The sequence below is a fragment of the Fulvivirga ligni genome (assembly GCF_021389935.1).
Lineage (GTDB): Bacteria > Bacteroidota > Bacteroidia > Cytophagales > Cyclobacteriaceae > Fulvivirga > Fulvivirga ligni.
Map to the genome: position 1 here is coordinate 2,431,979 of NZ_CP089979.1, position 57,671 is coordinate 2,489,649.

A 57,671-nucleotide genomic window follows, 5' to 3' on the forward strand; every position below is an offset into this window, starting at 1 on the left:
CGTCTGGGGTAGCCTTTCCGGTACTTTCAGAAGTGATGTCAGATAACTGCTTTGGAGGTACAGGAAACAATGACGGTCTTGGGTATCAGGTGATTGATCAGTTTGATCTTTCAGTATCTTCAGGTGAAGTTAATCAGCTGAATGACAACTGGGTAGCCTACTACCGAGCCATTTACAGAATGAATGTATTGCTTCAAAAAATGGAGCAGATAGACTGGGAGGGGGATGATGCTTATAGAAATAATATAGAGGCACAAGCCAGGTTCTTAAGAGCATATTGCTATTTCGATATGGTCAGAATTTGGGAGAGTGTTCCCTTAGTTACTGAGCCCGTAAGTGGTAATATCCCACAATCCACTCCTGATGAAATCTACAAAGTGATTGCTGAAGATCTAAAATTCGCAGCTGAAAATGGTAGCACCGCTGTGCAGCCAGGGCGAATCAATCAGTATGCAGCTAAAGCTTATTTGGCCAGAGTGTTCTTATTTTATACAGGTTACTATGGACAGGATAATCTGGCTGGGATCTCTAAAAGTGAGGTGATGCAAGGTGTTGAAGACATCATTAACGCAGGATCTTACTCCTTGCTTGATGAATTTAAAAACCTATGGCCTGCGGCATCCTCTGAGCCTAATGAGGCTGGTGATGCACTAACTACTACCTATGCAGGAAAAGACAATGCTGAAACTATCTTCTCCATTAAATATAACATCACTTCGGATTATGATGGTAATACAGATGGTAATCACTGGCTGGTGATGCTGGGCTTAAGATCGCAATCATTCAGTCCTTACGGAAAAGGATGGGGTGGTGCCACGGTAAACCCGCAATTATATACCGCCTACCAGGGTGAGGATGAAAGAAGAGATGCTTCAATCATAGCCATTGAAGAGGAAGAATTAGATTTTGATAATTCTGATCAAAGAGAATTTACTGGCTATTCTATCAAAAAATATACACCGCTATCTAACCCTGATGGTACCGATGTGGCCGAAGCCAATGGAGGTACTAACTTCCAGATAGGCCAGTTTCAGGATTATGTTGTAATGAGATATGCTGATGTGCTACTTATGGCAGCAGAACTGGGATCGGCCAATGCCCAAACTTATTACGATGAAGTGAGAACCAGAGCCGGACTGGAAACCAGGCCAGCGAGCTTCAATAATATCATGCAAGAGAGAAGGTTTGAGTTTGCTTTTGAAGGCCTTCGTTATTGGGATCTGCTCCGTCAGGGGGTTGAAGTAGCTGCTAATGCCATTGCAGAGGAAACCACCGTGATGAATGGTGGCGTGCCTACCGATAAAACTATCGTAGCGCAGGATATTATTGAAACAAGAGGATTCTCCATGATTCCCCAAAACCAGATTACCCGTTCTGGTGGACTGCTGGAACAGAATCAAGGTTGGTAATCATCACATTTAAAGACAATCACAATGAAAAATCAATTATATAAATATCCTCTCTTTATTCTTCTGCTAAGCACCCTTTTTATGGCCTGTCAGCCAGAGGAGTTTGAGCTGGGAGAAAAGGTAGATAAATCTGAATTACAGTTCGAAATATACCAGGATACTGAAGATCCTAATATGGTGATTTTGAATAGTTTAACACCCAATGTTACACCACTCTGGACTACACCAATGGGACGATCTACACGTGTAAATGATACCGTAAGGCTGGCCTTTTCAGGTAACTATAAGTTCGTTTACGGTGTGCAAAGCGCAGGTGCTTACATTACCAGTGATACTGTAGAGGTAAATATTACCACTATGAACCTAAGCTATGTAAATGATCCTCTTTGGGAGAAGCTTACTGGCGGCGTAGGAGAGTCTAAAACATGGGTGCTGGATCTGGATGAAGAGGGCGTATCCAAATATTTCAATGGTCCGATGTATTTCTACGGCAGTGATAATGGCTGGCTGTTGGGTGGCGGTCCATTTGATAGTAATGCTACAGGTTGCTATGGTGAAGATTGCTGGACCTGGCCGGCTGATTGGGCTGGAAACCAGTGGATAGCAGATCTTGGAGACTATGATGAAATGACATTCAGCCTTATAGATGGTGCTAAACTTACGGCTAACCACAATATGATTCCCGCCAGAGGACTTGAATCAGGTACTTTCTTCTTAGATGCAGATGCCAAAACTCTGTCTACCAGTGATGTCACTGCTCTTCACACGCCTAATAATGATGCCTGTGTGGATGACTGGTATCATGCAAAAGTACTATCACTTACTGATGATTATATGCAGCTGGGCTTTGTCAGAAAAGAATCTTGCGATGGTGTGGCCCTTTTGGTATTCAACTATATTTCTAAAGAATATTCAGAAAACTGGGTTCCGGAAGATCAACCCGAACCAGAGCCTACCTTGCCTGATGGCTGGCTGGATGATGTATCACGCATCACAAATAGCGAACTCACCTGGAAACTTTCTCCGGAAACACCATTTAACTGGACCAGTCTGGACGGTACTTTCCTTAACAATTGGAGTAGTCCGGCAGACTATCCTGCCTGGTCAGGGTTCGATGCAAACGTACCAGCCACCTATGAAGACTTTGAGCTGACCTTTAATTCAGATGACTACACCGTGGAGTATGTTGATCCTAGCGGCAATGTTACAAATGGCACTTACACGCTAGATGAAAACGGTGTCTACACCTTTGATGGAGTACAGCCTAGCTTTGATATTGGTTCGGCTATAGACCTAAACACTACTGCTGAAAATCAGTGGAGAATTTTAAAGATTGAAAGAGATGGTAGTAATGTTTCAGGAATGTGGGTAGGTGCTCGAGATCCTGAGAAACCAGAATACCTTGCCTACCATTTAATTCTGGATGGCAGCGGTGGCTCCGGAGAGCCTGAAGGCACAGCAGTAACATTCGATAATGCCAAGCTCGCTTTTGGTGATCTTGAAGGTAATGGCAACTTAAGACTTGAGCTATTCAATGAATTCGGTAGCACCTTCACAGACCCACCTTTAAATCCTGCTGATATTGTTTTCAGTAACAAAATTGAAATCACGTTCACTTTATCCGGTATTTCGCTCACTAGTGGAGCCGCAGGCAGCTATAATACATCTATGTATATGGCTGATGCTGATTGGTCTCCGCAGTACACCGGTGACGGAGCCGGTGAGGTTACAGTAAACGGAGATGGTACCTACACGGTATTCGTAGAGCCTGGTGCTACCTTCGATACTGCCAAAGTATTCGTGATAGATATTCTGAATATGGCTACTGATATTGAAGATTTAGGTACAGTTACAGCTACTGTAGATAATATCACCATTTACTAAACTCATCATGGCAGGAACACATTTTCAAGGTTCCTGCCTCTTTTTTAATATACATCGAATGAAAAATCTAGTTAAGTATTGTTTGGTTCTCAGTTATCTTTTGTGTCCATTTTTAGTAAGCTGCGGAGAAGATGATGGTGGGGAAACGCCACCGCCGGATGAAGTTACCCTTTCCATTGCGGCCAATTCCTTTGCGTTTGGTGCTGAAGGAGGCACTCATGATACTGATATCTCCAGTAACGCTATTTGGAAAATAGAATATGACAATGCCTTATGGGCGAGACCATCCATCCAAACTGCTAAAGGAAATGCCACCATCACTATCACTGCAGATGCTAATGAATCTACTGATGAAAGAAGCATGACCTTCACCCTAACCAGCACTGGTGCAGATGATATCTCCATCACTTTAACCCAAGAGGCAGCGGAAGAGGAGGAAACAGAGCCCGAAAAAGCTGATTTTATAGAGCCTGATAATACTGACATGAGAGCGCTTACTTCGCTTGAGATGTCGGCAGAAATGGGCATCGGTTGGAATCTGGGCAACTCTTTAGAAGCGATTTCTGCTAATGGCGGTGTGTTCTCTGGCAATGAAACCAGCTGGGGTAATCCTTTGGTTACTAAGCAATTAATAGATTCTGTAAAAGCAGCCGGTTTTAACACCGTAAGAATCCCTGTATCATGGTCTCATATGTTTGATAACGAAGGCACCTATAAAATTAGCTACGCCTGGAAACAACGCGTGGAGGAAGTGGTGAATTATGTGCTGGCTAATGATATGTATGCCATTATCAATATCCACTGGGACGGTGGCTGGATGGATCATCCATTCTATGATAATCAGGAAGGCATCAATACCAGACTGGATGCTATGTGGAAACAAATAGCAGTTTACTTCAGAGATTATGATGATCATCTACTCTTTGCAGGTACTAATGAGGTTCATGAAGAAGGTAATTATAATGCGCCATCTGAGGAGAACGTGGAGGTGCAAAACTCTTTTAATCAGACCTTTGTGAATACGGTTCGGGCTACAGGAGGTAGAAATACCTACAGACACCTGATAGTGCAGGGCTTTAACACCAATATTGATCACACCGTGAGTGGTTTCGTGGTACCTGAGGACGATACCGATGACCGAATGATGGTGGAAGTACATTTCTATGATCCTTATCAATTTGCTCTGGAAGAAAACGGCTCTACTTCACTTTGGGGTGATGATAATTCCGGAAGCGCTGGTCATGCTGGCTGGGGAGATGAGGCCTGGGTAGATGCGCAGTTTGCGAAGATGAAAACCAACTTTGTAGATCAGGGCTATGGTGTTATTCTGGGTGAGTTTGGAGCTATCTACAGAGCCAATCCTGCGAATGCCACTTTAGCCGAACACGTGGATTCCAGAAACTATTATTTGAATTACGTTACCGCCGCGGCACTTGAAAATGACTTAGTCCCTGTTTATTGGGATAATGGAAATACTGGAGATAACGGCTTTGGATTATTCAATCGGTCAACGGGTGATAAAGCCCATGCTGATGCCATTGAAGCTATTGTTTCTGCCGAAGATTAAGTTTTAGTTTTAATCATGTAAGGTTGCAATGCTCGTCCTTCGGGGCGGGCATTCATCATTATTTTAGATACTGTCTCACTTTTAAATCAATACCATTGCAAACCCTTTTTAATCGCTTAGGTTTCATTCTCATTTTTATTATAGCAATCAGTTGCGGTCAGGAAAAAGCATCTCAAAGAACTGTTTCAGACTTCAATCAGGGCTGGCTTTTTTCTTTGACAGATAGCACCGTGGAGGCCAGTGATCCCAGTTTTAATGATTCCAGCTGGAGAGCGCTGGATTTACCTCATGATTGGAGTATAGAAGGAGCTTTCAACAAAGACAATCCTGCCGGAGTGGGTGGCGGAGCGCTTCCGGGAGGCATAGGCTGGTATAGAAAAGCTTTTAAACTGCAAAAAGCAGATTCCAGCCAGCTGGTGTTCATTGATTTTGATGGAATATACTGCAATAGTGAAGTATGGATAAATGGCAGCTATCTGGGGAAACGTCCCAATGGCTATATCTCGTTTAGATATGAACTTACTCCTTATCTCAATTATGGAGATATTGAAAATGTAATTTCTGTTAAAGTGAATAATGATCAACAGCCAAATTCCAGATGGTACTCAGGCTCTGGTATTTACAGAAATGTATGGCTGGTGAAAACCAATAAAATTTATGTAGATCAATGGGGTAGCCAGGTCACTACACCTACGGTTACGGAAGACTCAGCGCTTGTTCACTTGAAGATCAACTTACAAAACCGACTGGATGCTAGCGAGGTAAGTGTAAGTCATAAAATAGTAGGGCAGGATGGTTCAGAAGTAGCGATTATTCAAAATGAAAAGGTACAATTAAAGGAGGGAAAGAACGAATTAGAAGCCCAAATAAATGTTGATAAGCCTCGACTATGGTCAGTGGAAGATCCATTCATGTATAAAGTAATCACTTCTATTGAGCAAAACGACAAAATTATTGATACCTACAGCACTTCATTAGGTATTAGATATTATGAGTTCAATGCTGAAACAGGTTTTTCACTTAATGGGAAGCATTTGAAAATCAGAGGAGTATGTAATCATCATGACTTGGGAGCTTTGGGAGCTGCCATTAACACCAGAGCCTTGGAACGGCAATTAGAAATTATGAAAGGAATGGGTGTAAATGGTATTAGAACCGCCCATAATCCGCCCGCTCCCGAACTGTTGCAACTTTGCGATAGCATGGGTTTTATAGTAATGGATGAAGCCTTTGATATGTGGGCAAAGAAGAAAGTAGAGTTTGATTACAGTCAGGAATGGGATCTCTGGCACAAACGAGACCTAGAAGACCTGATCAAACGAGATAGAAATCACCCCAGTATTTTTATTTGGAGCATTGGAAATGAAATTTTAGAACAATGGGACAGCACTGGTACCACCATTGCCGGAGAGCTGGCTTCCATTGTTAAGTCGTTAGACGACAGACCTATCACGTCAGCCTTGAACGATCCGCAGCCCAGTAATAAAATATATCAGTCTAAAGCCTTGGACCTGGTAGGTTTCAACTACCATCACCAGGATTATGAGGCTTTCCCTTCTAATTTTCCAGGCGAGAAGTTTATAGCCACGGAAACTACTTCTGCATTGGCCACCCGAGGACATTATGATATGCCCTCAGATAGTATCAGAAGGTGGCCCATTCGCTGGGATTTAGAGTTTACTGAAGGGAACGCTGATAATACAGTATCAGCCTACGATAACGTAAGTGCACCGTGGGGATCTACCCATGAGGAAACGCTCAAGATCATAGAAAAGCATGATTACCTCTCGGGGATGTACATCTGGACTGGTTTCGACTATATTGGAGAACCTACACCTTATACCTGGCCATCACGAAGCTCGTATTTTGGGGTGGTAGACCTGGCTGGATTCCCAAAGGATACCTATTATCTTTACAAAAGCGTTTGGACTCAAGATACTGTATTGCACGTGTTTCCTCACTGGAACTGGACAGAAGGTAAAACGGTAGACGTGTGGGCCTATTATAACCAGGCTGATGAAGCTGAGCTATTCCTGAATGGCGAGAGCAAAGGAATCATGCGTAAGCAGGGCGATGATATGCATGTGATGTGGAGGCTAAATTATGAGCCTGGAACTGTGAAAATGATCACACGTAAAAACGGGCAGCAAATAAGTGCCAAAGAAATAAAAACTGCAGGCCAAGCAGCAATCATTAAATTGCAGGCCGACAGATCAGAAATAATGGCAGATAACAAAGACCTTTCGTTTGTGACTGTTTCCATTCACGATGCTGATGGCAACTTGGTGCCTAATGCCTCGGATCTTATTCAGTTTAAGCTGGAAGGTGAAGGGCAAATTGTTGGAGTTGATAATGGCGATCCTACCAGTATGGAATCATTTAAGGCAGAAGAAAGAAAAGCATTCAATGGATTGGCTTTGGTTATCATTAAATCGACATCAAAGACAGGAGAATTGAAACTCACAGCCACTGCAAAGGGGCTGGAAAGCACCACTATTAATTTGCAGTCAAAATAAAGCGTTTGATGGTTATGAAAAAGGATAAGGTTTTGGTGGATAGGAGATTAAGTTGCTGGTTAGGACTGATTTTATGGCTGTTCGTCAATGCAAACCTCTATGCCCAGTCAGATTTATTTACTGCGCCTGAACGCGGCTTCACCAGCTGGCTTCCCGCGCCAAACTGGGAACATGGCTTGCTCAGTGGCAATGGCACCATGGGCGCTGTGGTATTTGGTCACCCACATGAAGAAACGATCATTGTAAGCCACGGTCAGCTTTTTTTGCCTCAAGATCGCTCTGATTCAATCATTAATCAGGCGGCAAGGTTAGATGAAATCCGTCAGCTTATAAAGGAAGGTAAATATGAGGCTGCTGCCAAAATTCCTGTAGAGTTGAGAGAAAAAGAAGGCTACAGTGATCAACGCGATCCTTTTATTCCGGCTTTCGATATAAAAATAGAACAGGAGGCCGCTAATATTAAGCGCTATCAAAGGTCTACTAATTTTGAGACTGGCGAGGCAAAAGTGACCTGGGAAGATGATCTGGGCACTTTCCAGCGTAAGCTGTTCGTATCTCGGACTGACAGCGTCATGGTGTTATCTATCAAATCAGAGGCACCTATTAACTGCACTATAAATTTTGAGCAGAGACCTGTAGAATGGAATCAATGGTCTTTTGTTGGTGAGCATGTGGATGAAATGAAATCATCAGCTAGCGAAAACTGGCTTTCTTACCATAGCACTTTCAAGAAAAAATACCCGGGAAGCATAACCGGTTATGAAGGACTAGGCAAACTGATTCTGAAAGATGGAAACAGTAGAGTCGAGGGCAATAAATTGAAAATAGAGGCGGCCCATGAACTGTTACTTCTGGTTAAGGTCGGTCTGAATTATGATGGAAACTCATCCGCTTCACGAATTAAGAGTGAACTCAATAAAGTCTCAGGTAACTATGAGAACCTATTAAAGTCTCATCAGGATATGCAAGGTGAAATGTTCAGCAGAGTGATGTTAAACCTGCATAGCAATTCGAAATATAAGGAACTGAATACTGAAGAACTCATTTTGAAAGCCAAACAAGAAGGTGTTTCAAAGGCTTTAATTGAAAAAGTATTTGATGCTGGCCGCTATAATATCTTGAGCAGTACTGGCGCCAACCCTCCTAATCTTCAAGGTCTTTGGTCGGGCACCTGGACAGCACCGTGGGCTGCGGATTATACCCATGATGGCAATTTGCCATCAGCCATGGCCTCCGTTATGTCTGGTAACATGCCTGAGCTTATGGGCACCTATGTCAAATATATGGAGCGGTATCTTTCTGATTTTGAGGTAAATGCAGATAGATTATATGGAGCAAGGGGCATCCATTTGCCCGTACACACCACCACCTCAGGTTTCCCCACAGACTTTAATGAAACTTGGTGCCTTACTTTATGGACAGGTGGTGCAGGTTGGGTTGCAGATATCATGTATAACTATTATCTGTATACCGGAGATAAGCAATACTTAAAGGATCATGCTTATCCTTGGTTGAAGAAAACGGCCTGGTTCTATGAAGATTTCCTGCAGGAGGATAATAATGGCCAATTGATATTTAATCCATCATATTCCCCTGAAAACAACCCTGCCAACAGCAAGTCGCAAGCCGTTCTAAATGCTACCATGGATGTGATGATCGCCAAGCAAGTACTTAAGCGGGCTATAGAGGCTGGTAAGCTCCTCGGCGAGACTAAAAGTCAACTGAAAATATGGGAGGACATGCTTACCAAATTACCTGATTATAAGGTGAATAACGATGGCGTGCTTAGTGAATGGCTATGGCCAGGCATGGAAGATAACTACCGACACAGGCATGTGTCACAGCTCTATTCGCTCTATAATTACATGGACCCTGATATTTTAGAGAATGAAAAACTAAAGCAAGGAGCAAAGAAGCTCATTGATAAAAAGTTAGATTTCAGAAATGATGAAGGTGGCGGTGAAATGGCTTTTGGGCTGGTGCAGCTAGGGCTCAGCGCCGCTCACATGAGAGATTCCAAAAGAGCATATGAAGCAGTGAAATGGCTTTCAACTAAATACTGGTCTACGGGAATGGGCTCATTCCATAACGTAGGCGCACTGCTAAATACAGACATCAGCGGTGGCCTGCCGGCCGTGATTATTGAAATGCTAGTCTATTCAGAAAAAGGTAAAATTATTTTATTACCTGCATTACCAAAAGAATGGAATGAGGGCGAGTTAGAAGGAGCCTTACTCAGAGGACAGATCAAGCTGGAACAATTAAAGTGGAGTGGCAAAAATGTCTCCATCACACTGTTTTCTCATATAAAACAAAAAATTACCATTGAACTTCCCCAAAACGTTAAGAAAATCAGCTCTGGAGAAATAAAAACTAAGCAACTAACTAGTAATCAGCTAGAAGTTACACTGCCAGAAGCAAAGTCCGTGGCCTTAACCTTCGAAATAGAATAGAATGGCTATACCAACTCGCCAAGTCTGTGTCCCCACAGCCCCTCCGCGCCAAGGTCTGTGTCCCCACAGACCTCCTTCAATTAAAAAAAACACATATCACCACCTCCAATGTGCAATTAACCACCGCCTGAAAGGCACAACAAACCATAATTTGGTCACCAGATTTAAACCTTATTGAAAATGAAAAAACACTTACTCATCATATTTTCTCTCACTATCAGTATGTTCACTGCCAGCGCTCAAAAATTCGAAAACTGGGCTCAGACACCTCCCATGGGCTGGAACAGCTGGAATAAGTTTGCCTGTAATGTAAATGAAGACCTGATCAAGCAGACTGCTGATGCCATGGTGGCCAGCGGAATGAAAGATGCTGGTTATGAATACATTGTAATTGACGACTGCTGGCATGGAGAAAGAGATAGCCTCGGGTTTATTCATGCTAACCCTGAACATTTTCCTTCAGGCATGAAAGCTTTGATAGATTATGTTCACTCCAAGGGATTGAAGTTCGGTATTTATTCCGATGCTGGCTGGCAAACCTGTGGTGGTAAGCCGGGTAGCCGTGGCAGAGAATATCAGGATGCTCAAACCTATGCCAGCTGGGGTGTGGACTATCTGAAATATGACTGGTGCAATACCGAAGGCCTGGCCGCCAAGGGTGCTTACCTTACCATGAGAGATGCCCTTCATGAGGCAGGCAGACCTATAGTTTTCAGCATGTGCGAATGGGGTACCGCCAAGCCATGGGAGTGGGGCCAGGACATCGCTCATTTGTGGAGAACCACCGGTGACATTTATAACTGTTTCGATTGTGAGTATGATCATGGTGACTGGTCATCATTTGGAGTGCTGCAAATATTAGACATGCAGGATGGTTTAAGGCAGTATGCCGGTCCGGGCCACTGGAATGACCCTGATATGATGGAGGTGGGCAACGGCATGTCAGTGAATGAAGACCGGGCTCACTTCTCTATGTGGGCCATGTTGGCAGCGCCTTTGATTGCTGGGAATGACCTCATCAGCATGAGCGAGGAAACCCAAGCTATTCTCACCAATAAACAGGTCATTGCTGTAAATCAGGATCCTCTGGGTATTCAAGGGTTTAAATATCAAACTAAAGACAGTGTAGAGACATGGTTTAAGCCGCTTGAAAATGGAGAATGGGCCATATGCTTTTTGAACAGAAGTAAAACAGACCAGAACATCGAATTTGATTGGAGCAAGGAGAATGTACAAGATGAGTTAAATAAGCTCTCACCGGACTTCACCCAAAAAGTATATCAATGGTCTGATCTATGGAACACTAAATCTAAAGGAACTACTAAAAAGAAACTTAAAGCGGTTTTACCGGCTCATGATGTGCTGATGTTAAGGCTCAAGATGAATTGATTTTAATGCTTTTCTGGGCTATCATTGTGCTTCTCTTAAAGTGAAATTGATGGCCCAGATGCTGCCCTATAAAACGCTAATTATTATCGACAGAGCCTCGACAGTTCCTGTCTATATTCAAATTACCAATCAGTTTATTAGCCTTATAACCAGGGGGTTGCTCAAGTCAAATGCAGCTCTGCCAAGTTCCAGGAAGCTGTCAGAATTGCTGGACATCAACAGAAATACTGTGAAAACAGCCTATGATGAGCTCATTCTTCAGGGCTGGGTGGAATCGGTGAGCAGAAAAGGCCTTTTTGTATTGTCTAATCTTCCGGAAATTGATGCGTTGTCAATCGATAAAAAGACCAATCCTGATGAAGAGGTAGCTTTATCATTTACCTGGAATAAGCCAGGGATTACTGACTGGTATGACACCAATTTTCAGGAACGAAAGCTGACTATTGATGACGGTTTCCCGGATGTCAGGCTTACACCCATAGATTCGCTCATGCGCGAATATCGTAGTCTGGCTAATACCCATTATGGTAGGCCATTTTTGCATTATGGCAGTGCCAGAGGCTCCTTAAATCTTCGAATCGCTATCAGTGAGTATTTGTCCAGAACCAGAGGGTTGGTGGTGGACACCCAGGATTTATTGATCACCAAGGGTAGTCAGATGGCCATTTACCTTTGTGCTCAGCTATTGCTCAGCGAAGGGGATAAGATTGCGGTGGGAGAATCTAATTATATAGCTGCCAATGAAACTTTCCGCAGGCAGAAAGCAGAGCTGGTAAAAATACCTGTAGATGATCAGGGCATGGACATAGATCATCTTGAGCAAACTTTGCGGTCAGTATCAATAAAAGCGGTTTATGTAATCCCACATCATCATTGGCCCACCACCGTTACGTTGTCTATGGAAAGGCGCCTTAAACTGCTACAGCTGGCTCGGCAGCATCATTTTGCCATTATTGAAGATGATTATGACTATGATTTTCATTACCGGAATAAGCCCTACATACCCATGGCTAGCATAGATCATCATCAGAATGTATTGTATTTGGGCTCTATCTGTAAAACTTTTGCGCCAGGCATCAGGGTTGGTTATCTGGCTGGCCCATCTCACTTTATCCAGGATGCCGCTAACATCCGCAGGTTCATTGATTATCATGGTGATACGCTGCTGGAAGAAGCATTGGCGGCCATGTACAACAATGGTGAAATGGAGCGGCATTTCCGAAAATCGATAAAGAAGTACAGGAAAAGAAGAGATCATTTATGTCAGATTCTAGCCGAGAGGTTTAAAGAGTACCTAACCTTTAAAAAGCCCGATGGAGGTATGGCCATTTGGGTTGAATTCCATAAAAATGTCAATTTAAATCAGTTGATAGAGCGGTTAAGAATCCAGGGAGTGAAAATGATTACTCCTGAACTTTATAATAATGATGGGTTTGATAAGAATGGTTTGCGCTTAGGGTTTGCTTCTTTAGATATTGATGAAATGGATCGGGTGATGGCCCAAATGGAGGAGGCGGTAAAAGGTAGTTTGCTGGGCTAGCTCTGATTTAAAATCTGGGGCAGCAGCGTTACTGGCAGGGCTCTTAGCTTTGAGTATTATCATAAATATTGAAAGCATAATGAGCAAATTATTAATAATTAATGCTAGTGCCAGAGAGAGCACATCTTATAGTAGAAAGTTGGCCGAGGCCTTGGAGGTAGAATGGAAATTGATTGATAATCAGGTAGATGTGACTCACCGGGATCTCACCAAAAATCCTGTGCCACACATAGATGAATCATGGATTGTAGGTGCTTTTAAACCTGCAGAGGCCAGAACAGAAATTGATTTTAAAGCTTTAGCTGTAAGTGATGAATTAGTTTCTGAACTGAAAGCTAATGATGCTATTGTTATTGCTACTCCTATGTATAACTGGTCTGTTCCAAGTGTGCTAAAGGCCTATATTGACCAGACTATCCGTGTAAATGAAACCGTAAAAATTGATCCCACTACACCAGAGAATCCTTACAAAGGTTTATTGACCAATAAAAAGGCCTTTTTATTATTAGTAAGAGGTGTTTCCGGCTATGAAAAAGGGCAGCTTCACGAACACTGGAATTTCCAGACTGATTACCTTAGAACAGTCCTTAATATTATGGGCATTACTGACATTGAAGTAGTGATCATGAATAATGCAGCGGCCGGAGAGCAACTGGCTACCGAAGAATTTAACAGGTGTCTGGTGGAGATGAAAAAGATGATTGCTGCCCCAGTGAACTAAGCTTTTACAGCTGATTATAGGATGCTCGTTTTATAAGTGTTATGGCGAGTGTTTGGTGGTGAGTCAATTAATAAATGCAGTAAAGCGCTTGCTGTGAGATAACTTATAAAATATCTCAATTTTTTTCGCTTACTAATTGGCTCTAAACTCTATTCATAAGTAAGATCTCCTTCTTATAGCAGTTAATGAATTCTTTATCCCTACATCATGCCGCTATATTGGGAGATCTTATTTCTTATAATGGTATTTCACCAATAATTCCTTCTATACTTTTCAGTCTTATATCGTAAATTACAATTTTATTCTATAAGTAGAAGAGAATTTCTGTAACTAATCAAAATTTAACATTAGAATGCATTTAAGAAGGTCATTATTCATGCTGGTATTGCTAGTGGGTTGTAAATCAGTGTCTACTACATCCTCAACAGCGGTAAAAGAGAACAAGGAGGGAAAGGAGAAGTCAGAGGTAAGTGAAACCGAAAGAATACTGACAGACCTGGCTTCTGATAATTTTGGAGGTAGAAAGCCTGGAACCGCAGGCTACGAAGCTACCATGACATATGTAGAAAGCTTTTTTAAGAAGAACAAAATAAAGCCATTCTTTGAAACTTACAGGGACACACTTATGGTAAAAGACGTACCTTCTGCAAATATTGTGGGGCTTATTGGTGATCATGATCTATCTAAAAAACATGTGGTGATAGGAGCTCATTTAGATCATTTAGGACCATCAAAAAATGCAGCAGATTCAATTTTTAATGGTGCTAATGATAACGCAGCTGGCTCTACAGCAGTGTTGAAAGTGGCTAAAGCATTAAATAAAATGAAGTTTGATTATAATCTGATTTTAGTGCTGTTCACAGGTGAGGAATCCGGGCTGGTAGGATCGCGACATTTGGCTAAAAAGTTAAAAGGCATGGATTTGAACCTGGCCTACATGCTCAATTTCGAGATGATTGGAAAAATGCTCACTACCGGAGCCGATCAGGTGTACATCACAGGATACGACAAATCTGATTTGGCAGCGAAAATGAATGACATTGCTGGTCGTGATTTCGTGGTGTTTTTACCCGAAGAAGTAAGCTATGGACTATTCAGAAGGTCAGATAACTATGCTTTTTATCAGGAGTTTGGGGTGCCGAGCCACACGCTGTCCACCTTTGATTTTAAGAACTACGATCATTATCATAAAGAATCAGACGAAGTGCAGCTCATGGATATTGATAATATGAATGATGTTATCAATACCTCCATTGAGGTGATATCTCAAATGCTGATCAAGCATGTTGAGCCAGTAGAGGTGGAAAGCAAAAATTAACGAAATACAGTTTTCAATAACGGCTCCAGATCATCCAGCTGGGTGATCACCTTACCTCCATGTGACTCTATGAAATATTGCACCTGGAGGTTTACTGTGGAGCCTTCATTATCTGCTGATAATCTAAAATCTCCCCGGTAGCCTATAATCGGTTTTTCAAGTGCAGTGGCAAAACCAATCTCCGATGCCGTGCCGCTATCCACATCCACACCATCCAGAATGGCCACTATGCCATCACATTCGCGTATGGCCTGAGCATTATTGCCACCAATAATCTTATTCAGCGCTCTCCACTTATCTCGTTTCTCCGGCCCATAAGGCATCTGCGCCACCGGCTGTATCAGATCTTGAGATGTCAATTTCCATGGATCAAGCACCTCATAGCCAGCGTTTTCTATGATAGGAATAATATTTCCGTACATAAATACTCTACCAGCTTCAGAAAATCCAAACGGTGAGGCAAGATAAATTTTTGTTGGCATAGCATAAGGAGATTTTGCGAGGGCAAATTAGAAAAGGAGGGGATGAAAATGAAAGGGTTTGGGAGATTATTTGTGGGATGAGAGAGGTTTTGAGTTTTTGTAAACTTTCAGTGCAAGACATGGATTATGTGTTGAATATGCATGATTGTTTATATTCGTTTATCAGTATCAGTTCTTTCATATCAAAGAATGGAGATAATTTGCAGAATCAGTGAGCCCCCTTTTCCTAAAAACTTCTAGAACTTGATACTCATCCAAATCAGGATTTCTTCTATTTAAAACTAATCTTCTGAAGGCTACTACTGCTTGATCTGGATTTAAATCAATTGTATCTGTGATGAAGTCGTCGGCATCTTTAGCTGCTAATCCAAACTTAGACAAATAATCATTGGGAAAGTCCTTCAAATTATTCGTAACAATTATGTTAGCATTCGTTTTTATCGCTGCTGCTAAAACATGATTATCTTTCTCATCGGGTAGTTCCAGCCCACTAATAAGCGGTTCATAATTTTCAACAAGTGCGTCAGGAAATGCTAAATTTGCTCTATTTGTCCGTTTTGATATTTCTCCCTCTGGCAACCCTTTTCTTCTCATTACATCGGCCCATTCATCAAAAATGTGTTTACTCCATTTTGGTGTATACAAGTCAAATCGTGCAAACCAGAACAATAAATCACGAACATCTATTGGGTAAATGACATTTGTATCCAGCACGCAAGTAAACCGAACACTATGAATCATAAAGCCCTAATTCTTCATCTGATCGCATTATTTCCTCAATCAATTGCTCCTGATTAGCTTTCATTTTCTTTTTGTATTCGATAACATCTTCATACATCACTCTTCTATGCTTACCAACTTTGGTGAAGTTAATTTCACCACTCTCTAGCAATTTCACCAAATGAGGACGTGAGCAACCTATTAACTCTGCTGCTGCTTGTGTAGTCATTTCTGTAGCTATGGGAACAATGGAAATGGGCTTCCCTTGACTCGTAACTTTAAGAATTTGGGCAAGCAACTTTAGTGCATTAAGTGGAATCTTGATACGGTTATTTGTTTCCTCAATCTCAATCTCTGGATTCAAAGTACTTAGCTCGCTTAGTGTAGCTGCTAAAGCATTATAAGATTTCATAGCAGCTTCTTGCTCTTCTTTGCTGGGTTTCCTAATATCTTCAAATGCTTCCATAACGAGTTGTTTAAATGAATAAACGAAATAAACGAAACATAGTTCAAATTCCAATAACTTATTAAAAAGATGCTGACAAAATGCATAATCCTTATGCTAACTGAACTACTTGCAAAGGCCATTGCTATATAATGCTTTTATATATTTTTGAAAAATTAAGTTTACTAGTTGATGGTTGTTTGACACGGTGACTCGAGGACATACGTATAAACAAACCCTCAACTCCATCACAATTCAACCATCCTTTACGATGGTCCAGCATACACCGCTTTCTAAACTGACCGTTTGAATTGATCTTGCCAGCATATCAATTAAACAAAAACAGATGAAAGCTCTTAAAAAACTAACCTTTGTATTAGCATTACTAATATTACTTATATTCTCGAATGGTCAATATGCAATCTTCTTTGCCATTTGGCTGGCCGTACCTATGCTTCTTTTTGCCACCAGAAGATTAAAGAGATGGCAAGGATTTTTGTTTGCATTCTTGGCGTTAGGTGTTAGCTACTTTATAGGTTTTGATGTTGTACCATTTTTACCTTTGGTGGTATCAATCATCATCGCGGCTATTTTTAGTCTTTTTGCCTCCCTGCCTTACCTTATTGATTCTTTTTTCTCAAAAAATAGAGGTTCATTTATCAATACATTGATATTTCCTTGTGCTGCTGTTCTAATGGAATATGCTTATCACCTGATCAATCAATACGGTACCTGGGGGCATTTCGCATACACGCAACAGTTCCAGCAGCTTTTGTTGCAATCTATTTCCGTTTTTGGCATGGGTTATATCACATTTTTGATCTTTTGGTTTGCTGCAGTTGTCAACTGGGTTTATGAGCAGCATCATCATAAAAGGAACATCAAAAAAGGGGTGCTTGCCTATAGTCTTGTGCTGGGTTTAACACTAATTTTTGGTGGCTATAAAATGACATTTCAGAACACTAGCGCTCAAACTGTCCGTGTTGCATCTCTTTCTGCATCAGATGATTATGCTCTTAATTTTTATCTTGAAGGTTTGAATGACGAAGAAAAAGGACATGAGAATAAAATTGAAGCCCAAAGACAGATTACAAGAGTTAATCAGCACTTATTGGATAGAAGTGTTGCTCAGGCTAAAGCGGGTGCCAAAATAGTTTTTTGGGCAGAGGGAAACAGTGCTATCTTAAAGGAAGACGAAGAAGAGCTGTATAGAAGGGCCAGTAAAATTGCTGGTGATCAGCACATTTATTTAGGGATGGGTGTGGCAGTACTAGATCATACCAAGGCCAAATATCTTGAAAACAAATTCATTTTATTTGATACGGCCGGAAACAAGGTGATTGATTACTGGAAAGGAATATCTGTTCCTGGTGGTGAAGCTGAAGTCAGTAATAACAAGGCTACAGGAATACAAAAGATAGTAACACCTTACGGTACCATTGCAGGAGCCATCTGTTTCGACCTTGATTTTCCTGAATATCTAAGACAAGCAGGAGGAGCTGATATTCTTCTGGCTCCAAGTAATGACTGGAAAGAAATAGACCCACTTCACACAGACATGGCCAGGTTCAGAGCCATCGAGCAGGGGTTCAATTTGGTCCGTCAAACCAGTCATGGCTTGTCAGTAGGAACCGACCACACAGGTAGAGTAATTGAGGAAATGGATCATTTTGAAGATAATGATAAAACGCTTATAACTCATCTTCCAACAAAAGGAGTTTCTACTATTTATGCTGCCATCGGTGATAGTTTCATTGCTTTTTGTTTATTGATGTTTGCTGTTACGAGCATAGTACTTAAGAAGAGAAGTACGTTCAGTGGTCCAGCCTCTGCCGTGTAATTCTTAATGTTTTGATATCTAGCAGTCGCTCGGCTCCGGCCGAGCGGCTGTTATAGCAACCAAGTAATTTAAAAGTCATCACATAAAATCAGTAGACACTTTTACTTTAAACTTAAAAGTGCCTAATTGCCAGCATAATGAGTGCGGCATTATATAAGAGATATTTCGACCATCTAAGGCAAAAAGTAGAGCTCAGTCAAGAGGATGAGGAGCTGATTAAAAAGCATCTTTACCATCAACACCTCAATAAAAAGGAATTCTTACTGCATGAGGGCCAACCTTGTATAGAGGTAGCTTTTGTGGCTAAAGGATTTCTCCGTGTTTACTCTGTAGATACCGATCAGGTGGATCATATCGTGCAATTTGCCCCTGAAAACTGGCTGGCATCTGATCTATTTAGCTTTATAACGGGAGAAAACGCCATCTATAACATTGATGCTATTGAAAAGTCAGAACTCATTCTCATGTCTAAGGCCTCTCATGAAGAGCTTCTAAATACCTCAGTAGCCTATGAAAAGTTCATTAGAATACAGATTACCAATGCCTATGTAGCGCTTCAGAGGCGAGTGAATTCCAACCTGAGCCTCTCCATTCAGGAGCGCTATGAAAGCTTCTTAAAATTGCATGGAGACATTGCTCTGCGCGTACCTCAGCATATGATTGCTTCGTATTTAGGCCTGGCACCAGAAACGCTCAGTCGGGTGAGGAAGAAAATGTCTGAAAATGAGTAATAGGCAGTTTTCTTGATTTTAGTCAACGGTTTTTCCTGACGCGTTTTCGTAATTTTACTCTTTGACATGAATAGAAAGCGATTTTTAGTTAATTCATTGAAGGGAGGTATAGCAGTGACTACTTTATCAGCATTTAATAATTTCACATCTTCGTTGTCTCAGCAGGATTATGTGATGCCGGTTCTTTTTATTGGCCATGGGTCACCCATGAACGGTATCGAGGATAATGAATTTTCTCAGCGATGGAGCAGTATGGCGAAAGAAATACCTGAACCTAAGGCGGTTTTGGTGGTTTCGGCCCATTGGTTTACCAAAGGAACACGTATTACAGCTATGGATTTTCCAAAAACCATTCATGATTTTGGAGGCTTCCCACAAGAGCTTTTTGATGTTCAATATCCCGCTCCGGGAAATCCGGCTTTAGCCCAGGAGACCGTGCAGATGGTGAAGTCTACACACATAGAACTTGATCATGAGTGGGGCCTGGATCATGGCACCTGGACGGTCATCAGACATATGTATCCAAAGGCGAATATCCCAGTCTTGCAGCTCAGCATTGACTATACTAAAAATCCTGAATACCATTATTCATTGGCCCATGAATTATATGAGTTAAGAAAGAAAGGGGTGCTTATTATTGGAAGTGGTAATATGGTGCATAATCTTAGAATGGTAGCCTGGGACAAAATCAATGAGCCAGGTTATGGCTATGATTGGGCGCTAACTCTTAATGATAAGTTCAAGAGTTTGATTACCTCAGGCGGACATAAGCAACTGATCAATTACCAATCTCTGGGAGCTGATGCCAGGCTAGCTATACCTACGCCTGATCACTACATACCCTTGCTCTATTCCATAGGCCTGCAGACCGCTAAGGATGATATATCTTTCTTTAATGACAAGGCGGTGGCAGGTTCACTAACCATGACCTCCGTGAAAATAGGGTAGAAAAATAATAACACAAAGTTACTACAAAGGCCATTTTGTAACATATTACTACCTGTTTCGCATCATTTGAACCCTTCTGATTTTTGTTTTTTGTGCATTTTTGAGCACTTTAATATAAAACCTTAAAATTTTCTCATGATTATTTACAAACGATTTTTAAAGGCCTTCCTTTTTCTTTTACTTGGGGCTTGTACCACCATCGACTCTCAGGAAGTGACGGATCAGGAGCCTGCTAAAATAGATCCACTTACATCGCATGATGATCAGATCAATGAGCTGATAAGCAAGATGACCCTTGAAGAGAAGGTCTCCATGATACATGCTAATTCATCTTTTACATCAGCCGGCGTAGAAAGGCTTGGCATACCCGAACTCACCATGTCAGACGGTCCTCATGGTGTTCGTCCTGAGCATGGTCGCGGCTGGGACCTTCTTAATGACGGTACCGATTCATCTACCTACTTACCAACTGGTGTTACGCTAGCTGCCACCTGGAATCCTGAATTAGGCTATGCTTTCGGTGGAGTTTTAGGTAGTGAGGCCAATAAAAGAGGCAAAGATGTGATCCTTGGCCCGGGCATTAACATCATGCGTACGCCATTAAACGGACGTAATTTCGAGTATCAAAGTGAGGATCCGTACTTGATATCTAAAATGGCTGTAGGATACATCAAAGGAGTTCAGGATCAGGGTGTAGCTGCTTGTGTGAAGCACTTCATCGCAAATAATCAGGAAATAAGACGTAGCTCTATCAACGTAGATATGGGTGAGCGTGCTTTTAGAGAGATCTACCTGCCAGGTTTCAAGGCAGCTGTAGAAGAAGCTCAGGTAATGACTCTAATGGGAGCTTATAATCAATTTAGAGGAGAGTTTGCTACCCATAATACTTTACTAATCAATGACATCCTCAAAGGTGAGTGGGGTTTTGAAGGAATGGTAATTAGTGACTGGGGAGCAGTACATGATACCAAGCAGGCCCTGCAAAATGGAACAGATTTAGAGATGGGCACTGATCTTTCTCAAATGCCAAATATCGATTATAGCAAGTTTTTCTTAGGAGATACCGTTGTGCAAATGGTGAAATCGGGTGACATTGCCGAGGCTTTGATTGATGATAAAGTAAAAAGAATACTGAGAGTAATGTATGCTACCCATATGTTTGACAAAAGACAGGAGGGAAGCATAAATACAGATGCCCATCATAAAACAGCTCAGAAAGTGGCAGAAGAGGGTATCGTACTTTTAAAGAATTATGATCAATTGTTACCACTGTCTAAGGAGGTAAAGAAAGTAGCTGTTATAGGAGGGAATGCCGATGCCAAGCAATCATTAGGTGGCGGTAGCTCACAGGTAAGACCTCCATATGAAATAACGCCTCTTGCAGGTATAAAATCATTGTTAGGGGCTGATGTTGAAATCAGTTATGTTCCAGGGTTTGAGGTTATAAAACCAGAATCAGCTAATTCAGAAATGATCGCAGAAGCTGTAGCTGCGGCTAAAGCGGCCGATTATGTGGTTTATGTTGGCGGTTGGAACCATGGTTATAACTACAACGAATGGGGGCAGGGCTTTTATGACATGGAAAGTGTAGATAAACCGAGCATGAAGCTACCATTCTTTCAGGATGAGTTGATCAGCGCAGTAATAGAAGCTAACCCGAAGACGGTTGTGGTATTAATGGGTGGTGGACCTGTAGACATGTCTCAATGGATCGATAACGCTCCTGCTATTGTTCAGGCCTGGTATCCTGGAATGGAAGGTGGTAAGGCTTTGGCCAACATACTTTATGGAGAGGTAAACCCTTCTGGAAAGCTGCCAGTTACCTTCCCTAAGCAACTTGAAGATTCTCCTGCACATGCTTTAGGTGAGTACCCTGGTGACACTGCTAATGTATTTTATAACGAAGGCATTTTTGTAGGTTACAGGTATAATGATACCTATAAAGTAGAACCGCAATTCGCTTTTGGTCATGGACTTTCATACACAACATTCACATTCTCTGATTTGAAACTCACTAAAGAAGGAGAAAAGGTAACAGGCACATTTACGCTTCAGAACACTGGGGGTATGGATGGTGCAGAAGTAGCACAGATTTATGTTCATGATACAGAGTCATCACTAAAAAGGCCAGTGAAAGAACTGAAGGCTTTTGAGAAGGTGTTCTTAAAAAAGGGAGAAAGCAAAGAAATATCTTTTACTCTGGAAGCAGATGCGTTCAAATACTACGACGATACTAAAAACGGTTGGATTCTAGAGCCAGGCGATTTTGAAATTATGATAGGTAATGCATCAGATAATATTACATTATCTGGTACCATTACCTTTGAATAAAAATTAAGAGGCTGTCTCTAAAGCTTTAATCAATCAGGATTTTGCTTTAGAGACAGCCTCTCTATTTAGTTAGATTTTATCTCTTAAAGATCAAGGATGGTATACTCATCACCTTCTTTAATAATCTTCAAATATGTTAACGTAGTTCCCTCATCACTAGCCAAGAAATAGCTTGTGAATAGAATGTTTTCATTAGAATCGAACCCATTAACAAACAAGGAGTAATCTGCTCTTTTAGTACCATCATAAAACTTCACCTTTACTTCGTACTCGCCATCTGCGTAGTGATCTAAGATGGATACTTGTTCAAACTGAATATATGTTGACTCGTCAATAACCTTCCCATCTTTCTCAAGATAAAGATCAAGATCTACATCCTCCATTGACTGAGACGAAGATCCACCAGTGGACCATTCCAAGTCTATATTTAGGCCCTCGGAGTTCTTTACTACATTACTTGGTAGGGGATCTTCTGTAGTGCCACAAGCAGCAACAATGACCGAAACTAATAAAATGAATATATATTTTTTCATAATGGTTATTGTAAATGGTTAGTATTATTAGATAGATACTGGAATGTTTCCTTCGTTAGCAGCAAATCTTTGCTTTCTTCCGTTTAACCAGTTTTCATAGGTGTTATCAATCGCTTTCTTACCGATTCTACCTTCCGCAATTCCTTTGATTTCTTCAGCTTTTTCGAAATCAGACATCATAGAATAAGCTAAGAAAATATTGTTATACAAAGCTTCCGTCACTTTTTTGTTGATTCGAGCTTTCTTGTCATCAACATCACTTTCGTCAAGCACTTTTTGCCACATAGTAATGGCTTCCATCATAGTGTTATTGAAATCATCATTGAACACAATGTCTCCTTCGTTGATATAGTCAATAGCTGATTTTGCTTTTTCCCAAGCTGCATCAATATCGGTGTATTCGAATTTCTTGTATTTTTTAACTGTAAAGAATCTAGAGTAAAGAACTGTTTTTCTATAAGAGAATAACTTCATTACGTTGCTCTTCATATCACTTACATTAGAATTAAGTAAGTCTGTTCTTAGTTTAGATTGCACTGATTTGTAGTTATCACCCCACCATTTGCCTCTATCTGAAGAAGATCTAAACTCTTGACTCTTATATGTTTTCATATCTTGAGAGCCATTTGCAAACTGAGTGTAATAAGGATCTACTTCTCCAGGAAGTTTTACTTCATAGTAAAGTGGGTACTTATAGCTGAAAGTAAGATAATAATAGGTTACAGAAACTTCTTTGTCATCTCTCTTTTCTGTTTTAGTAACTGTTTCATACTTTACTTCACTTTTATAATATGACTCCAGTCTTACTAGAATTTCAGCTCCTTCACTCTCGGTTTTTTCTAAATGAGGTATTTGAGCAGCTCCTTTTATTTTGCTTAAAGTTTCAGTTTTACTGTCGCCACTATAGATATACCCTAAATCAGTCTTAATATGATATTGGGTAATTTCCTGTGGGAGAGGTTTTACAGGTAATTGTGTGTACTTAATGCTGTTTTTTTGTTTGTCAAGATTTTGAGCATTAACTCCAAAAAATGAAATACCAATAGCTAGAACGCAAAAAATAAATGATTTCATGTCAAATAAATTAAAATTGGTTTTTGAAAAAAAATGATAATAAGACAATAAATACTATGATTTATAGACCTAAATGGGGAGAAAGGATAGAATGTAACCCTCAGATTAATAATAAATTAAGAGGGAAGGTGATTTAAGAAGGAAAAATGAAAGTTTTTAGAAAGGAATTTGAGAATTATTAAATCTCAAATCTCTCTTCATCAAAAGTAAGATTTAAGGCCACCTTTTAAGCTACATACATTCGAGAAGCCTTGTTGCTTGAGGTATTTGGCTGCTTGTTGACTTCTTCTGCCTGATTCACAGTGAACTATGATTTCGTAAGTCTTATCTGAGGGAAGCTGATCTAAAAACTGAGGTAGCTCTCCAAGAGGATAGTTAATAGCACCAATATTTCTTTCTTCGTACTCCCAGCATTCTCTAACGTCAATAATTAGTACATCAGTGTTATTTTCAAGCTTTTGCTTGAATTCTTCAACCTCAATCAACTTCATTAATCCTCTTTGAAAATTTTTGTAGAATAGACCTGCTCTTTGTTTTGAACCTGCAAGATATACATTCCTCGTGGTAAATGCTTGATATTGATACTTTGCAGGTTGTTGCTAATGTTTTCTGGAGAGAAGGTATAAGTAATACCTCTTAGATCAGTGACCCAGACTTTATCATATTGTCCTTCTATATAAACCAGGCCAGATGAAGGGTTAGGGTAAATGGCGGTGGATTTTAATGGCTTGCGATCAATGCCTGTAATTGTTTTAGGAGATGAGCCAAATACAGGTCTCATTAATAGACTGCCTCCAATGATGGTGTTCACTTGCCATTCTCCATCTAAATTATAGAATATATCCTCTTGAGTATTGTTATTTCTATCAATTCCAATTCCTAATTTACCATTTACATTTTGGAGATATCCCACATAAAAAGTATCAGGAACTACAATGGCCTGTTCAAATTCATACCTTACAAATTCGTTTACGCCTGACTCTAATAATGACTGAGCTTTTCTGATCAATAAGTTATTCGGCTTATCCTTATCGTTATCCCATATGCAGATATAAATGCTTTTGTTGGCCGGTGAGGTCCCTAAATATGGAAAGAACATATCTAAAGCTTTAACACTATCTTTCCCAACTTCAACCGCTGGCCTTATGAATCTGTAAGCTATATAGTCTCCTGAATAATTGAGTCCCACGGCAGCTTCGGCTGTACCATCATCATAAGCATAGTAATCTTTAAGCTCTAACTTAACGGTAGTGGTATCATTATTTCTAAAGCCAATGGGAGCATATTTCTCTGGTAAGTAATCACCCACGTCGGCGTCTCCTGTAGTTACATTATCAGATGCATTAAGCACTAATTTTATATCAACAAAAACCGAATCATCAGTTCTGGCTATGGCGTCTTCAGGGATGTTCAGGACACTGACCGGAGCGGTGATATTGGAAATTCTTTGTGGAAATAAAATACTATTTGTGATGTCTGAGCTATTATCAAAGCTTGCTGCGGTGCTGGCAGAATCTTTCCAACTAGTGATGGTTACATCAAGTGAATAATTGAAAGGCTGTCTTCTAGGTTGGCCATCAATATCAATATCTTCAATGTTGTCAAGATTAAACAATTGAAACTTGAGGTCGGTCAGATAGTCATACTCAAAATGTGAAATAGGTACAGCATTGTATTTTCCAAATATTGAACTTGGACCAGAGCTAATAGATCTATCAGGATAGCTCGTGTCTTCGGCTAATGTACTTCTGTTTTTATTTAGATATACATAGTCAATATTCCATACATCAAAAGCCCCTGATTGTCTTCCAAAACATGAAAATTGAAATTGAAAGTTTTCATGAAAATACTCAGGGTTGCTGATTTTAATTAAAACCTGAGTGAATTCTGAACTGTCTCTGTTCAATGAAGCTGAAGCCGGCCATACGGTGTTCCAGGTGCCATCAGTTTCTTTAAAAGCCAAGCTTAAGGTGTCACTTTCTTCCGGGGTTTCTCCATAACCAGCGTACTGATAATAGAAGCTAATGTAAACATCGTCAGCAGCGGATAACCCACTCAGATCGATAGGTTTGGAGCTTAGAGTATCAGTGGTGCCAAAGCTGGTAGAGCTAGCCACATAGGGCGCTCCAAAGCTGTCTAGCCCATCAAATGAGGCCACGCCAATAGTAGGAGGGGCAATAGCCAGACCATTATTAACATATACTCCATTAGTAATCCAAAGACTATCCGAAGGCATGCCATTGGAAAACGAAAAATCATCCCAGAAAGGTAATGATAAAGGTTCATCGGCTTGTTGTCTGCCGGAAGGTCTGGGTTTAGAAACTGCATTTTTCTGTAGCGGATAATAGCTTATTTGAGCCTCAGCTGTTTGATAAGCCACTAATAAAATGAATAAAAAAGTTACGCTACGAAGAAATTTGCACATAAAATTATGGTGTTTCAGTTTCCTCTTCTTCAGAGATTTGTTTAGGTGCTATCCAAACATCAATTTCATCGCCAACATTTATTTGAGTTCCTTCTGCTGGTTCTTGTTTGGTAACGACTACTGTAGTGCCGGTAGTATCACCTTCTACCACTATAAGTCCTAACTGTAGGCTAGAGCCCAAAATAATAAACTTAGCGTCTTCAAACTCATTTCCTACTAGCTTAGGAGCTGGGAAAAGGGTTGGGCCTGAACCATTACCTACAATAAGATCAATAACAGAACCTTTAGGAATACGAGCGTCTTTCTCTATTTTTTTACCTTTCATCTGCATCCCTAAGACCAGATTATGAAACTGACTAGGTTGATAAATGATCTCACCACGCTTAAGCTCATTGCTTTTTAATGCAGTTTCTGCGTTAAGAAGGGATCTGTCTACCAAATCCGGAACGGGTACGGTAGGAGGATTCACTCGGTTAACTGAGATGTATATTTTCCTATTCTCTTTTACCTTGCTGCCTGCACTAGGATATTGCTTTACGATGGTAAGCGGCGGATAATCTTCTGAAAATGTACTGTCGTTTACTTCGTATCTTAAATTTCGGTCTGTGAGAAAGTCATCAATCTCATTCATACTTATTCCTTCAATGTCAGGCACTGTGATAGTTTCGCCAAGATTAGTGTATGAAGGAAGATAAACGTTGAAAAAAAGTAGAACCGCTCCAATAAGCAGAACTATAACTATAACAAGATGAAGTAAAAAATCTTTAAATGACTTTGGCTGTATTTTCATGCGTTGATGATGAGTATACTAAACGATCAAACTTAAACAATTCTTATAAAGACAGGAAATTAAATTTAGATTCCGGCGGTTTATCCATTGAAATTATTAGATAATCGCTGTTTAGATTCATGCTTTTCAAAAGCCAGCTCTATAAGTTTTGTAAGCAGAGGTGTGAATTCTAATCCTTTTTCTTTCCACATCATTGGGAACATGCTGGAGTTGGTAAATCCAGGAATAGTGTTGATTTCATTGATAAGAATATCTCCATTTGGTTTAAGGAAGAGATCTACTCTGGCAAAATCTTCACAAGCCAATGTTACATAGCTTTGAATAGACAATTCTTGAATTCTCTCACTGATAGCATCATCTACCACTGCCGGAATTTGAAGTTTAGCAGCTTCCGGATCCAGGTATTTAGCTTCGTAAGTATAGAATTCATGATTGCTTGATACTATAATTTCGCCTGGTAAGGTCGCTTCAGGAGAACTATTACCTATTACAGCACATTCAAGCTCTCTACCCTCCACGAACTCTTCAAAAATCACTGTTTTGTCAAAGTTGAAAATGTCTTCTAAGGCAGAATCGAATTTCTCTTCGCTGCTTATTTTGTGTACACCCACTGATGAGCCAAGGTTTGCAGCCTTTGCCATGAAGGGAAGGTTGAGTTTTTCTTTCACCTCTTGAAATGAGATACTTTTTCTATCATGATAATGAAAGAAAATATACTTGCTCACCGGAATGCCGGCGGCATCCATAAGCTTTTTTGAATAAAGCTTGTTCATTGAAATGGATGAACCTAAAACCCCGGTTCCTATGAATGGCATTTCTATGGCCTCTAACATGCCCTGAACGCTGCCATCTTCTCCATCTGTACCATGAAGCACAGGGAAAACTATGTCAGGATTCAGTTTTTTGCCAGAAGATACATGGAAGAATCCCTTCTGCTGAGGATTAAGAATTAAGAATAGTTCATTTTCCTCTTTAAAATCGGCATCGACAGTTTCTTTTAAATACCATTTTCCTTCGGTAGATATATAGATAAGAATGGTGTCGAAACTATTTTTATCTAAAAACTCATAGACATTTTTAGCTGAGTTGATAGATATTTTATGTTCTACTGATTTACCACCATAGATTATGGCTACAGTTTTTTTATTGCTCATAGGTTAATTAAACTTCAGTCAAAGATAACAAGTATCTGCTTTGCGAAATAGTTTAGTGATTCACCATTATTCTTTTCACTTCTGTGAAAGACTCGCCCTTCATTTTTAACAAATAGATGCCACTTGGCAAATGGGACATATCATAACTATAAGTTTGATTCAGGGTGTTCGGATAACTGGTTTCCGCTAAGATTTTGCCTGATGTATTATAGAAAACTATTTCCACAGTTTCCTTTGAATCAAGGTTAAATGGAATGTGAAGTAAACCGCTATTAGGGTTCGGGTATGGATTTTTAGCTTTTAGGTATTGTTCTGTTACATAAATATTGATATTGTCTATAAACAGATCACTTCCTTCATTATTAGTGGCCACAAAGGCTAATCTGGTTTGGTCAGTGCCAAGAAATGAAAATAGATTCATATCAATGGTTTTCCAATCGGTAGCTGCAGGTACGCCAGAAAAGTTGCCACTGGTAATGTCATCACTATTGTATATGACGTAATCGTAGTTTTCTCCACAATCATAACTGGCTAAAATAGAAAGGCTATTTTCATTACTGGCCGATGCCACATCGAATGATAAGATGGCCGTGTTATAAGAACCAAAATCCAAAACAGGACTTATCAGTAGGTCTTGTTCTCCATTGTCATCGTATTCAGAAGTTTTGAGCCGTAGTGCTGTACTATAATCCAAAGTTACAGTATCCCAGGTGATGCTGTTGTCCGGGTTGCTTATTAACCACAGGCTGCTGTTATAAAAGTCTTCAAAGTTCTCTTTTATCGGGATCTCCTGCGAATTGCTATTCACAAATAAATTGAGGCTAGCCAAATTATTATCTGGGTTATGATCTATGCTCAGATTGGGGTTAATGAGTGCTATTTCTAATGAGTGCTCACCTTCACTATAGTTAGGTAACGCGAGTGATATCGTTTCTTGTTCTCCTGCTTTTAACGAATCTGCAGGGTCTTTTTGCCATTGTAGGGTTTGAGATACTCCATCAAAGGAAATGTTAATCTGCATAGAGCCAATGGCCTTAGTGCCCTTATTGGTGACCACAAATCTTAAGGAATCGGACACGGTGCAAGAAGCTACCGAAGGAGAAATAATCTTTGTGATAGCAGCATCTGTTTTTTCTTTGGTTTCAAACTGAATATTATCTAAATACAGATTATTGCCGTATCCGTTTATTCCTACAAAAGCAATGCTTACCTTTTGTCCGATATACTGCTCCATATCTAGTACTATGGTTTCCCAGTCATCTTCGTCCGCAGGTACGAAAAACGAGCTTGACCTTTTTGTAGTGCTCAAATCTACCCCTGTTTCATAAAATAAAGTGTCAGAATTATCGATAGCATCTCCGCAATAGGGATTCACCGTTACCAATAGTCCTTCTTTTAAGGCTGAGAAATAGCTTTCATAAGCAACATCAAATTGTAATACTGCCACTTTTACATCAGTGAGGTCTATCATTCCTGACTTGAAAATGTCATGCTCCCCGTTTTCATAGATAGAAAAATTAACACCAAGAGCTTTATTGTTTGAGGTCTCTTTGGGGGCAGTGGTAATATTCCAGGTAATAAAACCATCAGGGTTTTCAATGCTCCAATTGGTAGGGAAGTTGTCGAAAGTGATATTGATAGGGTAATCTACTTCTTCAGGAACAGTAACTAATCTATCAGCAGAATTATTCGAATCGTCCTGATCGGTGCCGTTATTCACCTCAATGATGTCAAAAGTGAAATTATAGGCTCCAGAGGATGGGTAGGTATAAGTGCTGAATTCGATGTCAGTGGCTGCTAAGGGAGCGAGACTTCCGGAGTAGGATATAGTTTCAATAGGACTGCCATTGACTAACAGCTGTATTTGAGCAGAGGTTACTGAATTGTTACCATAGTTTCTGATTTCTATAGTAGGAATAACATTATCGGCACAGTCTGCCACTTTTGGTGAATATATCTGTCTCACGCCCAGGTTGTTACTAACCGTTACAGGAGCAATGTTGCCTTTTGAGCTTTTTAAGCTGGCCCTTCTGGGACTGTTGTCCATAACTACCTGAATTCTACCTTTTTGGCCTTCGGTAAATATGTTCATACAAGCGTCATCAGTATAGTCCATGTAGTTTTGGAACATGTCCTGAGAGCTGCAAGATGTTCTGTTTTCACTTTCAGGGCATGTTGTTGTACTGCTTTCCTGAGTGGGTGTGTCATCTACATAGTCAGTACCCGAACATCCGCCTATATCACCCCAAATATGTCTTAGCCCCAAATAATGTCCCACTTCGTGGGTGGTAGATCTCCCCAGATTGTATTTACTATCCAGACTCGCCGACGGAAATTTTTCAATAGACCCAAAGGCCATATAATCGATAACTACTCCATCAGTCTCCCTGTTAATGCTGCTGTTTTCCAGGCCACTCAATCCGGAATCCGGAAACTGAGCGTAACCCAAATAGTTGTCACCAAGGTCTGTAACCCAGATGTTTAGGTAATCTTCTGCAGGCCAATAGCTTAAGTTTTTAAGGGCATAATTTTCACCTACTAACCAGGAGGCTTGTGCACCGTTAACTCTCACAATTCCGTTTGTGGGTAGTCCTTCCGGGTCTCTCTGGGCCAAAGCAAATTGAATCTCCGTGTCAGCCGCTACTGACTGAAATACAGTGGGCGTATTGCTGGCATCCGCATTGGTTCTTCTGTAATCTTCATTAAGAACATCAATTTGAGATATGATCTGCCCATCAGGAATGTTTCTGCCCGAGCCTAAGCTTTCACCATTATGAATGATGTGCACCACTACAGGAATAGTGATCACTTCACTTTGCTGGCTTTGCCTTAATATCTTGTTTTGCTTCAGTAAGGTGAGCTTATCTGACATCCATTCCTCAAAAAGAGCTTCTTCCTGAGCCTGGTCTGGGGTAATCATTTTTTGGTATTCTTCCGTAGCACACCTTTGAGCGAAGGTTTGTACGTGGAATAAAACACAAAAAGCCAAGATTCCAAAGATTCTTAGCTTGTATGAGTATTGTATAGGTTTTAGGTATTTCAGGGTTAGGTCTTTTAAAGAGATCTAAATCATGTTTCCTGGTAATTTTGCGTTGGGGTCATCAGGGTGTGTGATGTTCACCGCCTCTACAGATTTTACTTCAGGCACAGCCTTTCTTATGGCTTCTTCCACACCAGCTCTTAATGTCATGGTAGACATAGGGCAAGAGCCGCAAGCTCCTAATAGCTCTAGCTTTACTACCAGGTCTTCACTAACCTCTAATACTTTAACGTTTCCGCCGTCAGTCTTTAAATAAGGTCTTATGTTATCCAGAGCTAAATCTATTTTCTCTTTAATCTCATCCATTGAAAGTGAGTTAGCAGTTTCCATGCAGGTTATTAAACTTTAAATTCTACCTTTTTTGTTTCGTCTATTGTGGCATTTCTGATAGCTACATTTCTGGCTACAGCCTCAGCTAATTCATGAAATGCTTCTTTGGTTTTACCCTCTTTTAATACGGCAGGATAACCACTGTCTCCGCTTTCTCTGATACTTTGTACAATAGGTATCTGACCAAGTAAAGGAACATCGAACTTTTGCGATAAGTTCAGGCCACCACCTTCACCAAAAATATAATATTTACTGTCTGGTAGCTCCTCAGGTGTAAAATAAGCCATATTTTCAATGATACCTAATATAGGTACATTAATTTGTGGCTGCCTAAACATAGACATTCCCTTTCTGGCATCGGCAAGGGCCACTTTCTGAGGTGTAGTTACAATCACCGCTCCGGTTACAGGAACAGTTTGTACTAAAGTAAGGTGTATATCACTAGTGCCTGGAGGTAAATCTATGATCAAATAATCAAGTTCACCCCAGTCAGTATCTCCAATAAATTGTTTCAAGGCTGAGCTGGCCATAGGACCTCTCCAAACCACAGCGTTCTCAGCCGGAGCAAGGAAACCTATAGATATAAGTTTTACACCATATTGCTCTAATGGCACAATGATGTTTTTGCCATTCACCTGCTTTACAGATGGCTGCTCGTGCTCACAGTTAAACATAGTAGGCACGGAAGGACCGTAAATGTCTGCGTCGATAATACCTACTTTTGCTCCTTCCTGAGCTAAGGCAACTGCAAGGTTAGCTGCCACTGTAGATTTACCAACACCACCTTTTCCAGAAGAAACGGCTATAATATTCTTTACATTAGGTAATAAAGGAGCACTGTCTCTGGTAGTGGTAACATTAGATGTCATATTGATGTCTACCTGAAGATCTTTGCTAATCAAGTTATGAATAGCATCTTCGCAGCTTTTGCGAATCACTTCTTTAAGCGGACAAGCCGGTGTGGTTAACACTACTGTAAACTTTACAGCGTCACTAAAAACTTCTACGTCCTTAATCATATTCAGGGTAACCAAATCCTTCTTTAAGTCAGGATCATCTACCGTAGAAAGTGCTTTAAGTACGTCTGATTTGTCAAATTTCATATCTAACCTTTCCCTTCAGCAATCATATTAAATTTCAGCTTGCAATTTAGTCCATTAGTTTTGCTTTTTTGCAATTTGAAACAACATTTTACATTATACTACGGGTTGTAGAATTAGTTGTTTGCTAAAACTTATCTTTGTAGAAACTAGAGATTTAATTTGATATCACAAGCCACCATAGACGCAGTAAAAGACAGGGTAGACATTGAAGATGTTATATCTGATTTTGTGAGTTTGAAGCGTAAAGGTCAGAATCTTTGGGCCTGCTGTCCGTTTCATGGTGAGAAAACTCCATCCTTTTCAGTTTCTCCAGCAAAAGGAATATTCAAATGCTTCGGATGTGGTAAAGCCGGCGATGCCATTACTTTCGTAGAAGAGCACGACGGACTCCATTATCTTGAGGCCATCAGGTACCTGGCCAATAAATATGGGATTGAAGTAGAAGAAGAGGCTAAGACTGATGAGCAGATTCAGCATCAGAATGAAAGAGATAGTCTGTTTATAGTTCTTAATTATGCTAAAGACTACTTTCAGGAAACGCTTTTAAAACATGATGAAGGCCGGTCTATCGGGCTGAGCTACTTTAAGGAGCGTGGATTCAATGAAAAAATCATTGATGAGTTTGATCTTGGCTATAGTTTAGATCAGTGGGATGCTTTCACAAAATCGGCTCTGGCGAAGGCTTATAGTGAAGATATGCTGGAAAAAGCAGGTCTGCTGGTAAAAAAGGAAAATAAGAAATATGACCGTTTTAGAGGGCGGGTTATTTTTCCTATTCATAATATTTCAGGTAAGGTCATTGCGTTTGGTGCCAGAACATTAAAGAAAGACGCAAAGCCTAAGTATCTCAACTCTCCTGAAACAGAGGTTTATCATAAGAGTAAAATCCTTTATGGTATCTATCAGGCTAAGCAAGCCATCAGGCAGATGGATAATTGCTATCTGGTAGAAGGATATACCGATGTCATCTCACTGCACCAGTCTGATATAGCTAACGTTGTGGCCTCTTCAGGTACATCACTAACTGATGATCAGATCAAGCTTATTCATAGGTTTACAGAGAATATTACTGTTCTTTTTGATGGTGATACTGCAGGATTAAAAGCTGCACTTCGAGGTGTAGACATGATTCTGGAAGCCGGCATGAACGTGCGGGTGATTGTGTTCCCTGAAGGTGAAGATCCTGATAGTTACTCCAGAAAACTTGGTACTTCTGAGTTTAAAAAATACCTGGCTGAAAACACCAAAGACCTTATTGCCTTTAAGGCTGCCCTTTTTGCAAAGGATGCTGCTAATGATCCGCTGAAGAAGGCAGAATCTATCAAAGAGATAGTTGGCAGTATTGGTAAAATACCTGATCCTATTAAAAGGTCAGTTTATGTGAAAGAAACTTCTCGTCAGTTAGATATTGATGAGGGTACGCTTTTCTCTGAGCTCAATAAGATCTTAATAGGCGATCGTAAAAAGAAGGATAAGGGCAAAGGTAAACCAGAGCATCCCGATCTGCCAGACCTGCCCGCAGAGGTTGTAGAAGCTGAGAAGAAGGTTTCTGCCATTAACCCAAAAGACAGCCAGGCTGCTCAGGAACGCGAAAGTGTAAGGATACTCATTAATTATGGCTTTAATGAAATAGAGGAAGAGTATAGATTACATGATTATCTACTGGAGCAGCTGGAGGAGATAGACTTCATCACACCTATTTATAAAGAGATAGTAGATGAGTTTAAAAAAGAGCTGGCTGAAGGTAGAGTGCCTGATAGCCACTATTTTATCCAGAATGGCTCTTCAGAAATGAAAAGTGTGGTGGTAGACCTTATCAGTGAGCGCTATGATGTAAGCAATAACTGGAATGATAAGTATGAAATTTTCGTCCCAAAAGAAAATGACATTCTTGAAAATGTGGTGTTTACTAATGTGCTTAGATTGAAGTTTAGAGTAATTCAACAGCTCATTTTAGATAACCTTTCTAAAATGAAGGAAGCCAAAGATTTTGACGCGGAGGAACATCATTTTAAGATTCATGCTGAGCTTAAAAAATCAGAAATGGAGATAGCCAAAGTCCTTGGTATTGTGGTGACTCGATAAGTCTTATTCTTGACATTTTACGAACCCCTTTAATTTTAATTTTGTTGATCAATTGTTAACTTTTATAACAGGTGTAAAAAGCATAGTTTTGCTTAGAAACATAGCAATTGATGAGTCAGGAAAATATAAAGTTAAATAGCATAGAAGAAGCCGTTGAAGATATCAAAAACGGCAAAGTGATCATTGTAGTTGATGATGAGGACAGAGAGAACGAGGGAGACTTTGTTTGTGCGGCAGAATGTATCACACCGGAGATAGTCAATTTCATGGCCACCCACGGCAGGGGACTTATTTGTGTTCCCTTAGATGAAGAAAGATGTAATGATCTCGGCCTTGAGCTAATGGTAGGTAGAAATACCGCTGCCTTCGAAACTCCATTTACTGTTTCTGTCGATCTTATTGGGCACGGATGTACTACAGGTATTTCTGCTCATGACAGGTTCAAGACCATAAAAGCATTAATAGACCCTGAAACAGATCCTGAGGAGCTGGGTAAGCCTGGTCATATTTTCCCGTTAAGGGCAAAGCAAGGAGGGGTTCTTAGAAGGGCAGGACATACAGAAGCAGCCATTGACTTTGCTCGTCTGGCAGGTTTTAGACCTGGTGGTGTTTTAGTCGAGATCATGAATGAAGATGGTTCCATGGCGCGTTTACCTGACCTGGTAAAGGTAGCTGAAAGGTTCGATCTAAAACTTGTGTCTATCAAAGACCTGATAGAGTACAGGGTGAAGAAGGAGAGCCTGATTAAAAAAGAGGTAGACAACGTAAATATGCCTACCGATTATGGTGACTTTAAATTGGTGGCTTACCAGCAAACGAATACTGGTGACAATCATTTAGCATTAATAAAAGGTACCTGGGAACCTGATGAACCTGTTTTAGTAAGGGTGCATTCTTCATGCGTTACCGGAGATATCTTCGGCTCTTGCCGATGTGATTGCGGAGGTCAGCTTCATGCCGCCATGGAAATGGTAGAGAAAGAAGGCAAAGGAGTGGTTTTATATATGAATCAGGAAGGTCGTGGTATCGGCCTGGTAAATAAATTAAAAGCTTACAAGCTTCAGGAAGAAGGGTTAGATACAGTTGAAGCTAATTTAAAGCTTGGTTTTGAAATGGATAAGCGTGATTATGGTGTTGGTGCTCAGATTTTGAGAGACCTTAATATTCATAAAATCCGCCTTATCTCTAATAATCCTAAGAAAAGAGTTGGTTTAATAGGATATGGCCTGGAAATTGTGGAAAATGTAGGTATAGAAATAGCTCCAAATAAGCATAATCAGCAATATCTTCAAACCAAGAGAGATAAAATGGGGCACCAAATTTTAAAAAACATAAAATAATTAGTGAGACTAGTTTGCTTTCTTATCGTTCTTATTTCGGCGTGCAGCCAAACCTTGAATGCGCAGAACTTTCCTTCGGAAGTATGGCATGAGGGAAAGGTAGTATTAGCTGAGGGTGATACGCTAAGCGGACTAGTCAAATATAGCCTGGAAAATGACGTGGTGCAGCTCAGTGCTGATAATAAAACCATAAAAGCATTTACCGGACGCAAACTCCTTTATTTCGAAATCTTCGATAAAACAGTTGAGAGGTATCGCCAGTTTTATTCAATTCCCTATACTTTAAATGGCAATTACAGAGTGCCAATTCTGTTTGAGATGTTGCTGGCAGGAGATAAAATGACACTGCTGTGTAGAGAAGCGGTGGAATATCAAACACGCTCTTATCCATATTCAGTGGCCGGTACTTACTCCACCTATGTTTTAGTTTATACCTATTATTTCCTTGATAACGAAGGGAATATTCAAGAGTACAACGGAAAGAAAAAAGATCTACGGTATATCATGAAAGACAAGCAGTCTCAAATGAAAAAATACATTAAGGATAATAAAATCAATGCAGATAGGAGGGGAGATCTGGCTAAAACCGTTGTTTACTACAATTCACTTTTTGACAAAATATAAATACAATTTTTGATGAGCAAACCACTTATTCTGGTGTCAAATGACGATGGCATCACTTCTAAAGGTATACGTACTCTTGTAGAAATTATGAAAGAGCTGGGTGATGTTATCGTGGTAGCACCTGATAGCCCTCAGTCTGGAATGGGCCATGCCATTACAATAGGAAATACACTAAGATTAGAGGAGAACGATATTTTTGAAGATGTAAAGGCCTATGAATGTTCAGGAACTCCGGCCGACTGTGTGAAGCTGGCTAAGCACTTTGTGCTAAAAGACAGAAAGCCTGATCTGGTAGTGAGTGGAATAAATCATGGTAGCAATACTTCAATTAGCGTTTTATACAGCGGCACTATGTCTGCAGCTATAGAAGCAGCTATAGAAGGTATGCCAGCCATTGGCTTTTCCCTTTGTGATTATTCTGCTGATGCAGATTTTAGTCACGTTAGAGATTATGTAAAAAGTATTGCTGAAACGGTTTTAACTAAGGGTATGGCCAAAGGAATGGCCTTAAATGTAAACTTCCCAGCAAAGTCGAAAGGCGCGATCAAAGGAGTGAAGATATGCAGACAAGCCAGAGCTAAATGGCATGAGGAGTTTGATCAAAGACATGATCCTAATGGAAGAAGATATTTCTGGATGGCAGGGAAATTTGTAAATCATGACAAAGGTGAGGATAATGATGAATGGGCTATCGCCAATAACTATGTTTCTGTGGTGCCTTGCCTGTTTGATTTAACTGCGCACCATGCTATCAGCACCATGAATGATGAATGGGATATTACCGTTTAGAGCTACAAGAATTACTTGAGCTATGGGTGGTAAGTCATTAAAAATAAATTTTTTATAATTTTTTTTGATTACTGGGTTACTTATTGGATGGTGGTGATATATAGCTATACAAGAGATTAATTAATAAGGGGATCTCAACAGCTATTTTTTAAACTTATTTGATTTATTTTTTTACCTATATCCTTCGGGATGACACCAGCTGTTGAGATCCCTGATTTTTTTGAAAGAAGTTCAAGTTTATAGTTTAAAAGGTCGTGATTTTCACGGCCTTTTGTTTTTTATGCCTGCCAGGGTTATTCTAAGCTTTCTTTATTCATAGTATAAATAAGAGGCTGCACCATTGGTGGGTACAACCCCTTAGTAATTACTTATTGCTTCAATATTGATCCGGTAATAATACTTTCTTCTGAAATAACTTTATAAAAATACATGCCTTCAACTACTGATTGTCCAGAATCATTTTTTCCATTCCAGAGCACATGTGATGCTTCTTGATTTCTGGTTATAGTTTTGTTTACAATCACTTTTCCACTTATATCAGTGATTATTAACAGAATATCCTTGCTCGTACTAGATGCCACAGGAAAGTGGATCTCATTTTTAAATGGATTTGGATATGGTCTCTGTGCAGCGTCATTCATATCAATATTTTCTGCTGAAGCCGTTTTAGCTGCAATGGCATTTTGAGATTTCAGGATTAACTTCCATCGTTGTGCGGCATTATTGAGGTCGTTCCACATGAGCACATTTGTATTGTTGTCCTGACTGATATTTGCTACATCCAACCTTTTGCCAGGGGCGCATTCGGGTTCTATTTCATAATAGCCATTCCCCTGATCTATAAATCGAAAACGCTGAGCTGTATTTGAATAGCTTTCCCAGATATGCATGTTAGAGCCTGCCTGATCCTGCCCACCTGCTACATCGAGTCTTCTACCTGTAGCGCATTGAGGTATAATTTCATATAAGCCATTGCCAACACCTACTATTTGCCAGGCCTGGGCTATGTTATTATTGCGTTCATAAATCTGAACATTGGCACCATTAGTATTAGAGCCAGAGGCTACATCTAATCTTTTGCCTGGGGCACATTGAGGCTCTAATTCGTAGATGGCACCGCTGATGATTTCTGCTGATGATACAATCTGGAGCTTCCATCGCTGAGCATTGTTGCCGTTATCATTCCATTGTTGCACATTAGCGCCATCGGAACTGCTGTTGCCTGAGACATCCAGACATTGAGAGGTGTTTTTATGCACGAGCTTATAATAGCCATCGGCCATGGCTCTTAACATCCATCGCTGTGCATCATTTCCGTTGTCTGTGTATTGAATAACATTGGTGCCTGGCGTAGCACTATTGTTAACTACATCAAGGCATTGATCGGTGCCCTTATGCTTTAGTTTGTAATGTCCGTCAGCTTGCAGGGTGATGACCCACTGCTGAGCTGTGGTAGTGTTGCTGGTCCATTGATGCACATTTGCATTCGGTGATGGGCTGTTGCTGTCCACATCCAGGCATTGGTTAGTTCCTTTATGGATCAATTTGTATGTAGCTCCAGAGAATACATTTCCTGTAGAACATTCACCACCATAAGGAGCACGAGCCTGCACTCCTGAGTTAGTCATATCTACTTTTCTGATAGAGCCATCCGGATCAAAATACATTTTATCAATGTTGCAGCTTCTGAAGCCGTAGTTGCCATTGTCATATCTATGGTAAACCATATAATAATCGTCACAGCCGGGTATTTGAACTATAGAATGGTGCCCCGGTCCGGTAATCTGATCAGAGGAGGATAATATGGAACCGCGATAAGTCCAGGGGCCAGTGGGAGAGGAGGAGGTTGCATATTGCACATTGTACGAGGCGTTATACCAGGCGCCATTAGAATAGGTCATGTAGTAAATGCCATCTCTTTTTACGAGAAAAGGAGCTTCAGTATAATTTGGTGGAGTGATATCCATGGGGCCTGAGGCGAAGGAGATCATGTCTGGATTAAGTCTGCGGACCACCATTCTTGACCCATTGGAACCACCATAGTAAAGATAGGCCTGACCGTCGTCATCTATAAAGGCCATGGCGTCTATAATGTCTACCGTATAAGGATCAGACCCAATGAAGGGGTAACCAATATCTACGAAAGGACCGGTTGGACTATTGCTTATTGCACAGCCAATTTTAGTTTCGGCGGTGTAATACAAATAATATTTTCCATTTCTAGAGATCACAGACGGAGCCCATCCGTTCACATTGGCCCAGCTGCAATCTCTACCTACTGAAAATATAGCGCCTTCATCGACCCAGTTAGTAAGGTCATTGGAGGAGAAAGCATGGAAGTCTGTATTGCCTTGGGTTGCCGTAGGATAAATATAGTATTTGCCATTAAACATCCTTATTTCAGGGTCAGGATGATCTCCAGATAAAATGGGATTGCCACTCATTTGTGACCATGATAATTGAGAACATAGAAGAAGAGCCAGTGCTGTAATGCAAAGCTTTCTCCAGAGGGTTTTGAGGTTTAAATTTTTCACAGTTAGAAGCGTTTAATTAAACATAATTAAACCTAACTCTTCAGACAGAACAGGGCATAGCAGTGCAGCTAAGTCCGCTGCTCAGGCTTAGGGTTTCAGGTTGAATAATGAAATTAGATAAAATGAAGGGCATACCCAACCTGGGAATAACTGTAAAAATTACGTGAAATCGTTAAGCACTTAGCCAACAGTTAATTACAGGAGAAAACGTACTGAGTTTGTGAAAACTTTGTAGTATAAAATGTAGTTGAATGAACTGATGGACTTTTTTACAATTGCCACTTGATATAAACATTGATAGCCGGTTCCGTACTATCGAATGCTCTACCATAGCCTGGGATTGCAAAAGTTTCTACTGGGTCTGAATCACCTTCTACTGTGTCATGGTCAATTAAAATTCTTAAAGCGAATGTACCGCCAATGAGCCAGTGAGGGTTTTTTAGTTTCTTTTCCGTTCCGAAAACTACTTCGGCCCAGGTAGCAGATAAATCTTTGCGTTCAAATGATCGAGTGATATTTGGCCATAAGGGACTGCTAATTTCATAGCTACCATTTTCGTCATAAGTGGACATGGCATATCTTCCGCCGATATAGAACGTATTAGTGTTGTCTAAGGGGATGAGATAGTTAATTCCACCTTTGAAATACTGTCCTTTCACTGTGTATTCCCCATTTTCTATGGCACTACCTGGATGTAATTCAGCCTGGCCTGCATGAGCTACCAGTACCAGTTTGTTTTTCATTTGAAAGGCTACTCCAGCTTCATACTTGGTTTCAAAATCAGTAGGTATAGTTAGGAATTTACCATAGTCAATGAATATTTGAAAGGCCGTTTTGATGTTTACCTTAGGTTTTACTGCAAGAGAATCTGTAACGGTAGAATCAGAAATGGCCGTTTGATTGACAACTACCGTATCAGTCGGTGTAGTCTTTTTGACCATGGTAGAATCTGATATGACCTTTTCACTTGCAGGAATGGTATCATTCAAAACAGCCACAGAATCAATGCTCGAGGTCTTGGTGCTGTCAGATTGAGCTTGTGCACTTATCGCTGAGCAGCTAAGAATACTAAAAATAAATAATAGCCTTAAAATCATTGCTGGATAAGTTTGTAGAATCATCTTGTATTTTGGATAGGCTATCGTAGCCATCGAGGTTACTGTCGAATAGTAAATCAAAATCATAGGCCAGAACCTTTATTTTCCTATTCTCTTCGGCGGTAAGCCTTGAATATTTAGTTCTGATAGTGTAAACATCATTGTTCAAGTGGACGTAGAATTTGCTGCTATCAGCATTTGGATTAAGCCCCAATTTATAGCTCTTGGCAGAATCTGCGTAGGTCACCTCTGTACCTTCAAGGCTGGCTGCTACAATTTTAGAAATTAAAACATCTCCGGACTCAACAGTAGAAATGGTATCATTGAATAGTCCTTTCAATGTGTTCAAATCACTCTTGGTATTGTTAAGAGATTCTTTTTCTACACTATAATCAGTTTGATTTAACTCGTAAAGTGAGTCTAATACGGTTATGCTATCATTAATGGTGATTATTTTATCGTCAATGTTGTCAATGCTGTCATTGAGCGTTTGCAGTTTTCTTGCATTAATAAACTGCATAGTAAAATATGGAGCAGTATCCGTAAGATTAATTTCTTGTTCTTCACAACTTAAAAAGCCCAGAAAGCTTATAAGTATATAGATGAGAAGCCGGTCGTAATTTTTCATAAAACAGGGCAAAAATAAGAATTTCAGTTTAGTAAACAGGTAATTTCTTTTCTTAGTACGGATCTACATCAAAAATTATGCGCGATGATTTGAGGCCTTTTTCCTGTAGCACTTCATGAGCCATCTCCTGCATCACTGTTTTTGCTTTGCTTAGGTTTATTTTCGATCGCTCCAGCTTAACAGATAGCTCCATCAGGTACTCATTTCTTATTCTTGATATTAAGGGTTCTTCGGGGCCAAGTACTCTTTTAGCACCAAGCTGTTCTTTTAATAGATTACCGAGTTTGATGGCTGTAGTTTTAGCTGTTTGAGCATCTTTATTTTTAACTATTACATTAATAAGTCTGGTGAAAGGAGGGTATCCATGTAGCTGTCTCTCAGCTAGTTCCTGCTTATAAAATGAATTGTAATCATGCGTAACTATCTGAGTAAGAATAGTCTGCTCTATATTTCTTGATTGGATGATTACCTTACCTTTTTTATCCCTTCGGCCTGCTCTGCCGCTGACCTGAGTAGAAAGCTGAAAGGCTCTTTCAAAAGATCTGAAATCAGGAAAGTGAAGCATTCTGTCTATGTCGAAAATGCCTACCAAATTCACATTATCAAAGTCCAGCCCTTTACTAACCATTTGAGTGCCCACCAATATATCTACATAGCCATTTTCAAAGTCTGAGATTATATTATCATAGCTATTCTTCCTGCGCGTAGTGTCTAGGTCCATTCTTTGAATACGAGCATCAGGAAACAGAAGAGACAGTTCTTCTTCCAGCTTTTCTGTACCAAATCCCATGGTGTTCATGTTGGTAGACCCACAGGCTTCACAAGCATGAGGAACAGGCTCTTTATAACCACAATAATGGCAGCGCATCTCCGCTTTATACTGATGGTAGGTGAGACTTACAGCGCAGTTTTCACATTTTGGCACCCAGCCGCACTCATTGCACATCAGGTAAGGAGAATAGCCACGACGGTTTTGAAACACGATGACCTGCTCTTTTTGCTCCATCGCAAGTGTAATAGCTTCTACCAGTTCGGTAGAAAACTCACCTTTCAAAAGCTTTTTATTTCTCTGCCTTACCATATCAGCAACTTGAAAATCGGGTAAGGCACCACTACCAAATCGGGTGTTTAATTTTATGAGTCCATATTTTCCACTCTGAGCATGAAACTGTGACTCGATAGATGGAGTAGCTGATCCTAGCAATACCTTGGCGTGATGTTCCCGGGCGATAACAAAGGCCAGATCACGGGCATTGTAGCGAGGAGCTGGGTCATATTGTTTGTAGGAAGATTCATGCTCTTCGTCTATAATAATCAAGCCAAGATTATCGAAAGGAAGAAATACTGCCGATCTTACGCCAACCACAAACTGGTACTTGCCAGATAAAACACCTTTCCAAATCTCAACACGTTCATTATCAGAGAATTTGGAGTGATAAACACCCATCTTATCTCCGAATATTTTTCTTAGTCGGTTAACAATTTGAGTGGTTAGTGCAATTTCAGGTAACAAATATAACACCTGACTTTCACCCTCTAACGCATCCTGAATCAGACTGATATAAATTTCAGTTTTACCGCTACCTGTAATTCCATGTAGCAGAGAAATGTCTTTTTCCTGAAAGGAAGCCATAATTTCTTCCTTAGCTTGCTGTTGGATGTCGGTTAGTGTTACTTCTTTTAGCGATTGGTCATGGTTGTCGAATCGGCTGATGATTACTTCGAATTCCTCGAAAACGCCATTTTTAACCAATGTTCTTAATGAAGAGGTAGATAAATCACCTTCATTAAAAGAGGCCTTTGGTATTCCATCGCGGTTTCTTTCAGGATGGTTGAAGACCGGAATTTCTTGTAAATAGTGTAATAATATGGCTTCTTGCTTCGGCTTCTTCTCCAGGTTTTCAAAAAGAGATTCCAGTTCTTCCTTATTGTCAGCTAAAAACTGAGACATCCTTATACGGGTCTCTTTTTTAGGCTTGTACTTCTCTTTGACCTCTTCAAAAAGCAAAACAGCACCTTTGTATACTAACGATTTGATTAAGCTGTAAATGGTCTTTTGATTGACCAGCCGGCCTATTTCACTGTATGATAATACTTCATCATTTTGCAGCGCTTCAATTACTGTAGCTTCCTTGTCACTAAAGTCAATATCTGATTCGTAGTAGTCAAAATGGGGGTGCAGTTGCACTTTAGATTCACTGCTGAGCTTAAGACCTGAGGGCAACGCCATATTCAGCACTTCGCCTATGGTGCACATGTAATAATTGGCAATCCATTGGAAAAGAGATATTTGCAAAGGCTGGATTACAGGCTCTTCATCTAAGAGCTCTAATAAATATTTAGCCTCATACTTTTCTGGTGGTGTCTCATGAATCCTACCGATGACTCCGGTAAGTACTTTACGCTGGCCAAACTGTACAATAACGCGAGCGCCCACCACTATCTTATCGCTCAACTCATGCGGCACGCGGTAAGTGAACATTTTTGGTATGGGCACAGGTAGCACTACATCTACAAAAAATGTTTTTCTACCTTGGGTGCTATTATTTTGAAACTCCAGCTGGCTCATGGATAGCCAATGTTAACAACTAATTGACTTCAATACAATACTTATGGCTTTTGTAGCTGCTCGTAAGCTTTTTCTACCTCATGCACTGGTAGTTTACATGTTTTGTTATAGCAAACATAGATTGTGGTTTTGCTGCCAGCCGCCGTTTTTTCTTCAAGTAGTGGAAGGTCGCTGCTAGAGGTGGTTCCCATTAATATTTTGTTGGGTACATATCTTTTAACAAACTCATTTCTAAAGGCTAATGCCTCATTGCCCACTATGGCTATTTCAGCGGTTGGGTTTAATAGATAAGTATATAAATTACCCCAATTAGAGAGGTAGGCAGTTTCAGTGGTAAGCAGGGTTTTAACCTTGGCTAACATATGGCTGCTCTTAGATTTGTATTCCTCATTATCATACAATGTACCAATCATATGCAGGTTAATAGCCATCTGAGAGTTTGAAGCAGGAATTACGTTGTCGAATATCTCTTTTTTGCGGGCTATTAACTTTTCAGAGCTGTTGTCACTAAAGAAAAACAGTTCTTCTTCTTTATCATAAAAATGTACTAGTGTGTACTCTGTGAGCTCCAGAGCAGATTCAAGCCAGGCTTCATCAAATGTGGCCTGGTATAATGCTGAAAATGCGTCTATTGTAAACGCATAATCTTCTAAATATCCATCGATGCTAGTTTTACCTTCCTTAAAGCTCCGAAATAGCTTGCCATCTTGCATCATTTCGTTTTTGATGAAAGAGGCATTTTTAATTGCTAATTGTAAGAATTTATCTTCACCAAAAGTGTTGTAAGCATCTACTAAGCCTTTAAGCATCAGTGCATTCCAGCATGTAAGAGCTTTGTCGTCTAACCCTGGTCTTACTCTTTTTGCTCTTTCTTCTAAAAGTAGTTGATTCGCTTTGTAGATCTTCTCATTCAGTTTTTCTGAGCTAAGGCTATATTTACTAGCAAACTCATCATCAGAAAGTGCTTTGTGAAGAATGTTTTTACCTTCTTCCCAGTTTCCAGGCTTATTCACATTGTAATAGGCTTTGATCAAATCGGCATCATCATGCAAAATCTGATTAAGCTCTTCGTCCGTCCAGACATAGAACTTGCCTTCTTCACCTTCACTATCGGCATCTAATGCTGAATAAAATCCGCCTTCAGCGTTTGTCATTTCTCTCTCTAGCCAATCAATGGTTTGATAAACCACATGCTTGTAAAGCGGCTTTTTAGTAACCAAATAGGCTTCGCTAAACAGACTAACCAACTGACCATTATCGTAGAGCATTTTCTCAAAATGAGGCACCAGCCAATCGGCATCTACAGAATAGCGCGCAAATCCGCCGCCTACCTGATCGTAGATTCCTCCCTTCGCTATTTCATCCAGAGTAAGCTCAAGTTGTCTCAAGGCTGGTTGATTATTAGTGATGTGGTAATACCTTAGTAAGAATAACCAATTGGCAGGCATAGGGAATTTAGGTGCTCTATTGAAGCCGCCTTTCTCAGTATCAAATCTTTGTGAGAAGTTTTGAAACATAGAGTCTAACGCTTCTCTATTAAGATCTGTTCCGTCGCTTTTTAATCTGAATTTTATGATTTCACTAGTGGCAATGGCATCAGTTAATTCTTTAGCGGAAGCTTCTACTTCTTCTCTTTTTGTCTCATAAACCTGTGCTATTTGTGTGAGTACTTGTGCCCAGCCGTTAGGAGGGAAGTAGGTGCCCCCGTAGAACGGCTGCTGATCCGAAGTAAGAAAAACATTGAGTGGCCAGCCTCCATTTTGACCCATAGCCTGTACGGCATCCATGTAAATTTGGTCTACATCTGGCCGTTCTTCACGGTCTACCTTAATGCAGATGAAATGCTTATTCATAATCTCAGCAATGCTGTCATTCTCAAATGACTCTTTTTCCATTACATGACACCAATGACAAGAGGAGTAGCCAATGCTCACTAAAATTGGCTTATCCTCGGCTTTAGCTTTGTTTAAAGCTTCTTCGCCCCATGGGTACCATTCCACTGGATTATAGGCATGCTGCAATAAATATGGACTTGTTGAATGTATTAGGTGGTTAGCTCCTTCTGGCATTTCTGTATTTTCTTTTGGGTTCTTCTGGCAGGAAATGAGTAAAATAACGAATAATATAAGGACTAAATTTTTAAGCATATGCTTTAAATAAGTTGATCTTCAAGACTTTTTATCTCCTCTCTCACATTTATCTTATTCTCTAACTCCTTAAGCTTGATGATGGTTTCACGAACAAATTTTTGATGTTCATCGGTTTCTGGGTTAAACGGTCTGTGCTGCAGCGCTCGCTTTATTTTTTGCCATTGTGGGATGAACTTTAAGGTCTCAGCATCAAAATATGACTCACTAAACTGATCCCATATGTAATTTTCTGCCGTTTCATTCGGGTGAATCATATCGGCTTTATAGAAACGGTAATCTCTGAGGTCGTCCATCATAATTTCATAGCTGGGAAAATAATGAACATTACTATGTTGCTGTGTGATTGTGTCACAAGCTACCCGCAGGTTGGCCTTGCTTACACTGTTCAGCGGCAATGTGTCTTTTATATGCCTAACTGGAGAAACGGTGAGTATTATATTGATATCCTTATTTAAATCTTGGAGGTCACGATAGAATTGATCAAAACCATTTAAGATTTGTTTTTGAGTCAATAGCTCTTTAGTGAATGACCTGGCCGGCACTTTATGACAGTTGGCTACAATTTGCTGGTTATCAGCCCTGCGATAAACGAAGGCAGTGCCAAAAGTGATGATTAAGCACCGGCTGTTTTTGATGAATTCATGGGTAGCTGCTATGCTTTCATTTACCTGTGAAACAATCTCTTCTTTTGATAGTGATGAGAAAGACGAATGAAAATCATAATTAGCAAAGAGCCCCTGACTATTCAGGTAGGTTTCTTCTGTAGGCTTAATATTGTTTAAGCTATAGGAAAGCAGTTTAAATATAGATAGGGGATTATAAACTGTGCCAAATGGATTGGCGAGGGCTGTAAATTTATTTTCAGAAAACTTAAGCCCTATGCAATCTGAAAAACATGATCCTATTGATAGGATGGGGGTGGATAGGGTTATTTTATTATCCGAATGATAAACCTTTAAGGATGTTCTAAACATATGCTTAAAGGTAATTAAGAAAGGCATAGAATTTTAATTAATCCTACGCCTTTAAAAATTCTCTATTAGAAACTAATTAGTGCTGTAGAGCAATCTTCTAAATTATGAGATGATTCTATAGTGAAATCTGCTGCTATTTGAGCATGTTCTGTTGCAATATCAACGTACCAATCAGAATTTGATTGATTAGACTCTATGTGAGTTGGTGTATTAGCGGTAAGACGAGCAGTAGTTCTAATGGTTATTGAATGAGTCTGATCATACTGTAACCAGTCGCAATTATTACAATGACTTTTCTTTGATCTAAAAGTAGCTTCCATTCTCGTATTGGAGAAGGTGTATCCAACTATAACATTAATATAATGCCCAGGAAAGCACTGAATGGCTCCATTTGGTTTTTCAATGCAGTCACCTTCTTCCCATCTTCTCTCATAACGAGGAACAAATGTCTTGGTGACTTTAACATTACCATCATATTTCCAATCAGTATAATCCCAAGGTGCTTTAAAACAGTTACAAGTATAATAATCCCCGCAGTGTTGAGTAAAAACATCAGTTCTTGCTTCACTCTCAGATTTTGAAAATTGAAAGCGCTTTATGTCAGTTTCATTACCATCTAAAGGTGTTGATACAATTTCTTTATTGGTATATTTAATTAGGTCATTGTCAATAATAACATAACCTTTAGGATTAAGTACAGATGCTATGAACATATCGTTAAAGGTTCTTTCATAGTCGCCCGCAGCGTTATAGGTGATGATATCTGCAAATTTGTTTAGTACTTCATCATATTTAGCTTCAATATTCTCGAAATCTGTATTGGAGGAATTTTGGTTTTCAATAATTTGAATTTGAGATTTAAAATCATGATATCTAGCTAAAAGTGATTTGAAACCTAAGTCTGCCGCCCAATTGACAATATCTTCTTCTGGTTGATTTTTGAATAATTCAAGCGATCTATTGAAAACTTCATGATCTCTAAATTGCAACATTTGTTGATCGTTGGTCTTAATCACTGATATTTCAGGGAAACTAGGTTGTGGATCTTCATTTTGATCTAGACTACATGCACTCATTAATACGAATACTAATAAAATCGATAATAGGTTTAAGTTTTTAATTATATGTTTATTTTTATTAAAAATATAAATCTAAATACATTTATTTAAATTAAAATAATTAATATAATAAATTTTAAAGTTTCATAATTTGACACAATTGTTCTTTAGTTCACTTCTCTGTGAATCAGTAGTTTAGAAAGGAATTTTGAGATTAATATTAATCCTTGCCCAGCATCTTACGAAACTCTTCGTTTCCTTCTGGTAGCTGCTTAAGATTTTCAATGAGCATGATCGCTCTGTCTATACGAGATTGGCTTCTTTTCACTTGTGCAACGTAATAGATTACATATCTCTGCTTGCTTTTAGGTAGCATGTCGAATCTTCTTCTGCCTTCATCATCTTGTTTGAGAAGTTCTTGTAGTTCTTCTGGCACTGGCATGCCATATTCACTGGTGTCTTTTTCCAGTTTTATATCTACTGTGGTGCCTACATCTGCATGTAGTTTTTTTAATCGCTGATTATTAATGCTGATATAGGCCTTGCCTTCACCCAGGGCCATGAAACCGCTTTGAAAGGTGACGGTCTTGTTTACCGTAATGACTACACGCTGCTTCATACCACCCACTTTATCTATGACATCCTTCGGGATCTCTAGATATTTCATATTTAAATGGTCTAGTTTACCAATGGTGGATTTAAAAGTGGGCATAGAATATTTAGTTGTAGAACTAAAATAGTCTTTTTCTAAAAAACTTTGAAGTCTACTCTGCGGTCTTTTTGACGTGCATCTTCAGACCAATCATCACCGGCCTCTTCTTCACCATAACCAACCACAGAAATTCTATCATCGGGCACACCCATATCATGCATGAGTTGCCTTATTTTTTCTACTCTTTCGATGGATAGCTTTACGTTATAATCATCTTTACCCTTACTATCTGTGTGACCTTCTATAAGTATAGTTCTTCCTTGCAGCGCATATTCTACAGCTATTAGGAACGGCTCCATATCTACCACAGAAAATTCATCCTCATCGAAGGTGAAATATAGCGGAGCAAGTTCTATTGGGTAAACGTCGTCTGTTTGCTTAGCCAGATTTTGTTTAACCATTTCTCTGATCTCCTGCTGCTTAGGACTTTTGGGTTCAGGAATATTGTCTTTAGTTAAGGTCTGCGGTTCTTCCTCAGGCTTTTTCTCTTCCTCTTTCGGTGTTTCTTTAGCCACTACCTCTTCTTTCGGAGGATCCTTTTTTGGTGGTGGAGGTGGCGGAGGAGTGTCTCCTGGATCGTATTCAGCTCTAGGGTATGTCTTTGGCTTTGAAGCAAATAACTTCACCTTCTTACGAGGCTTTTTATTTCTCTTTTTGTTCAAGGCTTTACACTGCCGTCCTGGATTGACGCTTTTATAATGGTTTTTGTGAAACAATATAGTGTGCTTGGTCTTGTTTTGACCAAAGGCTACTATAGAAAGCAACCACAGAATACAGATGAAGAAATATGTCAGTCCCTTTTTTAGCATGTAGATTAAAAAAACAGAGAGAACTCTGTTTTATCTGTTTACTGTAATTATTTAATCTATTTATGCTGAAAAAGTAACCTACTTTTGTTCAACCAATTTCAGAAAACTGTCCATAAGTTCATTGGGGACAGTTACAGACAGGTGATATTGTTCAATTTTCCATGTACCATCTTCTTGTTTTGATAGAATTCCAGATCCTCTGCACACACCCATCCAGGTTTTTAATAGCTCAGAAAACCATGCTGTATTTCCATCTGCTGAAAAGTGCAGATCTCTGTCATAAGGTGTAAAATCCCAAGCTTTTCCTTTATCAAAGTAGGGCTTGCCAAATTCCTCAAAAGAGGTCTTATCCCATCTTTCAGAGGCATCAGTACCTATGTAGATGCCATTTTCAGCTATGCTGCCAAAGAAAATTTCTGCATCAGCCTCGGCTGCTGCTTTATGCCAATTATCTATAAATCGGTTTACCTCTTCTTGCTGACAGAAGGCATAACTTATACTAATAGTTATAAGAAGCAGTGTGCTTAAAACCTTTCTCATCCTTAAATGTCGTTGAGTTCTAAAAACTCCTTAATCTCACTGTGAACTTCTGATGTGGATTTGCCATCATACGGGGCGGTAGCTATCGCTTTAAAAAGCTCACCTACTATAGAGGCTGCAAAGCCCAGCTTCTCAGCATAGATGCTGGCTACTTCTAACTCAATGTCTTCCACCACATTATCCAGATAGATCATGTGTACCAAATGGTAGATAGATTCTATTTTTTCAATTTTATCTTCCGGAGCTTTGTATTCCAGCTGATCAAAATTATTTTCTATGTAGTTAAGGTCGTTATCAGACAGGTTAAGCTGAGCGCTCCATTTTAGTAAGCATGCAACATACTTTCTGTTAATGGTTTCTTCTTGCATAAAGAGCGCTAAAATATTGAAAAGCTCTTTTTTACAGATTCTAATTCTTCTTTCTCCAGATTATTCATGGTCTTCCTGATTATTTAATCTTCAAATATTGCAATATTTTTTCAATAATGTGGCATCCACATCTTTTCCCAGCTGTTTTGCTTTCTGCCAGTCCATACAAACCTTCCGAAGCAGGTTAGATTTTTCTTCTGCTACGCCTCTATAAAAATAGCCATCAGGTCTATTAGGCCTTAAGTAGGTGGCCCAATTGAAGTCTGTTATGGCCTCTGCATAATTCTCAGCTTCAATGTTGAGTTGGCCTCTTTTTATAAATAACTTATAATAGAGGTCTGGTGTTCGCTCTACTGGCAAAACGAATTCAAAAGCTTCTCCAAAGGCCTTACTGTAAGTGTCCTTAAAGCTTTTCTTGGCCTCAGTGTAAGCATCCAGTGCTAAGTCTACCCGATCGAGCTTTTCATAATAGATGTCTCCAATCTTCATGGGAAGGGAGGCGTCGCTCGTTTCCTGATCGTAAACATACTTTAAGGCATGAATAGCGGCCGGATAATTTTCATTGGCATAATAGCAGTCAGCTAACATTTTCCAGGTATTCAGTTGTAATGGTTGCTGATAATCCCTGATTACTTCTAATGACTTGATTGCATCTTTGTAATTCTGCTGATTGAAAAAGCCGGCTGCCAAAACATTTAGATTTGCTAGCATTTTATCTTTCTCATCAGAATACTTTTGGTCTATCGGAAATTGGTCAATGAGCCCATTAAGTAAAACTATAGCTCCTTCGTAATCGCCTTTTTTATATTTGGCATGAGCCATCATAATTACCATCTGATTGGCTGCTCTGATTTTGGCTTCTTCTCTGGCTTTAAAATACTCATGAATACTTACGCCTCCAATCACGGTAATAGCAATAATAAATACACCTAATAATGTGTATAGCTGAGTTTTAAAATAGTCTTTATCTACCTTGTAGTGTGGTGCGTTTTTGTATTTAGGGGCCTTTCTCCAATCATACTTACCATACCTTTCATATACTGATTTTTCTGTTCTCTTCTTAGGAGGAGCAGTGGTAGTGTAGCCGCTAGCTGTTTGTCTGGGACGATCATAAAGGGCATGAAGCAGTTGATCATGCTGGAATTTTTTATCGGGATCAGTCAGGACTTGGTGAGCCTCATTTACCAGTTTAAAATATTCTTCAGCGGCTTTATTGTTAGGATTTTTATCAGGGTGGTATTTCAGGGCAAGCCTTTTGTAGGCAGACCTAATGGTTTTGAGGTCTGAGTCTCTGCTTATATCCAGTACCTGATAATAGTTGTACATAGAATAAATTTAACTATAAAACCAGTTTTTTATTGAATGGAGTTTCGGTTTTTTTGATAAAACTTCCAATAAAAGTAGCCAGCTACCACTACTACCAATAATGAAATGAATTGAGAATGAGAGAGGAAGTTATCAATTACGTAACCTCTGCTTACATCTCCTCTAAATATTTCCACCACAGATCTGCCAATAGCATAAAGCATTAGATAGCTTAAAAATAGCTGTCCTTTAAATGCCTGCCTTCTTTGAATAATTAGCAATACAATAAGTATGGTCAGTATTAGAGAAACACTATATAGTTGAGTAGGATGGAGCGGTGTGTTTAATGGCGCGAGGCACTCATCGTCTCTGAATATTACGGAAAGAGGGCCATGCCATTCTATACCGTAGCAGCACCCTGCCATGAAGCAGCCTATTCTACCAAATACATGAACAATACAGGTGACTATGGCCATTACATCTAACATTTCCAGCACAGGTAGCTTATGCTTTCTAAAAAATAAAAGCATGGTAGGAATGGCGAAAAGTAACGATCCATAAAATACAAAGCCTTTACCTCCGATAAGTCCTTTAGGATGATCAATATAATGGGAAGGATTCTCGAAAAATAGGAATACTTTGCCTCCTACAAAAGCTGCTATAAGTATCAGTAGGAAGAAATTGTTTATGGTTTCAAATGACAAACCATACTTTTTTCTGGTTTTGATAGTGAGATAAGTGACTCCTGAAATGGCGCCTAGCACAATGAAAAAACCATATGAGTGAACCGTGAAATAATCTCCAAAAATACCTGATAGAAACTCAGGCATCTTTATTTTAAACAGTGTAGGGTGCATGAATGAATATCCTTTGCAGTAAAGCTAATATAATTTTCCTTTTTAAACCATTTAGAGGTTCTTTGCGAAATGTTATCGAAAGGAGTGATTTATATGCTGGTGGCGGGCTTTTTTTTTCGCTACTATGAATGTTTTTGTGAAGCTGGTTCCTGATATTCCAGCGGTGGAGGTAGTGCTGTTCAGGTCGGCTGTTTCTTTTATTTTGAGTCTGGTGATATTAAAATCTTCAGGGGTAAATATCTGGGGTAAGAATAAACCCATCTTGCTGGCCCGTGGTGCGGCTGGTGCTGTGGCTCTGGTGCTTTACTTTGCTACCATACAGGCCATTCCTTTAGCTAGTGCTGTTACTCTTCAGTTTTTGTCACCTATTTTCACTAGTATACTAGGTATTTTTATTGTTAAAGAAAAGGTGAAGCCCCTGCAATGGCTATTCTTTCTAGTTGCATTCATTGGCATTCTCATGATAAAAGGCTTTGATGATAGAATATCATCCTGGTTTCTTGGTATCGGGGTGGTTGCAGCGGCATTATCTGGGCTGGCTTATAATTTCATAAGAAAGCTAAACACTAGTGAGCATCCACTGGTTATAGTGTTTTATTTTCCGTTAGTAACTATGCCTGTTACGGGTATTTACTCAGCGTTTGACTGGGTGCCTCCAGTAGGATGGCAGTGGTTTTTTCTGCTTATGATTGGTTTGCTCACCCAGGTAGCTCAGTACTTCATGACCAAGTCATACCAGCTTGAGGAGTTATCTAAAGTGTCGAGCCTGCAGTATCTGAATATAATTTATGCTTTACTATATGGCTGGTTGATATTCCGTGAATCATTTAATGTTATGACTTATGCGGGTATGCTGGTGGTAATAGTTGGAGTGGTTCTAAACGTCTGGTATAAACATAGTCTAACGGTGAGGAAATCAACTGAATAAACAAAATTTTTCAATATGTCAGGACATAGTAAGTGGTCTACCATAAAGAGAAAAAAAGGAGCTCTTGATGCTAAGAGGGCTAAAATCTTCACTAAATTATTAAAGGAAATATCCGTAGCAGCCAAGGAAGGTGGCGATGATCCGGATGGTAATCCAAGATTGAGGTTAGCGGTTCAAAATGCTAAAGGTCAGAATGTTCCTAAAGATAATATCGAAAGAGCTATCAATAAAGGTAGCGGTAATGACGGCGCAGATTACACGGAGCTTACCTATGAAGGTTACGGCCCAAATGGAGTAGCGGTTTTCGTAGAATGTACTACTGATAATTTGAATAGAACAGTGGCAAGTGTCAGATCATTATTCTCTAAATATGGCGGTAGCTTGGGAGTAAATGGTTCTGTAGATTATATGTTCGATAGAAAAGGCATTTTTCTTATCAAACGAACTAAGCAGATGAACCAGGATGATTTAACGCTGGAGTTAATTGATGGTGGGGCAGAAGAGGCCGACTTTGATGATGAATACATCCATGTAACCACAGCCATGGAAGACTTTGGTAGTATGCAAACTAAGCTGGATGAAGTGAAATTGGAAGCAGAAACCGCCGAGCTACAGCGAATACCAACAAACTATGTGTCATTGGATGATGAGCAGTTTGAAAGCGTAATGAAATTAATTGATGCTTTGGAGGATGATGACGACGTGCAGAAAGTATATCACAATCTAGAGATCACTGATGAGCAGTTGGAGAGATTGTCCTAAATATTAAAAGCTGAATTTAAGCCTTATACAACAAAAAAGGAGACCTTTTGAGTCTCCTTTTTTGTTGGGTTGTATATAAATTACTTAGCTAACTTAGCGATAAGATCAGCTACTCTGTTAGAGTAACCAGCCTCGTTGTCATACCAAGAAACAACTTTCACTAGGTTGCCATTCACAGACGTCATTTGTGAATCAAAGATTGAAGAGTGAGAGTTTCCAACTATATCAGTAGAAACGATCGGATCTTCAGTATACTCAAGGATACCTTTCATTGGTCCTTCAGCAGCTTCTTTCATTGCAGCATTGATTTCCTCTACAGTAACTTCTTTGTTCAATACACAAACAAGGTCAGTTAATGAACCTGTAGGAGTTGGTACTCTTACTGCGTTACCATCTAATTTACCTTTAAGAGAAGGAAGAACTAAACCTACAGCTTTAGCAGCACCTGTAGTAGTAGGAACAATGTTAAGTGCAGCAGCTCTTGCTCTTCTTAAGTCAGAGTGAGGAGCATCCTGTAAGTTCTGATCAGCAGTGTAAGCGTGGATAGTGGTGATGAAACCTTTTTCCAAACCAAACTTGTCATTAAGAACTTTAGCTACAGGAGCAAGACAGTTAGTAGTACAAGAAGCGTTAGATAATACTTCTTCTTCACCAGTAAGAATATCATCGTTAACACCTAATACTACAGTAGGTATATTTCCTTTAGCAGGAGCAGAGATAACTACTTTCTTTGCGCCAGCTTGAATGTGCTTCTTAGAGCCTGCTTCATCAACGAATCTACCAGTAGATTCAAGAACGATATCCACACCTAAATCACCCCAAGGCAATTGAGCTGGATCTCTTTCCGCAAGAACTTTAATAGATTTACCGTTTATTATAAAACCTTCGTCGTTAGTTTCAACTGTTCCGTCAAACTTGCCGTGGATAGAGTCATATTTTAAAAGGTGGGCAAGTGTAGCGATATCAGTAAGATCGTTTATGGCTACTACTTCTATGTTATCCTTTTGTAGTAATGATTTGAATGCCAATCGGCCAATTCTACCAAAACCGTTGATTGCTACTTTAGTCATTATTTGTGGATTAAGTTTTGTTGATTTATTACGGGCGCAAAAATACAATACGGTATATCTAAAATCAACGAAAGCGCAGGTTAAAAATAAAAATGTGCGATTTAGAAATTTTTTTTCACTGACCTATTGCATTTAAAAATCTGTTATATATATTTGCACTCTCATTTGAAAAACGGTCCGTTCGTCTAGGGGTTAGGACGCCAGGTTTTCATCCTGGTAACAGGGGTTCGATTCCCCTACGGACTACGAATAAAGCTGATCTTCTACGGGTCAGCTTTTTTATTTCTACCCCTCCCCAAAAAAAAATAATACGTTATCTGAATTTGGAATTCTCAAGTTAAAATAATTGACATTTGGATTAATGATAATTTAATAATTTATTAAGTTTTTGTTATTAATCAGTTATAATTATATAATTTTATTATATCAATGTTATATTATTTTGTTTTTCTTATTAGGTTGCTGTGATTAACTTTCAAACACTTACCAGTATTTGTTGTATAATTGTATGTTTAAAGCCAACCTTTTTGATTAAACATCAAGAATATCTGATGTTAATAGATCAGATGGGAATGGTAAATTTGAGGTATGTGAGAAGTCGACAAAGGTATTAGAATCATTAAATAGGTGTGAAGACCCTTTGATGCACTTGCTTTGTTCACTTTTTATAACGAGTAACCAATTTAACTGTAGTGCTGTCTCATTTCTTTCCTGATTAAGGTAAATTATTCCTAAGAAGGTAGTGTAAGAAGGTACATGTGTATGAGACCAATCCAATGTAAAGGTGAAGTTATAGATGTTGTGACTCATTTCATAGATTAAAGCTTGAAAGCTGTAAGTGGGCTCATTTTCAGAAGTTTTAACAGTGAATTGGCCATTGAGTGAATGTTGAGATAGTGAGTTTATTAGAATTGAAAACTGGTGGTTTTGTTCAAAGAATAGGGGGAGCCTCATAAATAATTGAGTTTTAGGTATAGGATTAGATTGGTTGTTGGTTTTGTCTTAAGTGTTTAGTCTTTAGTCTTTTACCAAAGACCAACTATAAAGTTATTCTTTTTTTTTGAATCAATAAGATTGAAATTTGATACGAAACTTACATAAGTACAAGTATTTATGATAATCGTATTGTTAATTATATAACGGTATGGACGCAGTAAATATTGAGGAGATAATCATTAAAAAAGAATTAAAGAGTTTTATAATTCCTCTCAGTAAAGAAGAGTATGCGCAGCTTGAGGCGAATATTGTGAAGGAAGGTTGTAGAGACCCTTTGATTTTTTGGATGACGAAAGATGGTCCGGTCTTGGTTGATGGGCATAACAGGTTTAAAATATGTGGTGAGCATAATTTGAATTTTAAGTCCAAAATACTTCCTTTCGAAAACGAGGAAGAGGTGAAGTTATGGATGCTGAACAACCAACTAGGAAGAAGGAATTTAACATCAGACCAAATAAGCTATTATAGGGGATTAAAGTATAATTCTTTAAAGCGACAGCGTGGAGGTTATGATAATGTGCAATCAAAAGGTCAGAAAGAACTTTCGACCTCGGAACGGCTGGCTGAAGACTTCAAGGTAAGTGAAAGTACTGTGAAGAGAGATGCTAAATATGCTAGTGGTTTAGATATTATTGGTAAGTCAAACCCAAGGTTAAAACTCAAAATTTTAAATGGAGAGGTTAAAGTTAATAAGGCAGACATTCGATTGCTAAACGATGGAGGAGATGCACTG

The 57,671-nt window shown here is 39.6% G+C and carries 46 protein-coding genes and 1 tRNA gene (2 of these 47 running past the window's edge); 21 read left to right on the forward strand and 26 right to left on the reverse strand.

The genetic code is table 11. The annotated features are described in order from the left end of the window. The 9 genes from LVD16_RS10775 to LVD16_RS10815 all read left to right on the forward strand — a co-directional run. Positions 1-1,409: the 3' portion of a RagB/SusD family nutrient uptake outer membrane protein gene (locus tag LVD16_RS10775; RefSeq protein ID WP_233773951.1), read on the forward strand. 178 nt of this gene lie to the left of the window's left edge; only the last 1,409 of its 1,587 coding nucleotides appear in the window; the start codon falls outside the window, past its left edge; it ends in the stop codon at positions 1,407-1,409. A gap of 24 nt (positions 1,410-1,433) precedes the next feature. After that, a complete protein-coding gene (locus LVD16_RS10780) occupies positions 1,434-3,293 on the forward strand; it encodes a hypothetical protein (protein ID WP_233773952.1) in 1,860 nt (619 codons plus the stop codon). Between the two features lie 58 nt (positions 3,294-3,351). Then, positions 3,352-4,860 carry a cellulase family glycosylhydrolase gene (locus tag LVD16_RS10785; RefSeq protein ID WP_233773953.1) on the forward strand — a complete coding sequence of 503 codons (1,509 nt, stop codon included), beginning with the start codon at positions 3,352-3,354 and terminating at the stop codon, positions 4,858-4,860. Between the two features lie 95 nt (positions 4,861-4,955). Further along, positions 4,956-7,376, forward strand: a complete 2,421-nt coding sequence (gene galB / locus LVD16_RS10790; RefSeq protein ID WP_233773954.1) for a beta-galactosidase GalB — start codon at positions 4,956-4,958, stop codon at positions 7,374-7,376. Between the two features lie 14 nt (positions 7,377-7,390). Beyond that, complete coding sequence (locus LVD16_RS10795; protein WP_233773955.1) at positions 7,391-9,829, forward strand: glycosyl hydrolase family 95 catalytic domain-containing protein; 2,439 nt, start codon at positions 7,391-7,393, stop codon at positions 9,827-9,829. 180 nt (positions 9,830-10,009) lie between these two features. After that, positions 10,010-11,218 (forward strand): glycoside hydrolase family 27 protein, encoded by a 1,209-nt coding sequence (locus LVD16_RS10800; RefSeq protein ID WP_233773956.1) that lies wholly within the window; start codon positions 10,010-10,012, stop codon positions 11,216-11,218. A gap of 49 nt (positions 11,219-11,267) precedes the next feature. Further along, on the forward strand, positions 11,268-12,758 hold the full coding sequence (gene pdxR / locus LVD16_RS10805) for a MocR-like pyridoxine biosynthesis transcription factor PdxR (protein ID WP_233773957.1): 1,491 nt from the start codon (positions 11,268-11,270) through the stop codon (positions 12,756-12,758). A 79-nt stretch (positions 12,759-12,837) separates the two neighbouring features. Further along, positions 12,838-13,479, forward strand: coding sequence for an FMN-dependent NADH-azoreductase (locus LVD16_RS10810; RefSeq protein ID WP_233773958.1), 642 nt, complete (start codon positions 12,838-12,840; stop codon positions 13,477-13,479). 352 nt (positions 13,480-13,831) lie between these two features. Next, entirely contained in the window at positions 13,832-14,797 is a 966-nt protein-coding gene (locus LVD16_RS10815) for a M28 family metallopeptidase (RefSeq protein WP_233773959.1), read from the forward strand. Here LVD16_RS10815 and LVD16_RS10820 read toward each other — a convergent pair. The 3 genes from LVD16_RS10820 to LVD16_RS10830 all read right to left on the reverse strand — a co-directional run bounded on the left by LVD16_RS10820 (position 14,794) and on the right by LVD16_RS10830 (position 16,465). Next, positions 14,794-15,279 (reverse strand): nucleoside 2-deoxyribosyltransferase, encoded by a 486-nt coding sequence (locus LVD16_RS10820; protein ID WP_233773960.1) that lies wholly within the window; start codon positions 15,277-15,279, stop codon positions 14,794-14,796. The two genes, LVD16_RS10815 and LVD16_RS10820, sit on opposite strands and share 4 nt — an antisense overlap. A gap of 177 nt (positions 15,280-15,456) precedes the next feature. Next, entirely contained in the window at positions 15,457-16,020 is a 564-nt protein-coding gene (locus LVD16_RS10825; protein ID WP_233773961.1) for a PIN domain-containing protein, read from the reverse strand. Further along, positions 16,010-16,465 carry a helix-turn-helix domain-containing protein gene (locus LVD16_RS10830; RefSeq protein ID WP_233773962.1) on the reverse strand — a complete coding sequence of 152 codons (456 nt, stop codon included), beginning with the start codon at positions 16,463-16,465 and terminating at the stop codon, positions 16,010-16,012. The genes LVD16_RS10825 and LVD16_RS10830 overlap by 11 nt, the downstream gene beginning before the upstream one ends. A gap of 325 nt (positions 16,466-16,790) precedes the next feature. Between LVD16_RS10830 and LVD16_RS10835 the strand changes: the two genes are divergently transcribed. The 4 genes from LVD16_RS10835 to LVD16_RS10850 all read left to right on the forward strand — a co-directional run bounded on the left by LVD16_RS10835 (position 16,791) and on the right by LVD16_RS10850 (position 22,294). Further along, positions 16,791-18,284, forward strand: a complete 1,494-nt coding sequence (locus LVD16_RS10835) for a nitrilase-related carbon-nitrogen hydrolase (RefSeq protein WP_233773963.1) — start codon at positions 16,791-16,793, stop codon at positions 18,282-18,284. Positions 18,285-18,421: 137 nt separating this feature from the next. Beyond that, the gene (locus tag LVD16_RS10840; RefSeq protein WP_233773964.1) at positions 18,422-19,015 is read left to right on the forward strand and encodes a Crp/Fnr family transcriptional regulator; all 594 of its coding nucleotides are present in this window, start codon (positions 18,422-18,424) and stop codon (positions 19,013-19,015) included. A gap of 114 nt (positions 19,016-19,129) precedes the next feature. After that, a complete protein-coding gene (ygiD, locus tag LVD16_RS10845; protein WP_502795807.1) occupies positions 19,130-19,963 on the forward strand; it encodes a 4,5-DOPA-extradiol-dioxygenase in 834 nt (277 codons plus the stop codon). A 135-nt stretch (positions 19,964-20,098) separates the two neighbouring features. Beyond that, a complete protein-coding gene (locus LVD16_RS10850) occupies positions 20,099-22,294 on the forward strand; it encodes a glycoside hydrolase family 3 C-terminal domain-containing protein (RefSeq protein WP_233773966.1) in 2,196 nt (731 codons plus the stop codon). Between the two features lie 83 nt (positions 22,295-22,377). Here the strand turns inward: LVD16_RS10850 and LVD16_RS10855 are convergent, their stop codons facing one another. The 9 genes from LVD16_RS10855 to LVD16_RS10895 form a co-directional block, all read right to left on the reverse strand. Beyond that, positions 22,378-22,827, reverse strand: a complete 450-nt coding sequence (locus tag LVD16_RS10855) for a hypothetical protein (RefSeq protein WP_233773967.1) — start codon at positions 22,825-22,827, stop codon at positions 22,378-22,380. Between the two features lie 27 nt (positions 22,828-22,854). Continuing rightward, complete coding sequence (locus LVD16_RS10860) at positions 22,855-23,901, reverse strand: hypothetical protein (RefSeq protein ID WP_233773968.1); 1,047 nt, start codon at positions 23,899-23,901, stop codon at positions 22,855-22,857. A 200-nt stretch (positions 23,902-24,101) separates the two neighbouring features. After that, complete coding sequence (locus LVD16_RS10865) at positions 24,102-24,392, reverse strand: rhodanese-like domain-containing protein (RefSeq protein ID WP_233773969.1); 291 nt, start codon at positions 24,390-24,392, stop codon at positions 24,102-24,104. Then, positions 24,392-26,326, reverse strand: coding sequence for a T9SS type A sorting domain-containing protein (locus LVD16_RS10870; protein ID WP_233773970.1), 1,935 nt, complete (start codon positions 26,324-26,326; stop codon positions 24,392-24,394). The genes LVD16_RS10865 and LVD16_RS10870 overlap by 1 nt, the downstream gene beginning before the upstream one ends. 4 nt (positions 26,327-26,330) lie before the next feature. After that, positions 26,331-27,116, reverse strand: coding sequence for a PASTA domain-containing protein (locus LVD16_RS10875; RefSeq protein WP_233773971.1), 786 nt, complete (start codon positions 27,114-27,116; stop codon positions 26,331-26,333). An 80-nt stretch (positions 27,117-27,196) separates the two neighbouring features. Beyond that, positions 27,197-28,270 carry a D-alanine--D-alanine ligase family protein gene (locus tag LVD16_RS10880; RefSeq protein ID WP_233773972.1) on the reverse strand — a complete coding sequence of 358 codons (1,074 nt, stop codon included), beginning with the start codon at positions 28,268-28,270 and terminating at the stop codon, positions 27,197-27,199. Positions 28,271-28,322: 52 nt separating this feature from the next. Next, the gene (locus LVD16_RS10885; protein ID WP_233773973.1) at positions 28,323-31,190 is read right to left on the reverse strand and encodes a M43 family zinc metalloprotease; all 2,868 of its coding nucleotides are present in this window, start codon (positions 31,188-31,190) and stop codon (positions 28,323-28,325) included. A 144-nt stretch (positions 31,191-31,334) separates the two neighbouring features. Further along, positions 31,335-31,640, reverse strand: coding sequence for a NifU family protein (locus LVD16_RS10890; RefSeq protein ID WP_233773974.1), 306 nt, complete (start codon positions 31,638-31,640; stop codon positions 31,335-31,337). An 8-nt stretch (positions 31,641-31,648) separates the two neighbouring features. Further along, entirely contained in the window at positions 31,649-32,743 is a 1,095-nt protein-coding gene (locus LVD16_RS10895) for an Mrp/NBP35 family ATP-binding protein (protein WP_233773975.1), read from the reverse strand. 159 nt (positions 32,744-32,902) lie between these two features. Between LVD16_RS10895 and dnaG the strand changes: the two genes are divergently transcribed. The 4 genes from dnaG (at position 32,903) to surE (ending at position 37,581) form a co-directional block, all read left to right on the forward strand. Then, the gene (dnaG, locus tag LVD16_RS10900; protein ID WP_233773976.1) at positions 32,903-34,828 is read left to right on the forward strand and encodes a DNA primase; all 1,926 of its coding nucleotides are present in this window, start codon (positions 32,903-32,905) and stop codon (positions 34,826-34,828) included. A 110-nt stretch (positions 34,829-34,938) separates the two neighbouring features. After that, a complete protein-coding gene (locus tag LVD16_RS10905; protein ID WP_233773977.1) occupies positions 34,939-36,168 on the forward strand; it encodes a bifunctional 3,4-dihydroxy-2-butanone-4-phosphate synthase/GTP cyclohydrolase II in 1,230 nt (409 codons plus the stop codon). 54 nt (positions 36,169-36,222) lie between these two features. Further along, positions 36,223-36,792 (forward strand): hypothetical protein, encoded by a 570-nt coding sequence (locus LVD16_RS10910; RefSeq protein ID WP_233773978.1) that lies wholly within the window; start codon positions 36,223-36,225, stop codon positions 36,790-36,792. A gap of 12 nt (positions 36,793-36,804) precedes the next feature. After that, the gene (surE, locus tag LVD16_RS10915) at positions 36,805-37,581 is read left to right on the forward strand and encodes a 5'/3'-nucleotidase SurE (protein WP_233773979.1); all 777 of its coding nucleotides are present in this window, start codon (positions 36,805-36,807) and stop codon (positions 37,579-37,581) included. Positions 37,582-37,949: 368 nt separating this feature from the next. Here the strand turns inward: surE and LVD16_RS10920 are convergent, their stop codons facing one another. The 13 genes from LVD16_RS10920 to LVD16_RS10980 form a co-directional block, all read right to left on the reverse strand. After that, positions 37,950-40,115: a family 43 glycosylhydrolase gene (locus tag LVD16_RS10920; protein ID WP_233773980.1), complete on the reverse strand. Its 2,166-nt coding sequence runs from the start codon at positions 40,113-40,115 to the stop codon at positions 37,950-37,952. A 269-nt stretch (positions 40,116-40,384) separates the two neighbouring features. Continuing rightward, positions 40,385-41,212, reverse strand: a complete 828-nt coding sequence (locus LVD16_RS10925; protein WP_233773981.1) for a DUF6048 family protein — start codon at positions 41,210-41,212, stop codon at positions 40,385-40,387. After that, positions 41,184-41,840 carry a hypothetical protein gene (locus LVD16_RS10930; RefSeq protein WP_233773982.1) on the reverse strand — a complete coding sequence of 219 codons (657 nt, stop codon included), beginning with the start codon at positions 41,838-41,840 and terminating at the stop codon, positions 41,184-41,186. The genes LVD16_RS10925 and LVD16_RS10930 overlap by 29 nt, the downstream gene beginning before the upstream one ends. 52 nt (positions 41,841-41,892) lie before the next feature. Beyond that, entirely contained in the window at positions 41,893-44,409 is a 2,517-nt protein-coding gene (priA, locus tag LVD16_RS10935; protein WP_233773983.1) for a replication restart helicase PriA, read from the reverse strand. Positions 44,410-44,450: 41 nt separating this feature from the next. Then, positions 44,451-46,556, reverse strand: coding sequence for a thioredoxin domain-containing protein (locus LVD16_RS10940; RefSeq protein WP_306309392.1), 2,106 nt, complete (start codon positions 46,554-46,556; stop codon positions 44,451-44,453). A 5-nt stretch (positions 46,557-46,561) separates the two neighbouring features. Continuing rightward, on the reverse strand, positions 46,562-47,560 hold the full coding sequence (locus tag LVD16_RS10945; protein ID WP_233773984.1) for a GSCFA domain-containing protein: 999 nt from the start codon (positions 47,558-47,560) through the stop codon (positions 46,562-46,564). A 38-nt stretch (positions 47,561-47,598) separates the two neighbouring features. Then, entirely contained in the window at positions 47,599-48,609 is a 1,011-nt protein-coding gene (locus LVD16_RS10950) for a DUF4848 domain-containing protein (protein ID WP_233773985.1), read from the reverse strand. 202 nt (positions 48,610-48,811) lie between these two features. After that, positions 48,812-49,303, reverse strand: coding sequence for a YdeI/OmpD-associated family protein (locus tag LVD16_RS10955; protein ID WP_255697914.1), 492 nt, complete (start codon positions 49,301-49,303; stop codon positions 48,812-48,814). A 35-nt stretch (positions 49,304-49,338) separates the two neighbouring features. Next, positions 49,339-50,112 carry an OmpA family protein gene (locus tag LVD16_RS10960; RefSeq protein WP_233773987.1) on the reverse strand — a complete coding sequence of 258 codons (774 nt, stop codon included), beginning with the start codon at positions 50,110-50,112 and terminating at the stop codon, positions 49,339-49,341. Positions 50,113-50,190: 78 nt separating this feature from the next. Continuing rightward, the gene (locus LVD16_RS10965) at positions 50,191-50,652 is read right to left on the reverse strand and encodes a nuclear transport factor 2 family protein (protein WP_233773988.1); all 462 of its coding nucleotides are present in this window, start codon (positions 50,650-50,652) and stop codon (positions 50,191-50,193) included. 2 nt (positions 50,653-50,654) lie between these two features. Then, the gene (locus tag LVD16_RS10970) at positions 50,655-51,020 is read right to left on the reverse strand and encodes a hypothetical protein (protein ID WP_233773989.1); all 366 of its coding nucleotides are present in this window, start codon (positions 51,018-51,020) and stop codon (positions 50,655-50,657) included. A gap of 90 nt (positions 51,021-51,110) precedes the next feature. Beyond that, on the reverse strand, positions 51,111-52,346 hold the full coding sequence (locus tag LVD16_RS10975; RefSeq protein WP_233773990.1) for a tetratricopeptide repeat protein: 1,236 nt from the start codon (positions 52,344-52,346) through the stop codon (positions 51,111-51,113). A 29-nt stretch (positions 52,347-52,375) separates the two neighbouring features. Further along, positions 52,376-53,182, reverse strand: a complete 807-nt coding sequence (locus tag LVD16_RS10980) for a prolipoprotein diacylglyceryl transferase (RefSeq protein WP_233773991.1) — start codon at positions 53,180-53,182, stop codon at positions 52,376-52,378. A gap of 124 nt (positions 53,183-53,306) precedes the next feature. On the opposite strand from LVD16_RS10980, the gene LVD16_RS10985 reads away from it, so the two are divergent. Both LVD16_RS10985 and LVD16_RS10990 read left to right on the forward strand, forming a co-directional pair. Further along, positions 53,307-54,110 carry a DMT family transporter gene (locus LVD16_RS10985; RefSeq protein WP_306309393.1) on the forward strand — a complete coding sequence of 268 codons (804 nt, stop codon included), beginning with the start codon at positions 53,307-53,309 and terminating at the stop codon, positions 54,108-54,110. A gap of 15 nt (positions 54,111-54,125) precedes the next feature. Continuing rightward, the gene (locus LVD16_RS10990; RefSeq protein WP_233773992.1) at positions 54,126-54,872 is read left to right on the forward strand and encodes a YebC/PmpR family DNA-binding transcriptional regulator; all 747 of its coding nucleotides are present in this window, start codon (positions 54,126-54,128) and stop codon (positions 54,870-54,872) included. An 80-nt stretch (positions 54,873-54,952) separates the two neighbouring features. On the opposite strand, the gene gap is transcribed toward LVD16_RS10990, so the two are convergent. Then, positions 54,953-55,942, reverse strand: a complete 990-nt coding sequence (gene gap / locus LVD16_RS10995; protein ID WP_233773993.1) for a type I glyceraldehyde-3-phosphate dehydrogenase — start codon at positions 55,940-55,942, stop codon at positions 54,953-54,955. A gap of 174 nt (positions 55,943-56,116) precedes the next feature. Between gap and LVD16_RS11000 the strand changes: the two genes are divergently transcribed. Next, positions 56,117-56,188, forward strand: a tRNA-Glu gene (locus tag LVD16_RS11000). A gap of 898 nt (positions 56,189-57,086) precedes the next feature. Beyond that, positions 57,087-57,671, forward strand: the 5' portion of a protein-coding gene (locus tag LVD16_RS11005; protein ID WP_233773994.1) for a ParB N-terminal domain-containing protein. 294 nt of this gene lie beyond the right edge of the window; the window shows 585 of its 879 coding nt (coding positions 1-585); the start codon lies at positions 57,087-57,089; the stop codon falls past the right edge of the window.

Bases quoted from the DNA above. Each gene is read 5' to 3' on its own strand.
- LVD16_RS10780 (WP_233773952.1), top strand. From the start codon at position 1,434: ATGAAAAATCAATTATATAAATATCCTCTCTTTATTCTTCTGCTAAGC.
- LVD16_RS10785 (WP_233773953.1), top strand. From the start codon at position 3,352: ATGAAAAATCTAGTTAAGTATTGTTTGGTTCTCAGTTATCTTTTGTGT.
- LVD16_RS10795 (WP_233773955.1), top strand. From the start codon at position 7,391: ATGAAAAAGGATAAGGTTTTGGTGGATAGGAGATTAAGTTGCTGGTTA.
- LVD16_RS10800 (WP_233773956.1), top strand. From the start codon at position 10,010: ATGAAAAAACACTTACTCATCATATTTTCTCTCACTATCAGTATGTTC.
- pdxR (WP_233773957.1), top strand. From the start codon at position 11,268: ATGGCCCAGATGCTGCCCTATAAAACGCTAATTATTATCGACAGAGCC.
- LVD16_RS10810 (WP_233773958.1), top strand. From the start codon at position 12,838: ATGAGCAAATTATTAATAATTAATGCTAGTGCCAGAGAGAGCACATCT.
- LVD16_RS10815 (WP_233773959.1), top strand. From the start codon at position 13,832: ATGCATTTAAGAAGGTCATTATTCATGCTGGTATTGCTAGTGGGTTGT.
- LVD16_RS10820 (WP_233773960.1), bottom strand. From the start codon at position 15,279: ATGCCAACAAAAATTTATCTTGCCTCACCGTTTGGATTTTCTGAAGCT.
- LVD16_RS10825 (WP_233773961.1), bottom strand. From the start codon at position 16,020: ATGATTCATAGTGTTCGGTTTACTTGCGTGCTGGATACAAATGTCATT.
- LVD16_RS10830 (WP_233773962.1), bottom strand. From the start codon at position 16,465: ATGGAAGCATTTGAAGATATTAGGAAACCCAGCAAAGAAGAGCAAGAA.
- LVD16_RS10835 (WP_233773963.1), top strand. From the start codon at position 16,791: ATGAAAGCTCTTAAAAAACTAACCTTTGTATTAGCATTACTAATATTA.
- LVD16_RS10840 (WP_233773964.1), top strand. From the start codon at position 18,422: ATGAGTGCGGCATTATATAAGAGATATTTCGACCATCTAAGGCAAAAA.
- LVD16_RS10850 (WP_233773966.1), top strand. From the start codon at position 20,099: ATGATTATTTACAAACGATTTTTAAAGGCCTTCCTTTTTCTTTTACTT.
- LVD16_RS10855 (WP_233773967.1), bottom strand. From the start codon at position 22,827: ATGAAAAAATATATATTCATTTTATTAGTTTCGGTCATTGTTGCTGCT.
- LVD16_RS10860 (WP_233773968.1), bottom strand. From the start codon at position 23,901: ATGAAATCATTTATTTTTTGCGTTCTAGCTATTGGTATTTCATTTTTT.
- LVD16_RS10865 (WP_233773969.1), bottom strand. From the start codon at position 24,392: ATGAAGTTGATTGAGGTTGAAGAATTCAAGCAAAAGCTTGAAAATAAC.
- LVD16_RS10870 (WP_233773970.1), bottom strand. From the start codon at position 26,326: ATGTGCAAATTTCTTCGTAGCGTAACTTTTTTATTCATTTTATTAGTG.
- LVD16_RS10875 (WP_233773971.1), bottom strand. From the start codon at position 27,116: ATGAAAATACAGCCAAAGTCATTTAAAGATTTTTTACTTCATCTTGTT.
- LVD16_RS10880 (WP_233773972.1), bottom strand. From the start codon at position 28,270: ATGAGCAATAAAAAAACTGTAGCCATAATCTATGGTGGTAAATCAGTA.
- LVD16_RS10885 (WP_233773973.1), bottom strand. From the start codon at position 31,190: ATGATTACCCCAGACCAGGCTCAGGAAGAAGCTCTTTTTGAGGAATGG.
- LVD16_RS10890 (WP_233773974.1), bottom strand. From the start codon at position 31,640: ATGGAAACTGCTAACTCACTTTCAATGGATGAGATTAAAGAGAAAATA.
- LVD16_RS10895 (WP_233773975.1), bottom strand. From the start codon at position 32,743: ATGAAATTTGACAAATCAGACGTACTTAAAGCACTTTCTACGGTAGAT.
- LVD16_RS10905 (WP_233773977.1), top strand. From the start codon at position 34,939: ATGAGTCAGGAAAATATAAAGTTAAATAGCATAGAAGAAGCCGTTGAA.
- surE (WP_233773979.1), top strand. From the start codon at position 36,805: ATGAGCAAACCACTTATTCTGGTGTCAAATGACGATGGCATCACTTCT.
- LVD16_RS10925 (WP_233773981.1), bottom strand. From the start codon at position 41,212: ATGATTTTAAGGCTATTATTTATTTTTAGTATTCTTAGCTGCTCAGCG.
- LVD16_RS10930 (WP_233773982.1), bottom strand. From the start codon at position 41,840: ATGAAAAATTACGACCGGCTTCTCATCTATATACTTATAAGCTTTCTG.
- priA (WP_233773983.1), bottom strand. From the start codon at position 44,409: ATGAGCCAGCTGGAGTTTCAAAATAATAGCACCCAAGGTAGAAAAACA.
- LVD16_RS10940 (WP_306309392.1), bottom strand. From the start codon at position 46,556: ATGCTTAAAAATTTAGTCCTTATATTATTCGTTATTTTACTCATTTCC.
- LVD16_RS10945 (WP_233773984.1), bottom strand. From the start codon at position 47,560: ATGCCTTTCTTAATTACCTTTAAGCATATGTTTAGAACATCCTTAAAG.
- LVD16_RS10950 (WP_233773985.1), bottom strand. From the start codon at position 48,609: ATGAGTGCATGTAGTCTAGATCAAAATGAAGATCCACAACCTAGTTTC.
- LVD16_RS10955 (WP_255697914.1), bottom strand. From the start codon at position 49,303: ATGCCCACTTTTAAATCCACCATTGGTAAACTAGACCATTTAAATATG.
- LVD16_RS10960 (WP_233773987.1), bottom strand. From the start codon at position 50,112: ATGCTAAAAAAGGGACTGACATATTTCTTCATCTGTATTCTGTGGTTG.
- LVD16_RS10965 (WP_233773988.1), bottom strand. From the start codon at position 50,652: ATGAGAAAGGTTTTAAGCACACTGCTTCTTATAACTATTAGTATAAGT.
- LVD16_RS10970 (WP_233773989.1), bottom strand. From the start codon at position 51,020: ATGCAAGAAGAAACCATTAACAGAAAGTATGTTGCATGCTTACTAAAA.
- LVD16_RS10975 (WP_233773990.1), bottom strand. From the start codon at position 52,346: ATGTACAACTATTATCAGGTACTGGATATAAGCAGAGACTCAGACCTC.
- LVD16_RS10980 (WP_233773991.1), bottom strand. From the start codon at position 53,182: ATGCACCCTACACTGTTTAAAATAAAGATGCCTGAGTTTCTATCAGGT.
- LVD16_RS10985 (WP_306309393.1), top strand. From the start codon at position 53,307: ATGAATGTTTTTGTGAAGCTGGTTCCTGATATTCCAGCGGTGGAGGTA.
- LVD16_RS10990 (WP_233773992.1), top strand. From the start codon at position 54,126: ATGTCAGGACATAGTAAGTGGTCTACCATAAAGAGAAAAAAAGGAGCT.
- gap (WP_233773993.1), bottom strand. From the start codon at position 55,942: ATGACTAAAGTAGCAATCAACGGTTTTGGTAGAATTGGCCGATTGGCA.